The sequence below is a fragment of the Psychrobacter sp. CAM01 genome, assembly GCF_032842965.1.
In the GTDB taxonomy this organism is placed as follows: domain Bacteria; phylum Pseudomonadota; class Gammaproteobacteria; order Pseudomonadales; family Moraxellaceae; genus Psychrobacter; species Psychrobacter celer.
The window spans coordinates 692,057-749,727 of the sequence record NZ_JAWJBL010000008.1 but is presented as its reverse complement, the minus strand read 5'-3'; the positions used below and the strand labels follow the sequence as shown (position 1 = coordinate 749,727).

Here is a 57,671-nt window from a genome sequence, read left to right as displayed (position 1 = left end):
CGCTGGATGTGTGCCGTGCTATTCAGTCTGGTTTTAGTCAGGTGTTTGCCAATGCCGACTATATGCTGCTGCCTATGGCTGATGGCGGCGAAGGCACCTCTGCAGTGCTCTCTTATGTACGGGGCGGACGCTGGAAAGAAGTGACGGTCAACGATCCACTTATGCGCCCCATCACTGCCAAGTATCTATTATTAGAAAACGAAACGGCCGTGATTGAGATTGCCCACGCCTGCGGTCTGCATTTATTGACGACGGATGAGCGCAACCCGCTAGTCACCAGCACTTACGGGGTGGGTGAGCTGATCGCCGATGCGTTGGATGAAGGCGTCAAGCATATCATTATTGGTCTAGGCGGTAGTGCTACCAACGACGCCGGACTCGGTATGCTAATGGCGCTGGGTATTACGTTTTATGATCATGATGGAGTGCCTTTAGTACAAGGCGGTAGTGCGCTTGCTCATCTGTCACAGCTAGATATCTCACAATTACATCCAAAACTGCAAGATACCACCTTTGAAGTGGCCTGCGATGTGACCAATCCATTATGCGGATCATCGGGCGCCAGTGCTATCTTTGGGCCACAAAAAGGCGCTAGCCCTGAGCAAGTGGCGCTACTAGATAAGGCGCTAAGTCATTTTGGAGAGGTATCGGAACAGCATGGCTATCAAAGCTGTCAAGACATTGCGGGTGCCGGCGCTGCAGGTGGTCTTGGCTATGCCTTGATGAGCTTTTGCGGTGCTCGCCTAAAGTCAGGGTTTGATACCGTGGCCGAGGCGGTCAGCTTACAAGCGCACATTGCAAGCGCTGACTTGGTGATTACTGGTGAAGGCAGGCTCGATGCCCAAAGCGCCATGGGCAAAGTCGCAGGTGGTATCAGCCAACTTGCCAAAGCTGGCGGCAAACCTGTGATAGCCATTTGCGGTAGCGTAGACAAACTGACCGCGGCTCAAGCCAGTCACTTTGACATCGTCATGCCCAGTATCCAAAAACTAGATAGCCTAGATAAGGTGTTAGGCAGCGCTTATGACAGTATCGAGACCACTGCGAGCAATATTGCAGCGGCTATTAAGCTTGGGCAATCTCTCGAGCAAATATAAAGCCACTGCCCTGCTCATTAAATAATAGTAAAAACAAAATAACGTGCCTTTCTTAGGTTAGCCAGCTTTTTACTGCTTCGATAATAATTGGTGTGCAAGACCCAAACGTAGAAGAGCTGGCCGAGCGCATCATCGCCGCTGGTGGCAAAAAGCGTATGGAAAAACTGCGCTATTATTACCCTAACCAAAAGCCTTATCGTATGACTTAAATGAAAGACCCGTTTGGCAATATTGTTGAGATATATAGCAACAGCTATGAGCTAATATATAGTGAGGGTGCATACTAGGCCGCAGATTTATTACCTCATACATAGCGTACTCATGATTTGAGTACGCTATTTTTATCACAAGCCAGCTGTTATATCACTGATGAGCCATGCTATCATTTGGGTTTATGCCCTATTATCAAGGAAGATAAATGCACAACACCCATACACCTACGGGTAACCCTACGCCTGAGACCAATGAGCCGTTCGTTATCAGAGAAAACCATAAAGAGGCAAACGGCGTCGTCACGCTTACTCTCAATCGCCCCAAACAATTCAATGCGCTATCCAGCGATATGCTCACTGCCATGCAGACAGAGCTGGACAATATCGCCCAAGACAGCCATATTCATGTTGTCGTCATCGCGGCGGCTGGCAAGGCATTTTGTGCAGGTCACAATCTAAAAGAGATGCGTGCCCACTCGGATGAAGCATTTCACAGCGCATTATTTAAACAATGTAGCCAGATGATGCTGACCATCAATCAGATGCCGCAAGTCGTGATTGCCAAGGTACAGGGCATCGCCACTGCCGCAGGCTGTCAGCTGGTCGCCGCTTGTGATCTCGCCGTGGCGGCTGATGAAGCCAAGTTTGCCACCTCTGGCATCAACGTCGGGCTGTTTTGCTCGACGCCGGCTGTCGCTGTCAGTCGCAACCTCTCTCGCAAGCAAGCGTTTGAGATGCTCATCACTGGTGAATTTATCGATGCCCGTACCGCCTTGCAGCAAGGGCTTATTAACCGTGTCGCGCCAGCGAATCAGTTGGCGGCCAGCCTACACACTCTAATCGATAGCATCACTGCCAAATCCTCTGTCGCGCTCAAAACTGGCAAGGATATGTTTTATCAGCAGTTGGAGATGGGCTTGGCAGACGCCTATGACTATGCAGGCAAAGTGATGAGTTGCAATATGATGGCAGATGACGTGCGCGAGGGCATTGATGCGTTTATCGAAAAGCGCGATGCTGTATGGACGGGACGATAAGACTCAAGCGCCAGTGTGACTGGCCACCATAATGTGATTGAAAAGCATGACTAAATATGTGATTAAAAATCCACCTTGCCGCGTAACGCTTTTATTTTGCCGCGCTGCGTCTTTTGATCGACCCGTTTACGCTTAGCACTTTTGCTGGGTTTGGTCGGTTTGCGTGTCGCCAGCGTTTTTGTGGATTGCAAAATAAAGGCTTTGAGACGCTCAAGCGCATCTATCTTATTGCGCTCCTGCGTACGGTATTGCTGCGCTTTTAATACAAAGATACCATCTTTGGTGACACGACTGTCTTTACTGTTTAATAAACGCCGTTTGTGCTCTTCGCTTAAGCTTGAGGCATTGATATCAAAGCGTAGGTGAATGGCCGAGGCGACTTTATTGACGTTTTGTCCGCCTGCCCCTTGCGCACGAATAGCATGCATATCCACTTCGCTATCGCTCAGACGCATGGTATGGCTGATAAAAATCATAAGACCCTTTTTTGTTGTATATGGTTTTTATGATATGGGGCTTAACTTGGCATTTATAAACCGCAGTAGAGTAATGACAAAAAAGCTAACAGCAAGAAGCCAAAGGACAATGCCAATAAAAAATACCAATGAAAAAGGACACGATATCGCTATCATGTCCTTTTTGTTTGGCTCTGACTGCTTACTAATAGCAGCGCTCCGCTCGTAGCAACGCTAAGCTACTCTGCGGCAGTGGCAATCATCTCAACGAGTAGCTCAGGGCGCGCCAGTGCAGACTCGCCGCAAGCACGCGCTGGTGGCTGTATGCCTTCAAACCACTTATCCCAGACTTCATTCATCGCGGCAAAGTCTGCCATGTCTTTAATCCAAACGGTCACTGAGAGTAGCTTTGATTTATCGCTACCAACCTCTTCTAGCAATGCTTGGATTTTTTCTAGGCAAGTGAGGGTTTGAGCTTTGATGTCGTCTTCTGCGTTACCCACCTGACCGCACAGATAAACGGTCTGGTTGTGTACCACGATTTTACTCATACGCTGATTGCTGTGTAGCTTTTTCATCGTATTTTATCCTTAATATCTAACGAAAGTTAAGTTGCTTTTGTCCGGTCAGTAGCTCTAACACCTAGCGAGAAAAACGCTGAGCGCTAAATGGGGCGATATCGACCAATAGCGGCTTATCATGAATCATCTCTTCTACGATGCGTCCTGTCATCGGCCCTAAGGTAAAGCCTTGATGGCTGTGGCCAAAGGCAAACCAGAGCTTGTCATGCTTAGGTGCAGGACCAATGACCGGCTTCATATCTGGCATACAAGGACGCGAGCCTGCCCACGCTTCGCTCTCGACAGCGTCATCTAGTGGTAGAATTTTGCGCGCGAATTTTAGGACAGTCTGTAATTGGCCGAAGTTTTTTGGCGCGTTCATAGTGGTCATCTCAGCACCGGTAGTGATGCGAATACCTTGCTGCATTGGCCCCATGACAAAGCCTTTGTCCATATCAAACATACTGTGATGGATGGTGTTTTTGTCCGTCACTTTAAAGTGCTGATGGTAGCCGCGCATCGGGAACAACGGCAGGTTATAACCCAATGGTTTGATCAAGTCATTTGACCAAGGGCCGGCAGCGATGACCAGCTTATCACTATAGTAGGTCTCTTTATCCGTGATGATTTTCCAGCCTTCACCTTCTTTGACGATTTCTTTTACGTCACTTTCTTTGATCGTCCCTTGCATCTCTTCGAAGTTTTTGGCATAAGCTTTGACCAAGGCGCTTGGGTTTGAAACTTGCCACGAGTTGAGCCAATGAATCGCGCCCACAAACCCATCAAAATTGGCACTTGGCTCCATCGCTTTTAACTCTGCAAGACTCAGTACGTTGTGCTCGACGCCTTGCTCACGAGCCGCAATGGCTGATTCGATCGCCTCTTTAAAAGTGTCTTCAGAGCGATGCAGCTGCAACCATCCATCACGCGTGATCAGCTCATCGGCACCAGATGCCGAAATCATGGTTTGATGCTCGCTGGTACAATGCGCAATCAGCGTTTGCCACTCAGCTTCGATCTTTTTAACCGTGGCGGGCGCCGAGAACTTCCAGTATTGCAGCAAGGCTTGATGATAACGCAAAAGAGCCGGTATCCGATAACGGATATCGGTACCTTGGTTGGGTAGTACGCGAATCATCTCTGTCAGCTGACGCGGGAAAGGATGAGTGTGGATTGCTTCTCGCTGGATCAAGCCAGCATTTCCATAAGAGGTCTCTGACCCTGGGAGTTTTTTATCTAGTAACAGTACTTGCGAATTATTTTTTTGTAGATGCCACGCAATTGAGGTGCCAACCATGCCAGCACCAATAACAATAACCTCATAGCGCATAGAATATCCTTTCCTAACAGGTAGTAGAGTCTTGCATATCAGGAGGTGATAATAACGCGAACCTGATAATTAATAAACCCATATTTAACGGATTTTTTTACCGAAAAATACTTTTGGTTATACGTTTTTAACAAAGGTATTTTTTTCAGGAATAACAGACCATTTTATCAAAAATAAAGCCCGCAAGCGCCCTACTCGCCTGATATAGCGGCGCACCTGCGCGCAAATCATACATGGTGATATATCATAAGAGCGCCCATAACAAGGGCATCGTCATATGTGTATTTTAATGACAGTACTAAGCACAGTCTTGCGATAGATATTTGAGTCCAAATACACCGCAACAACCTCACCCTTATCCTCGGAAAATTTGCTACAATATGCCCAATTTTGGCTGGCGCTTTCATCGAGCATCGGCCGACCTTATTTTATAATACTATCGAGAGAGCATTATGGGTTTTAATTGCGGCATCGTCGGCCTACCAAACGTGGGCAAATCCACCTTATTTAATGCGTTGACCAAAGCGGGCATCGCTGCTGAAAACTTTCCGTTTTGTACCAAAGACCCCAATACTGGCATCGTCCCTGTGCCAGACCCTCGTCTCAAAAAACTGGCCGATATCGTCAATCCTGAGCGCGTACTACCCACGACCATGGAGTTTGTCGATATCGCAGGTTTGGTCGCAGGAGCATCCAAAGGCGAAGGCATGGGCAACCAGTTTTTGGCCAATATCCGTGAGACCGACGCGATTGCACATGTGGTACGCTGTTTTGACGATGACAACGTCGTCCACGTCGACGGCCGTGTCAGCCCTATCGATGACATCGAAACCATCAATACAGAGCTGGCACTCGCAGACTTAGAAGCAGTCGAACGCGCTATTCAAAACCAAAGCAAAAAAGCCAAAGGCGGTGACAAAGACGCGCAGGCCATGCTTGAGGTGTTTAAGAAAATCGAACCTTTATTGGCTGAAGGCAAAGCAGCACGCGCAGCAGGTCTGGATAAAGATGAGCAAAAACTGATCCGCAGCTATGGTTTGATCACTTTGAAACCGACCATGTATATCGCCAACGTAAGCGAGGATGGTTTTGAAAACAACCCTTATCTTGATGCGGTGCGCAACTATGCCACAGGCGAAGACTCTATCGTTATCGCTTTGTGCAACCAAATCGAATCTGAAATTGCGCAGCTCGACGAAGACGACAAAAAAGACTTTTTAGAAGACATGGGCATGGAAGAAGCCGGTCTTGATCAAGTGATTCGTGCAGGTTACGACTTACTTGATATGCAGACCTACTTTACTGCTGGGGTCAAAGAAGTGCGCGCATGGACGGTCGCTGTCGGCGCTACTGCACCGCAAGCAGCTGGCGTTATTCATACCGATTTTGAGCGCGGCTTTATTCGTGCTGAGGTCATCGCTTATGACGACTTTATCGAGTATAACGGCGAAAAAGGCGCTGCAGCCGCTGGTAAATCTCGCCTAGAAGGCAAGACCTATATCGTCCAAGACGGCGATGTGATGCACTTTAGATTTAACGTGTAACTTTAAATAGTATAGCTTGTTTAAAGTTAATTAGCCGATGTTGGATATTCTCCATCATCGGCTTTATTTTATCGTTACATTGTTATATTATAACATAACTTTATTGCGGTTATTTTATAAGAGGATTTATCACATGACAGGACGGATGTCTTTTTCTAACTTTATCATCGCTGTATTAGCAGGCAGTATGTTGACGAGTGTGGTTGTTGGCTGCCAGCCCAAATCCGATACCCCCGACGCTGAATCGGCTGCATCTAATCATACCATCATAGAGCATCCTCACGACGAATATGTCCATACAGAATACAGTCATGCAGAACACAATCATAGTGAGCTCAGTCATAATGAACACAGCAACGGCGGACATGCGCACACCGATCACAATCATACAGAGCATAGTCACGATGCGCACACTCATGCCACTGCAAGCACCGCTTTTACTTGTGAGCCTGCGACGACTATTAAGGCTTTTTATCATTATGATGCCACCCCGCAAACGGCTCACCTTCTCATCGATGGCATCGAATACGACTTGACCGCCAGCACTGAGAGCAATGACCAACAAATCTATATGAGCGATATCGGTCTTGATGACCGCCACGGCATCATCTGGCAAGTCAGTGGTGATGAGGCGACACTACTGAGCAAAACCTTAGATGATGAAGTCGCCGTCAGCGATGAGCAGATACTTTTTAACTGCCATACAGCCTAACAGTCATCACGCTGAGCCACGGTACGAAAGCGGTACTAAGTAGCAGCTGTACCAAGGGGGCTATTTTGCTATGCTAGAGACTCCCTTGGTTTTGGATATTTTTATATGCTAGGCACCTCTATGTCTTTATCGTCTGCCACCACCCAATGGTCTCATCTTTTAAACGCTCAGCGTCTCGGCGCTCATAAAAAACACAATGCCAATACCAGCACCCGCTCTCAGTTTCATAAAGACTATGACAGGCTGGTATTTTCGCACTCTTTTCGCCAGCTCAATCAAAAGACCCAAGTACATCCCTTGACCAATCAGCTGGGTATTCATACCCGTCTGACCCACTCTCTTGAAGTCTCTTGTATTGGGCGCTCTTTGGGTATGATGGCAGCAGAAAAGCTCCATGATAAGCTGTCCCACGGTCTGCCCACTGGGGTTTCGCCTGCTGATGTCGGGGTCATCGTGCAAGCGGCGTGTCTGGCCCATGATATCGGCAACCCGCCGTTTGGGCACGCAGGTGAGTACGCCATTCGCGACTGGTTTGCCCATCCTGAGCGGCAGGCGGTTTTGCAGCATTTATCCCCCTCTGAGCAGTTGGATTTATTGGTCTACGAAGGTAACGCGCAAGGGTTTCGTTTGCTCGCACGTAACGAGCATCATCCTGATAAAGGCGGCATGCGTTTGACTTGCGCAACCTTGGGCGCTTTTATGAAATATCCTTGGCTGGCCACCCACAGCAATGACAGCTCACACCTTACCTATCCGCAGCGCGCTGCTGCCACCTTACAAGCCCGTCCATCGCAAGCCAAAAAAGTACAAAAATTTGGCTGCTTTTATAGTGAAGCGGCGCAGCTAGAAACCTTAGCGTCGTGTTTAAATCTGCCGCGCTCCAAGCAGCATGACGGTTTTTCCCGTCATCCACTGGCATATCTATTAGAGGCGGCGGATGATATTTGTTACGCATTGATTGATTTAGAAGACGGCATCAATCTAAATATGCTGACTTATCAAGATGTGGCGGCGATATTTTATGAGCTGATCGATGAGCGACCTTGTACCATCGAGTTACCTGCTCATATGTCTGTCAGACAAAGTCTGGCATCACTGCGCGCGCGGGCAATGATGCGCTTGGTCAATACCGTGACGGATGCTTTTGTTGCCAATGATGACGCATTACTGGCCGGAACCCTTAGCGGCAGCCTGTTTGCCCACTGTGATACCAGCGTACAAAGCGGCATCCATCAAGCCAAGCAGCTGGCGCGTGAGCAAATATTTAACCATCCAAGTAAAGTACGTATGGAGCTGATGGCCAATCAATGCCTGCATCGTCTTTTAGATGCCTTTATGCCGCTGGCGTGGTCGGGTAGTACAATCATAAGCGCCGCGCAGCCTATGTCTTTTGAGCAGGAGCGTTTGCTAAAGCTGCTACAGCCGCACTTAGATGAGCAGCGCCGTACGTTATCAGACAATGTCTATCATAATATTTTAAGCATTCTAGATTTTATTACGGGTATGAACGATCATGAAGCCTATCGACTGGCGCAAGAGTTGCAGGGGCATTGGGGGACGGTGGTATAAGACGCGTCCATTTGGAAAACCGCAATAAACAAAATGAGTGGGTGCGATATGGCGACTATTGAGTTAACAGTCGTTGCGTATTTTGGTCGTATTTGTGCGCTAAAATGCGTATGATAACCTTTTATTGGATAATTTTTGAAATACTATGAGTAGTCGCGAACAAAAAAAACTTCAAACTCGGCACGCTTTTTTTAATGCGGTGCTCGATTTATGTATGACTGGGCAAGCCTTTAGCTCTATTAGCCTTCGACAGGTCACCCGCGAGGTGGGCGTGGTGCCGACGGCATTTTATCGGCATTTTGACGATATGGAGTCGCTTGGTCGCGCCTTAGTGATTGAGGAGCTTGGCAGCACACTTGCTATACTGAGTGATAGCCTACAGATTGGCCGTAAGCGCAGTTTTGATCGGCAAATTGCCAAAAGTATCCAGCTGTTTTTGTATATGGTCAGCGACCAGCCGTACTATTGGCAGTTTTTGGTCAGTGAGCGCTATGGCGGCTCTGATGCGGTGCGCAAAGCCATCAGCGATTTGGTCAAAAACCACACGCAAAACTTAGCAGATGACTTAGCGTTGCAGCCAGCCTTTACTCACATCAATGCTTATGATCGACGGCTACTGGCTGAAGCTGGCATCAATATGTTTTTTTCTTGGATCATCGATTGGTTGGAGCTGACTTACACCGAAGATCATGATGACGAGATCGATCTAAACGAAGTCGAAAAAAACAAACAACTGATGCTCCATAACTGTACTCGGCAAGCACAGATGCTGTTTTATGGTGCGTACAACTGGAAATCAAGCGAAGAGACTCGTTTAAAAGATTAGCGGCTCTACAGCTTAAAAGCTGGGTCTAAAGGCCCACAGGCGCTGTGCCACCACCTGAATATGCTTAGCGATTTTATCGGTCTCACTCGCGACGCTCTCGTTGTTACCGCTACTGTTTGCGGCATTGTCAGGCGTTTTGCTGATCAGTATGGTGGCAAAGCGTTGTTTTCCTGCACCAGTATCAGCGGCCGTGATCAGCGCCACAAATGCTTGGCTTTCGGTAGCAAGCAGCGGAGTCAACGCTTGGCGCTCGTCAGCGCTCACCGTACCAAGCGCTGGTAGTTGCCACAGTGCATCAATCGCCGCTAATGCTTGCTGGCCGCGCATATCGACCAGCGCCTGCATCTGCTGACGATCAGCCGTCTCTGTCAGGGCAGCGAGCAAAACTGGACTGGCAGTATTGATATTGATAGGCAAATAATAAGGCACTGCAGTGATATAAGGACGTAGTGCTGCTAAATCCTCAGCGCTGACCTTTTCGATATCTTGTAGCTGCTCTACACTGACAAATGGCTGATTGGGCAGTGTGCTGGCCGCGCCCCTCGATTGCTGTTCATAGACCACACCTTCATCACCGCCATCTTGATAAACCGTGCTGTCACTATCTTGGTAGTCAAGCACAGCTATAGCAATCTCTGGTGCCAAATTTAACTGTACCAGCAACCTCTGAAATACCGCCAATGCGGTGCCATCCACTGCGCCGTCATGATATAAGTTATTGATATTAAATCGACTGGCTTCATCACGCACCTCGACGCTAATACTGTGCCCATCCAAGGGATACGGCGGGATCGGCTGCGCCCAAATATCTTGCTCACTATCCGTCTCATTTAGCGTATCATCAGCGCGAATCAGCGTCACGGCCAGCTGTTGACCCGCATGGATGTCTTGTAAAAGCTGGTTTTGCTCAAACAATAATCCACTGCGTCTAATGGCAATCTTTTGACTGGCCAGCATGGCACCTGCCACGACGGTGATGCTGACCACCAGTAGCAATATCGTCAATAAGGCAACCCCGCGCTGTGAGTTCGCTGTCATCGACATAACTGCCCTCTAGTATCGAATAAAAGATGCATTTAGACACCGCCCCCTGCATCATCGTTTTGGGCACCGCCATTATCATCATTATTACTGTTGTTGCTGTTGTTATTGCTGTTACCATCATTAACTGTATTTGCTGTTTTAAAGCTATCAACAGCTAGCGACTTAGGAGCGAGCGCCCATTGCCACGTGATTGGCATGTCTTGATAAGTAAAGCTCACCGCCACACCTTTTGGCAAAAGAGTGATTTTGGCCTGAGTATTGGCTGTATTGGCTACGCGGCTCGTTTGATTTGCCGATGTGCCCAAGCGCCCACCCTCTGTATTAGGGAACTGATCGCTTGGCTCTGGCATTAATGCCTGCCAGCGTCCTGCACTCACGCCTTTTAATAGCACACTATCTAAGCTTGTGCTCTCGCCATTCATACTATGGATACTATGATATTGACGGCGGATCAGCTGATCGTTAGCAAACACATAGGCAATCCGCTGCACACTAGCGCTACTCTGATAGCGTGGATCCGGATCGGCAAATCGTACAAAACTGACAGACTCGCCATCCACGCTCATAAACGGCTGAGGCGGCGGAAGTGTTGCTTGCGGATCTGTGCTGCTGTTATTGGTTAAGTCATCAGTCGTTGACGCTTCATTCGCCTGATAAGCAATGACTTGCCCCATATCTTGTTGCAACTGCAAATACGCGTATTGTAATACTGCCAAATCATCTGCATGACGCTGGGCGCGCTCACGCGACTTGCTGACACTGTCAAACACTTGCCACCCTGCGAATGCGAGCATGGCAAATATCGCCATTGCTAGCAGTAGCTCTAGTAAAGTAAAGCCCCGCTGCTGCCTCATGGCGCACCGCCAGATGCGGCCAAACCTGCCAAATCTAGGCCGCCGATGTCTTGCTCACTATTGCTTAGCATCACACTGATATCGGTCACAGCCGTACGTGCTTGGCCATCTACTATCGGCGCAACTGAGATATTTACTTCTTTTAGCGCAGGCGTGATCGCCTCATTGACCGTCATGACCACCTGCCAGTCTCGGCCTTGGGCATTGATCGTTTGGGTGCGATTGGCCGTCAGCCATGTCTCTTGAATACGTAAATCCGCCGCCGCGTTTTGTGCCACAAAATGCGCCAGTGTACGAGTACGCAGTATGTCAACTGAGCTTAAATAAGCGCTACTGGCGCGGCTGGCTGCAACAGCAACCACGGCCAAAATCGCTAGCGCCACCATCACCTCTATCAACGTAAAGCCGCGCTGGCTCTGCTCTAAATCTGATGAGGCAGCTTTGTCATAAGCGTTGGTGTGTTGGCTCATCACTTACTGTCCTTGTCCAATCATCATACTACCGTCGGGCATAATCGTGATCACATCACCCACCAGCCGCGCCTCATGCAGCACCTCGATGGTCACCGGTGTGGCCTGCCCTGTACCAAACCAAACCACCTGCGGCACCATCTGACCGACAAACCAAGGCTGCAACGTCTGAGCTTGCTGAGCGCTTGATACCTCTACAGCTGCCAAGCTCTGCACCCTGATATGGACACCAGATGGCAGCTCGGGCAGCGTCACCTCCGTCTCAGTCTCCCAGCTTGGCGTTGGTAAGGCTTCATCAGGACCACCGCTCATGGTAGTCAGCTCTGCCGACAGCTCCATAGCATTTTTGGGCGTACTATCATTGGTATGTGCTGAGACGCTCGCTGCCTGATACGCGGCATAGGGATTGGACAAGGTCACAATCACAGGCGTCACCTGACCGCGCTTATCGGCCTGCAGACTAAGGCCCATCGGCTGCATACGCTCAGCGGACAATAACCGTACATAGCTGAGTGAGTCGGTCAGATGCTCATAAAACGCGCGGTTTTTACGCGCTTCACTACTGCCCACAGATAGGCTCATCATACCGGCAAATATCGACAAGATGACCACCACTACCACGATTTCGACCAGCGTAAAGCCTGTTTGAGATTTAGAAAACATGAAGTGCGATTGTGCCGAAGCAGATGTATGAACACAAGAAGTACGGGCGTTTTTTATGAAAGGAGATGTATGACCATCAACATCAGGTATAAGCGCCTTATCATACAGCCTATACTGACTAAATTCTGATTGAATCAACCTTCGAGAGCTGGTCGCTGAGCGAGTCTGAGTCTTTACAGTGACCGGCATATTGCACCTATAAGCTCATGATTGTATTAAGGTAAGTACAAAAACTCTCTGTACTGCCTGCCAAGAGGCCACAGCACAGAGCGATGTGACTGCCTACATTGGGCACTGTTTTTATCTGTTGGGATATGTGCTCTTAACTCATGTAAGTCATCATTTTTAACACGAGAAACGCGCTAATAATTGGTGTTACGGTGCTCTTCTGATTCTGTATCGATTTGCTCTACCAACTCTTGCATATCCTCATCCATCACGTCATCATCAGCAGCTGGGTAGTGACTTGGCAACTCCAGCATTTGCTGTACAAAAGCATAACGCAAGGTGTCGCGGCGACCCAAATAACGCTGATAAAAACTTGAGTTTAATAACCCCGCCCCGCCTTGACCCATCGCCCAAATCGACGACAAATAATCACGAGTGCTCAAACTACTGTGCTCGTCTTTTAGATACGCGCTGATGATGTCGATCAAACGCTTCATACGCTGACGGCGAATATCATACAGCTCGCCAAACAACCGGTTAAGACCTGTCACCGAGGCCGCCAGACGCTCTTCTATCTGGTTGAGCAACATGGCTTTTTGGGGATTAAACAGTTGCTGCAAAATCATACGAGCCACCCCCGCTGATGGGCAGTCATCAATACGGTTGATCTCAAACAACTGCTCTTCATAACGAATAATAATACGCAGATACAGCTCATCTTTACTGGAGAAATGCTTATATAACGTGCCTTTGGCCAAATCCAGCTGATCTGCCAAACTGTCCAAAGTGATATCACCATCGCCGGACTCAAGTAACAGTTGCTCTGCCATCGCTAAGATATTCTCTTCTCGTGCTTTGAACTGATGCTGACGACTCATAATCTCTCCTAAAACTTGACAAGATTAAGCATATAACCATCGTTTATACGGATGTATCGGCAATAAGCGGATGCAACTATATGAAGACTGCTCGAGAACTGCCAAAGGGAATATGCTCGTGTTTGCTAAATAGTCATGGGTAACTACCTGATTACGCTCGATATTAGAAATAAAAAAGAGACAAAACCCTCACATTACCCGACAAATGACTGAGTGGTCATAGCATAACCATTTTAGCAGTACTGTGCCAGCAAATTTTCAAAGTTTTTTGCTGTCAGTGCTCCAACCTCCTCACTGTCACACTCATACATCTGAGCCAGATAACGGGCGACATACGGCACATAGGCAGGCTCATTGGGTTTGCCGCGCTTGGGGACAGGAGCCAGATAAGGGCTGTCGGTTTCGATGAGGATTCTATCTTTGGGCATCTTGCGCGCCGCATCTTGAATCATCTGTGCGCTCTTAAAACTGACGATGCCTGAAAACGAAATATAAAACCCTAGATCCAGCGCTCGTTTGGCCGTCTCCCAATCTTCAGTAAAACAATGAATGATGCCATGCTCGGCGCCTTCTGCCTTTAGGATATCAAGGGTATCTTCTTTGGCATCGCGCATGTGCACCACCAAAGGTTTTTTGAGCTGCTGGCTGGCATAGATATGACGAGCAAGACTTGCTTGCTGCTCTTTTTTATTTTCTGTTGACCAGTAGTAATCCAGTCCCGTCTCCCCGATGGCCCAGACATGCTCAACATCAGCAGTTTGTATCAGCCGCTCGGTTGTCGCGGATTGCAGCACTGTGATATCTTCACAAGGATGAATGCCGACACTCATGCCCAGCGCTAACACCTCATCGCTATGAGTGCTGACAATATGAGCGATGTCATCATATTCAGCAAAATCACACATAATCGCCATCGCGCGCGTGACATTGGCCGCTTTCATCGCGTCAATTGCGCCGGACAGTTGGCCATCATATTTGGTTAAATCCAGGCGGTTTAGATGACAATGCGTATCAGTAAACATAAACAATCTCGTTAATTAAATACATAAGTGGTAAATTTGAAAATAAGACATGACACTTGAGAAATGACAGTTAAAAAATGACCTTAACAGTATAAAATGCCTCGTCTTTGTGCTATTTATTGCTCTGACTTGCACTGTTTTCAAGGCATAATCCATAAAGACCCATAGAGCGCTGCGACCAGCGGCCTATCACGCCTAACATTCATCCACATAAGCCCTGCTATTATGACGCCAAAAAAGACAGTGACCCTGCCCCCTATCCTCAAAACTTTGCTACCCAAACAACTCTACAAACAGCGATTTTTATTGACAGATAACGGACAGGACAATCATATCGATATCGCTCATGATGCGCGTATCATCGGCGGCTCAACCATTACCATACGTAAAGGTCATGACAATCAAATCAGTATCGGCAAGCACGGGAAGTTTAACAAGCTCAATATCGATATCAATGGCAGTCATAATCATATTACCATCGGTAAGCACGTCAAATTTTCAGGCCATCTGCTGATTGTGGGCGATCATTTGCACATTGATATCGGCGATCGGACCACGGCGATTGACTGCTATGTGTTGGCACGTGACAAAAGCGTGCGCATCGGCAAAGCATGCATGATATCGCGCGGGATAGAAATCCGTGCAACCGATGTCCACAAAGTCTACGACACCGAGTCCAACGAGCGCCTAAACCAGGCCCGCGCTGACGTGGTATTAGAAGATCATATCTGGATCGCAGCCAACGTCACTGTCTCCAAAAATGTCACCATCGCTAGCGGCTGTATCATTGCCGCAGGGTCTTTTGTCAACAAACCCATTACCACCCCAAACTGCATGGTCGCAGGCACGCCCGCGAAAATCATGCGCCAAAATGTACGCTGGGAGCGCTAAGGCAGTATGCAAACATGAAGGACAGCGGTCTATTTGCCGTATGCGCTTAATGCAGCGGTACCACGCGCATCACCTCTTCTATGGTCGTCACCCCTTCACTGATACGCTTGGCACCCGATAATCGCAGCGGCTGCACCCCTTCGCGGTAGGCTTGTTTTTTTAGTGCCTCTACATTGGCATCGGTTGCGACCAACTTTTTTAACTCATTGGATAGCGGCATGATTTCATACAGGCCCACACGACCTTGATAACCCGTTTGGCGGCAATGCTCACAGCCTGTTGCACGGTAGATTTGCGCAGGTAAGGGCGCGCGCCAAGGCTGCACCAGCTCCTGCCATTGAATGGCAACCTCACTCTCGGGGCGCACCTCTAGCGCTTGCTTGCAGTGTGGACATAAGGTACGCAATAAACGCTGGGCCATGACTCCGAGTATGGTCGCTGAGGTCAAAAACGGCTGCACCCCCAAATCATGCAGACGTGTCAGTGAGCTTGGTGCATCATTGGTATGCAGTGTTGAGAGTACCAAGTGCCCAGTCAGCGACGCTTGTACCGCCATATTGGCCGTCTCAGTATCGCGAATCTCCCCAACCATGATGATATCTGGATCCTGACGCATCAATGAGCGGATACCATCAGCGAAATGCAAATCCACTCCCGCATTGACCTGCATCTGATTAAAGCTCGGCTCAATCATCTCGATAGGGTCTTCGATGGTACACACGTTGACCTGCTCGGTCGCCAGCTGTTTGAGCGTGCTATATAGAGTGGTGGTCTTACCAGATCCTGTCGGGCCGGTGACCAAAATAATACCGTTTGGATGGGCGGTCAGCTCATGCCATGTCTCGAGCTGCTTACCCGACAAACCAAGCTGAGCAAACGAACGTACCAACACTTCAGGGTCAAAGACGCGCATCACCAGTTTTTCGCCAAAAGCGGTCGGCATGGTAGAGAGTCGCAGCTCCGTTTCTAGCCCCTTTGGCGTACGAGTCTTTAGACGGCCATCTTGCGGCTTGCGCTTTTCGGCGACATTTAGCCGCCCCAAGATTTTGATACGCGCAGTCACTGCGACGATGATGGCCAGCGGCATCTCATATACTGTGTGCAGCACCCCATCGATACGAAAGCGCACCCTCCCTATCTCGCGCCGCGGCTCTAAATGAATATCGCTGGCACGCTGCTCAAAGGCATACTGCAGCAGCCAGTCGACGACTTTGACAATATGTTGATCATTGGCATCGGGGTTGGTGTTGTCCCCAAGCTGCAATAACGCCTCAACATTGGTCACATCAGCGGCAGCACGCTTATGTAAAGAGTTGGCACCCGCAATCGCTTGTGTCACTTGATAAAACTCTTGACGATAACGCTTGAGCTGATCGGGACTGATATAGACGGTGCGATAGGTTTTGGATTTGATCAGCTTTTCGATATTGGCGTGCCAATCGGTAAAAAACGGCTGGTCTGTACCAATGACGACCTCATCTAATGTGACCTCAATCGGCAAAATATGCTGCGAGCGAGCATATTCAAACGACATCAGCTGCGTGACTGCTGGCACATCAACCTTTAGCGGATCAATACGCACCATCGCCATACCCGCTTTGGCCGCTAGCCATTGGTTGAGCCATGACAGCGTTAGTTTGGCTTCAGAGGTGCTGTCTAGCGCATGAGCATTGGGCAAACCAAACTCGCTAATGGTCAGTAGTGGATGCTGCTCCTTGGCTCGGCGGCTGGTGATGACCAAATTATAGCTGCGCTGATCAATGACTCTATCCGCCAGTAACTCATCTAGGCACCACCGTAAATCTATGACTATCGAATACTTCTGCTCAGACATATTTTTCTTCTTTTTTAGTCAGTACATGTGAGGCCATCGTCTAGATTGGCCAAGCTCAGCTGCAGCATTATATAAGCTCTTTAGCGTGATACTATGTTAGCGCTATACTATACAACGTTATGCTATGCTGGTAATCGCTGTGATCTGTAGTGCCCCTGAGGCAAGCCGCCAAAACGCTATATCGACAGACTTGTAGCGCATCGTAAAGGTTTTGTGCACTTCCTTGCGGCGATAGGCAGGTCGCGGATCTTGAGCGATGAGTGCTTGAATGATGGCCATATCCGTATCGACAAGTTGCCATCGCGCCTGATCGATTAACACTTGCCTGCCAGCATCTTGCGCAGTTTCTCTAGTAAGCGCATCAGATATTAGCTGCAAAAACTGCTGATAAGCGGTGTCAGTGACTGTGACCTCTAGCCGCTCAGGTGCCGTAGGAGCAAAGCCACTACGAGCATCGATCAGCGCATCGCTATACGCCACATAGGGCTTGATATCGATGATAGGCGTACCATCTATCATATCAGCGCCACTGATGATAAGAAACGCGCGACCTTGTAGTACCTCGACGCGCTCAAGCTTGACCACAGACAGCCCCAGCGCTGATGGTCGATACATACTACGACTGGCAAACACGCCTATTTTTTGATTGCCGCCCAATCTTGGTGGCCGCACTTGCGGACGAAAATGCCCTTTTGCTGTCGTGCGCGCCGCTACCACACCCTCTTCGCCGGTAGGTGCGCCTGCACTCACTTTGCCAGCTTTGACCGTATCATTATGATGAAACTGCCAGCTCAGCCAGATATGACTAAACGCCTCTAAACCAACAAAAGCGGCGGGCGTATCATAAGGCGCAACCATCTCAACTACACTCATCAGCGCCACCAAGTTTGGTTGTCTTGGCGCCCCAAACTTTTGCGAGAGCGGCGCACGATGATAGCCAATAATAGGCGCCCGATGACAATCGGCGAGCACATCGTCACCTGATACAGGCATAAATTCTCCAAAAACACGCTTATTGCATGATACAAAATTATTTACTAACGATATTCTATTTTATCATGCCACATAGTCGCTGCCAGACGGATTTTTATTTTAAAGTTTGGTATGATGAGCGAGAATTTAATGGCCGCCCCTATTTTTATAAAAACAGTTTTATAGAAACGGCTTGATAGAAGCAATTTGATATGGGCAGATCAATGGAGGCGACTTGATAGGCTAGGCGCACTGACGAAACCGCTTTTAATGAAAATAGTGATACCTTGTCATGTTTTGCCTTACCTTAACGGGCAAATTTGGCTGAACGAACTGACTTTCATGGCTTGACGCCACAGACATTCGCTGTCATTTATAACATTATATAAAATGCTAAACTATATAAGTTAAAGTATATAAGAGACTAAGATAGCACTTCATATCGCCTATAAAACCCAGCACTTTATTAGCGCCGAAACGGTCATTGAAAAAATTTATCTTATACCTATTTAACTCATACGATACCGATAATCACTTATTAACGAGGACTTTATGTCAAAACTTCGCACCGAAACGGTTACAGAGGTTCATCATTGGAATGATTCTCTATTTAGCATCAAAACCACGCGTGACGATGGCTTACGCTTCCGTAATGGCGAGTTTGCGATGATTGGAATCGTGGTCGATGGCAGACCGCTGCTGCGCGCTTACTCTATCGCCAGTCCCAACTACGAAGAGCATTTAGAGTTCTTTTCGATCAAAGTACAAAACGGCCCACTGACTTCACGCTTGCAATACATCAAAGTTGGCGATGAGTTATTGGTCAGCAAAAAACCCACAGGCACGTTAGTGTTGGATGACCTGTTACCAGGTAAGCACCTTTACATGCTATCGACGGGTACTGGACTTGCGCCCTTCTTGGCATTGGCACGTGACCCTGAGGTTTATGAGCGTTTTGACAAAATCATTTTGGTGCATGGCGTGCGTCATGTCGAAGACTTGGCCTATCGCGATATGTTTGAAAACCAGTTGCCTAATGATGAAATCTTTGGCGAATGGTACCGCGAAAAGTTCATTTACTACCCCACCGTGACCCGTGAAGAATTTAGAAACCAAGGCCGAGTCACCGATTTGATGAGATCAGGTAAGCTGTTTGACGATATCGGCTTGCCACCGATGAACAAAGACGATGATCGTGTCATGCTATGCGGTAGCATGCCATTTAACGCGGAAGTATCAGAGATACTAGACGGCTTTGGCCTCACTGTCTCCCCACGTATGGGTGTACAAGCCGACTATGCCGTTGAACGAGCCTTTGTCGGTTAGGTCTGCATTTTTGCCATATCGTCAAATAACTGCAAATTATTTAAAATAATTCTTGACGACAAAAAATAGGCTGCTATAATACGCAGCCTATACGGCAAACACCGTAGCCCAATTCGATAACTGTTGTTTTTATAAACGTTATCTACTTACATGCCAGTGTGATGGAATTGGTAGACATGACGGATTCAAAATCCGTTGCCTTTAAAAGCGTGTCGGTTCGAGTCCGACCACTGGTACCATTTTTAACAAAAAAGCCTCCTATATGGGAGGTTTTTTTGTGCTTATAAGATTTATGGCATCATTGGGCTATCAATGTCTTCTTGCGTGATGGCTGCGATCTTTATAGGTACTGCACAGGCCCAAGATGTACCGCCACGACAGTAAAAATATCCGTCACGATAATCGACAATATAGACGGTGAAGTCATTACCATACAGATCCATCATCGCCAGCTCATCACTCTCATCACAAACTGCACACCAGATATCTTTATCTCCTCGTGCTAGCATTGCGCGTGTCAATTCGCTCCCTGTTAGTTTATTCATCATCAGCTCCTTAGTCCCTCATGCACCCCTAAGTATGTTCTCTTAGGCGGCGAGTTTACCAATACTCTATAGGCGAGTGTGGTGCGGGCCATAAACAGCTTCTTTATTCGCTATAGACTAAGACGTATAAAGAAGTTGTTTATCCTTTTAACAATCGTCTACTCCGATACTTACTCTAGTGTAGAACGTCAGAAGCAAAAGCGTAACATCTAAATGCATCATTCATGATAGACGGCAAGTCCTTTAGGATAAACGGTAGATAAAAGGTATGAGCCCAGAGGGTTTGAAGGATTTAACCCACTGATATTCTTTAAATTGTTTTAATAGCTTATTTATTTATAAAATCAAGCCATATTTATGGTTGCTGCTAAAATAGTTTCGCTAATTGGGGTAAAATAGCGGTCATGACTGCTTCTACTCCTATTTCACCCCGCAAAATCATTCATATCGATATGGATGCTTTTTATGCCAGTGTCGAGCAACGTGACTTCCCAGAGTTACGAGGTCTACCTTTGGTAGTCGGCGGTGACCCAAGCGGGCGCGGGGTTGTCGCAGCAGCCAGTTACGAGGTGCGCAAGTTTGGCGTGCGCTCAGCGATGTCATGCTATGAAGCGCGTAAACGCTGTCCTGAGGCGATATTTGTTCGGCCGCGCTTTGAGGTTTATCGGGCGGTCAGTCGCGATATACGCCAAATCATGCATCAATTGACGCCTCATGTCGAACCGCTGTCATTGGATGAGGCCTATCTGGATGTCACCGGCTTATCTATACATAAGGGCTCAGCGACGTTGATGGCCAATTGGCTACGAGCGCAGATTTTGGCGCATACAGGGTTGACCGCTTCTGCTGGCGTCTCATTTAATAAGATGCTGGCCAAGATTGCCTCTGACATCAACAAACCCAATGGTATCGCCGTTATTACCCCAGCCGACGCCGATGCGTTTATTAGCACCCTTCCCATCGAGCGCTTTCATGGTATTGGCAAAGCCACTGCCAAGCGCCTCCATGCCATGGGCGTGCGCACGGGTGCTGATTTGCGGCGCTTGCCAGCGGCGGCATTGGTACAGGAGTTTGGAAAACGTGGTCAGTTCTATCATGATATCGCTCATGGCCGCGATGAGCGTACGGTCAAGTCGCAGCGCACGCACAAATCCGTAGGCTCTGAGACCACCTTTCGGGACAATCTTGACGACGATGCTGAGTTAAAAGTACAAATTTATGCACAAAATGAAGATGCGTTTTATCAAATGCAAAAAAAACAACTGGTCGCGCATACCATCACTTTAAAAGTTAAATACGCGGATTTCACTCAAGTCACGCGCTCACACACATTATCGACGGCCTTTGATAGCGCCGAATCCGCCCATTATTGGTTAGATAAGCTGTTTTTGGACATCCCGCGTCAGCTGCCCATACGTCTGGTCGGTGTGACCTTCTCTTCATTGGTGCCCGCCGCCCTACTCTTGCCTCAATTAAAACTATTTGAATAGATAAGTCTGATTGATAGTTACCTCAAACCATCAGTATGGTTGTCAGGTTTTTGTGGCAGCGCGCGGTCATGACGACATGGCCGTAATAACGTGGTCGTTATGACACATTATGCCCGTGAGTCACTCAATGAGACATGCGTTTATCCTGTCATTTCTGCTACAATTACGCTCATACCATCCTTCATCACTCTTCACTGAAAGACCCATTATGACCCACTCCCACGCTGTAGATTTAGATCGTAACACCACAAATGATGCCCATAAAAACAATAATGACTTAGACTATCTGAGCGTTAATGACTATGACTATGAACTGCCAGATGAGTTAATTGCCCGCTACCCGCTAGCGCAGCGCTCGGCCTCAAGATTATTGTATTTACCCGCCAGCAATCCCGCCACTGTGACAGATAGCCGTGCCGAAGACCGCATGTTTTCTGAGTTGCCAGAGTTACTAAATGCGGGTGATTTGATTGTGTTTAACGACACCAAGGTAATGAAAGCGCGCCTATTTGGACAAAAAGACACGGGCGGTAAGATCGAGGTGCTGATCGAGCGTTTGGTCGATATTGCAGACTTGGCGCCCGCCGCCCTGCATTTGACGACCGCGGATGATCAGCCGGTCTGCACTGACCATATCGCGCTTGGTCACATAAAAGCCAGCAAAGCGCCCAAGCTTGGACAGCGCTTGCAGCTCGGCGATGGTCATATACATGCGGTCATGATTGGTCGTCAGGATAATTTATTTATCCTAGCCTTCGATGCTCCTATCCTGCCGCAGCTAGAGCAATACGGCGAGCTACCTATCCCGCCATATTTTGAGCGTCATGCAGACGCCACGGACAATACCCGCTATCAAACCGTTTTTCATGATCCAGCCAAACTCGCTAGCGTGGCGGCACCGACTGCCAGCTTACATTTCGATGAAGTGGTTTTGGATAAACTGGCGGCCAAAGGCATTCACACCGCCTTTGTGACGTTGCACGTGGGCGCGGGCACCTTTGCCCCTGTCAAAACCGACAACTTGCTCAATCACACCATGCACAGTGAATATGCGCATTTACCTCAGGCAACCGCGGATCTGATCAATCAAACCCATGCAAACGGCAAGCAAGTGATCGCGATTGGCACGACGGTCACGCGCGTGCTCGAAACTGCCTACCAAAAGACCGCGAGCAAGGGCAAGCCACTTGCCGGCTGGTCAGGCGACACAGATATTTTTATTTATCCAGGCTTTAAATTCGCTGTCATCGATAAGCTACTAACCAACTTTCATTTGCCAAAGTCCACCCTATTGATGCTAGTCTCGGCGTTTTCGGGTAAACAAGCAATTGAACAAGCGTACAAACATGCCGTCGAGCAGCAATACCGCTTCTTTAGTTATGGAGATGCCATGCTACTTGAGAAGCAGGTAACCGCTGAATAAAAGGGCGTTTTATACAGCAAATTAACATTTGATACATTGGACACAACAGTTGTGAAATAAACTGGTAAACTAAACTAGATTTTGTTATAAAAGCAAAGATAATCTATATTCTAAGGGCTGCATATGTCTTGTCGTTTATCTCATCGTTTGACTCGCGTACACCGTGCGGTATCGATGGCATTACTGTGTTCGGTAAGCTATGCTGCCTTTGTCTCTAGCGCCCAAGCGGCCACGATTGGCAAGACTGTTGTGACCTCAGCGCAGCATGAGCCTCTAAGAGCCAGTATCAGTGTCTCGGACATTCGGGCGGCTGACTTTTCAGCCAGCTTAGCCAACCCCGCTATCTATCAGCAAATGGGATTGACGCCAACTGATTCAATGATGGTACGCTTTCAGCCGACCTCAGAAACCAGCGGCCAAGTCTATATCAGTACATCAGAGCCTGTTTCTAAACCCTTTGCCGATATTGTATTAACCATCAATGATCAAGGTCAGCGTAATGTCGTGCCCAAAACATTATTAATGCCGCTCGATGCCAGCTTACCCATCGACACCACCAAAAACATCGTAACAGGCGCAAAAAAGCCCAATTTACCTGCCGTATCCGCCAATAATGCCAAGCCCTTGACCCTTAGGAAAGGCGCTCCGCCACCACTGATATCGGCATCAGCCGCACGCTCATCGACAAGCGCTCCTACGGCCGTCAAACGGTCCGCGCCCAACGTGCAACTACCGAATACGCAAGGGGCCAATACGCAAAACGCAAGTATTCAAACGCAAGCTGCCTCAGCCAGCACGCCTGCCAAGACATCTGTATCAGCAACTGATCATCTAACCTATACGCCTAGCCGTTTAGACAATGGGCGTTTGGCTAATGACTTTGAGCTCACGGCCACCGCCAGTCCAGCGCAGACCAATGCTGGCCGAACCAACCCTGCCAGCCGCTTGGACAATGGCCGTTTGGCTCAAGAGCAAACCGCCTCAAGTGTTAACACCATGAGCGAAGCATCACCTGCTACGCAACACACGCTCGGCACAGCGCAAGCAGACAACGCGCTAGATACGCTAAATATTCAAGTCACGCGTCAGATACAGCCGAGTCAGCAAAAAAACACGGATATGAGTGCCAGCATCGTAGCTGCCGCCTCAAAAAACGATGCAGCTCAGGATAACCAAACCGCCGAGCAAACGGCTTTGAGCACGGCACATACGGCAGCGGCAACGGTTGTCGGTAGCAACATACCGGCTGATACTGCCGCGCCCTCTCAGCCAAGCACCAACAATCAAACTGCACCTACAAATCACGTGGCGGCAGACTCTATAGTAGACGCCCAAACGCAAAGCACGACAAGCGTTCAATATCAAGTACAGCGCAATGATAGCTTATGGATCATTGCTCAACAGATTGCCCAAGAAAACAATGTCGATATTCAGACCGTGATGAAACAGATTCAATCACAAAACCCTAACGCTTTTATTAATAAAAACGCAGATCAGCTCAAAGCCGACGCCAAGCTAAATCTGCCAAATTATGATGTATTGCCATCACAGCAAGCGCTAGAGGCCGCTATCAGCGCCCAAAAACAAAAATATCGTCGGCGGATAAATACCCCTGTCGCACAGCCAGCGCCTAAAGCAAAGCCTCATAAAGCTAAAGCGCAAAACAACTCAGCGCCTGCAGCCAAGCCACAAAAAAAACCAACCATTACCAAGACCTTGCCAAGAGCGCAGTTTTCTGTATTGGCTCCAGGACATAATGGCAATGCCGATGGCACCCAAACCAAATCAGCGGCGGCCACAGGCAATGGACTTAGCACAGACATACTAGCTACTTTAAAAGCATCACGGCAAGCGGCAGCCTCTCAGGCCCAAAGCTTGTCCAAGACCAGCAGTGCACTTGACAGTTATACGCGAAAAATTCAATTACAGAATCAAAAATTGGCAGAGCTGCAAGCTCGTCTCAAAAAACTACGCAACCAATAATTGCCTGATATAGCAGCGTATTATGCTGTCATCATAGGCGTGGGAGTAACAATGGACAATATGCTATACATCATCGCCGGCTTGGTACTGATTGTATTAATAGCGGTTTTAGTGATACGTAAAACCAAAGCGCAAAAACCTTCGGCGCAGCCTTATGTCAAATCAGATAGAAATGCCGCGGCACAGACACCAGCGCCAAAAGCAAGTGCGCCCGTACAAACTGACGTCAGCAGCGAAAACAAGTTTGACCCCATCACCATTGCCCAGCGCTTTATAGATCAGCAGCGTTATGACAAAGCGATTGAAACACTCAATCGCGGCTTGCGCGAAAAGCCTAATGACAGGCAGCTTTCTTTAAAGCTGCTAAGCATCTATGCGACGATCAATCAATCAGAGAACTTCAACAAAGTCTATGACACCATCAGCTCGCAAAACGACCCAAAAAGCCTTGCCCTAGCAGATGAGCTAAAGACGCTGTTTTTTGAAGAGCAAAATCAAGTCGCCGCGCAAACCGCGCCCGCTGAGCAAGCTGCTGACTTTGAAAGCATAGATTTTGATCTGCCAACGACACAGACCAGTCCCACCCACGATGGGAAAACTGATGATATCAGCGAGAGCGATGCCTCCTTAGCCGCTTCTGTTGAGACCCCAGCACTATCAAAGCAAGTGCTGGCAGATGACAATACCGACACAGATTTTGCTTTGACGCTCAGTGATTTAGAAGCGGGTTTAGATGCGCCGGCACCGGCGGCAATGCCTACCACGGCAGCTGACGAGAGTACTACGGCCACAGAAGTGGCTGAAGAGGTAGATTTTAGCGAATTTGACTTTGGTCTTGAGGACATTGAAACAGCGCAGCCAGAGTCACCTGACATCTCAACCCAAGCGGACAGTGTCGACGCGGATACTACTGAAGCACTAACGCTAGATGAAGAGGATTTCGTCTTAGATTTTGATGATTTAGTGACAGATATGGATTCAGAAGATGCTGCTGATAAAGCGAGCACGACTGACCACATGACTGATGCGACCGCCCAAAGCCGCAACGACGACTTTGTCTTGTCCTTAGACGATTTGGATGACACAGAGGAGTTAAACGTTGCATCAGAGACTGGACTAGGAATTGAGACAGAGTCTGACTTAGCTGACTTAGATGTTGAAACAAACACTGAGGAGCCTGTGCTTGATCTGAGCGATGAGGTAAGTGGCGAATTAAGTGATGACAGCATCGATATTGATGACTTAACATTAGACAGTGACTTTGCAGACAGCAGTGATGACGCTACTCCTACTTTGACAGCAGCCTCTGAGCTGACTTCGAGTAGTCCCACATCGTTTGATGATAATACATTGATCGATGATGACTTTGATTTTGATTCATTATCAGATGGATCGGATACAGCAGCGAGCTCAGCTGCCCCAGTAGCAGCTCAACCTGCCGAGAGTACTGAAGAAGATAACGCTGAGGACTTCTCAGCACGCTTTGCCGCTGATTTTGACTTTGTCAAATCATTAGACAGCAATCAGGTAGCACTAGACTTGGCAGGTCAGTACCTGCAGCTAGGCGAGTACGATAGTGCCAAACGCTTGCTCAATGAAGTCATTTCTCAAGGCAATAGTACGCAGCAGCAGCAAGCGCAGTCGCTACTCGAGCGCACAGCGTAATTAAAAAGCAGGCTTTTTTATCAGCAAGTATTCTTGTGCCTTAAGAATACTTGCTTTTTTTTGCATTGAGCCTTTATAGTAGGGTCTGATTTAGATGACTATTGATGCAGTTGCGCAACTCATTGAGCAATTCATTTGAGCGATTGAGCTGGGGCACCCTAGTTTTTATTTTTATTTACTTTTTATGACGGCGCCGACTATGCCCTCTTCTGTTATGACCAAGACGCTTACTGATCCCATCCAGCTGATTTATGCAGGCGGCACTTTTGGCAGTTATGGCCGGCCATTAGCACCGCTACCAGCAGAGGTGTTTTTACCGACGTTACAAACACTGCTAGCAGAGCCAGACCATGCCCACCATCTGCCGCCAATCTCTTGGCTAGACAACACTTTAATCAAAGACAGTAGCCAATTAACGCCTGTCGATTTTGTGCATTTTTACCAGCTGATACTAGCCGCCTATGCGCAGGGGCACAGACGTTTTGTGCTCATCACTGGTACTGACACGCTCAGTTATCTCGGGGCGTTTTTGGCAGAGGCCTTTGCAGGGAGTGATATCTGTGTGGCGGTCACTGGCAGTATGCGCCCGCTATTAGACAGCGAGATGCTACATACCTATAGCGTTGATACGCATAGCGATGCGTGGGGCAACCTAAACGATGCGTTAAAACTGGCAGCAGCGGGTGAGTCAGGAGTGAAAATTGCCTTTGGCGGCGAATCTTGGCCTGCGCAAACGGTACAAAAAATCCATAGTCATGATCTCATGGCGTTTACTGGTCACTCTCGGGCAGCCTATCCTGCCAATAGTTATATAAAGCACTTGCCAGATGCCCGCCGCCAACACTGGGTCGAGGATCAACAAGAAGTCAGCAAAAGCATCGATGCTCGTGCCAAGCAAGCACGTATTCATGCTCTGTATTGCCTCCCCAACGATACTGAGGTTATGAGCAATCAGCTACAAGCCCTACTTTCTCAGCCGCCATGTGGCATTATCTTATTAGGGTTTGGTGCAGGCAACGTGCCCTATTCAGCTGATTTGGCGCAGGCATTGACCCTTGCGCATCAACATGGGCATATGGTGGTTTGCGCCAGTCAATCGCCTTTTGGCGGCGTAAGTGATAACTATGCGGCTGGTAGTTGGCAATATGATTATCATGTCATCGCTGGCGGCCGGTTGACCATTCCAGCCATCTATGCGCGATTATTGTGGCTGCTGCTACGGTACGACAGCCCTACCAGACGCCGTCAGCGCTGGACAAACAATGTCAGCCAAGCCAGCATCACCATCAAAAAACGCTGATTTGATCGGCCCTATTACGACCATAAGAAGCCTTTACCATTTACTTTATAAGCCACACATTATCATGTCTGAGATACTCCCTATCGAAACCGCCAGCAAAAAACCCGCTTACACCCTAGCAATCGCTATTGAGTTTTTGGGTACACAGTATCACGGCTGGCAGCGGCAACAAGAAGTGCTGGGTGTCCAAGAAGCCCTCGAAACCGCTATCGGCAAAGTCGCCAATGAGACCGTAGAAGTCGTCGCCGCAGGGCGTACCGATGCCAGCGTCCATGCCAGCAATATGATTGCCCACTTTACCACCCACGCCTATCGCCCGACTCATAATTGGCTTCGCGGTGTCAACAGCCTGCTCCCCGACGACATTGCGCTGCGCTGGATACAGCCCATGCCGAACGATTTTCATGCACGGTTTGGCGCTATCGCCCGTCGTTATCGTTATATCACCCTCAATCAACCCCAGCGCCCTGCTATCTTAAATCATCAAGTCACTCATATTTATGAACCACTTGACCTGGCCGCCATGCAGCAAGCAGCAGCGGATATCGTCGGTACGCACGACTTTAGTAGCTTTCGCGCTGCCGCTTGTCAGTCCAATCAGCCAGTGCGCTCAGTCAGTCATGCCAGATTATTTGCCCATGGTCAGTTTATCGTGTTTGACATTCAAGCAGATGGCTTCTTGCATCATATGGTACGCAACCTAATGGGCACCTTGTACGCTATCGGCAAGCACGAGCTAGAGCCGTCTGATTTTTTGACTATTTTGGCCAAAAAAGACCGTACTATTGCACCACCCACCGCCTCTGGTGACGGCCTATACTTTATCAATGCTTACTATCCCGAGCATTGGCAAAAACTATTGCCCACCGCGCCTCTTACACCCCTCTGGCTAAACCTGCCTGACTGATATACATATCGATTACAAGCTGTCAAGCCAAAACCAGGTTCTGTATTGCTTTAATACGCTAGCTTGCGTATAATATGGGCTTATTTTTAACTGATTGATACAAAATTATGGCAAAAGACGATATTATCGAATTTGAAGGCGAAGTCATCGACACCCTTCCAAACACATTGTTTAAAGTTCGTTTAGAAAACGGACACGAAATCATCGCGCATATCTCTGGTAAAATGCGTAAACACTATATCCGTATCTTGACTGGCGATAAAGTCAAAGTCGAGATGACCCCCTATGACTTATCAAAGGGTCGTATCACCTATCGTGGTAAAAACTAATTGCGATAAAAATCGACTTTAATAAAATCGATTTTATTAAACAGTGATGACGATTACGCGGTTATGACAAATCTCATCATTACCAAATGATGCAGTACTTGCTAAGACGTTTTTAAGAGCATTTTTGTGAATCCTTGGGTGGTTTAACAGATAATAATAATGAAAATGCAAACCTACTCATTATTGGCTATCAATGTTTTGTCTTACAAGTTAGTCAGGTCAATATAAAAAAGATACGGCGAGACTCGAATAAGTTTTTTGCGGCATCGAGCGGCGCTGGCATAGCACGCAAGAAGAATTTGTACTAATCTCGCGAGTTTATACTGTGTATCTTTTTTATTCAGTAATGACTATATCCGCCATACCCGCATAAAAATACCGCTAACTGATGGTTAGCGGTATTTTTTTGGCGCGTTCATAAAAACCCGCCTTTATAAGCAAAAAAAAACTTGATGGTTTCTTGCTCTGTGTCTTTTGTCTGAAGCTATTTAAACTCTACCGTAGCCCCATCTTGTATGACACCTAATAGTGCCAAGGCATCCCAGTTGGTCAGACGCACGCAGCCTGCGGATGCTTGACGGCTGATACGAGCAGGGTCTGGCGAGCCATGAATACCATAAGAGGGTTTACTCAGGCCAATCCACACAGAGCCGACTGGGTTGTTAGGGCCTGGCGGCAAAATAGCTTTGCTCCCATCATTGGCAGTATAAGTATAGTTGGGCTCATGTACCTTGACCTCTACTGTATGCGTGCCTGATGGCGACGGAGTGGCCGTACTCCCTACTGTCGTCGGATAACTGGCAACCAATGTCCCTTTATCATCGTACGCATATAGCGTCTGAGTGGTTTTGTCGGCGACCACACGGCTGACGGGCGCGGTGTTAGGGTTTCCTGGATTATAGACCGTTATGGTCTCACCCGCTGAAAAGCTGGCATTGGGATTTAGGGTTTTAAGATATTTTTCACTCATGTGAAACTTCTCTGCCAACGCCTCTATCACACTCTCATAATACAGACCCTCTAGCTCAGCTTTTGCGGTAGCACCCGCTGGGATAGTAATGGTTTTGATATTGACGTCCGCGTCTGTCAATTGATAGCTGACCAATACAGGCTGTGTCATAAGCGCCTTATCACTCGTGAGGGCTTGCCAAGTCTCAGTATTTAGAGTTTCTGTGATACTTAAGCCATTGGCTTTTTGAAAGGCTTGCATGGCTTTTTTGGTGTTTTTGCCCCAATATCCATCGACCACACCCACGCCACTGTGATGCCAATTTAATAATGCTTGTAACTTGGTGCCAATCGTCCGATCGATATTAGTACCTGGCGTCCAGCTAGCGTCATTTACTTTTTTTGCCATCGCTGGCAGATCATCGGTGCTGTACTTAATGGTAGGAAGCAGTTTGTTAAGCGACATCGACGTTTTGCTATCGCCAGTCAACTTTTGACTGACGCCATTGGTAACTGGGCTGACGTCTTTAGTGGCGGCGGATTTGCTCATCGCTGCCTGAGCATCGCCCACGGCATTGTCTGTATCGGCGATAACGCTTTGCCCTATCAATACGGCAGCTGACAAACCAACCGCGGCGAGCGCTGCGCTGACTTTATTTAAATGATACATGTGTGCTCCTAGCATTTTTATCAGGTTTTATTGTTATATCAATTATTTTTATCAGATTGTTTTTTATAATCAGATTATTTTTTATAAATTGTATACGTGAAATATGGTGCCATATCGGCCTGTGAGCATATAACACCTTTATGTTAATAAGACTGGCCTTCTGCACAAGCTGTGTTAATAAAAGTACTTTTTTGCGGATAACAGGTTGGTTATGTTACCCAGCGCAGCCAACTGTTAAACAAGTATAAAAAAACCCATAAACTGCAGAGCAATTTATGGGTGCTAAATTTATAAAATATGACGATTTAACAGTCAAGAAAAGAACAGTCAGACTTTAAATGAGTCGTCAAACTTTGTATATGGCTTTTTGTAGGGCGCGATATCACAGGGCCTTATACCAATTTTGCCAAAACGGCCTGTCCCATTTGCTGACAGCCAACTTGGGTCAATCCGGCTTCACTAGGATCTAAAATATCGAGCGTACGAAGTCCATCATCCAGCACGTCGCTGACTGCTTGTTCAATGGCTTGAGCGGCCGTTTCTTGTTTAAAGGTATAGCGCAGCATCATAGCAACAGATAATATCGTCGCTAGTGGGTTGGCCTTGTCTTGCCCTGCGATATCCGGTGCCGAGCCATGACAAGGCTCGTACATGCCTTTTCCTGACGCATCAAGACTGGCTGATGGCAACATACCAATGGACCCTGTCAGCATCGCAGCTTCGTCAGATAAGATGTCACCAAACATATTGCCCGTCACCATAACGTCAAACTGTTTTGGGTCTTTGATCAGCTGCATACACGCATTATCAGCATACATATGTGATAACGCCACATCACCATACTCAGCCTGCTGCATCTCAATCATCGTCTGCTTCCACAGCTCAGTGACCTCTAAGACATTGGCCTTATCCACTGAGCAGACTTTGGCAGCACTACCTGTCGCGGCTGCCCGCGTTTTTGCCAACTCAAATGCCACCTTGCCGATACGCTGAATCTCGCTTGTGCTATATACCATGGTGTTATAGCCTTGCTGCTCACCATTATCTAGCGTACGAATACCGCGCGGCTCCCCAAAATAGATCCCGCCTGTCAGCTCACGCACGATTAGTAGATCGAGACCTGAGATGATTTCAGGCTTAATGCTCGAGGCATTGGCCAACTGGGGATACAGCTTTGCCACACGTAGGTTGGCAAACAAGCCAAGCTCACCGCGAATCTTCAGAAGACCACGCTCAGGACGCTTGCTGCGCTCGATACCATCCCATTTTGGACCACCGACCGCGCCTAGTAATACTGCATCGGCGGCACGGGCACGAGCCAAGGTCTCATCTGGTAAAGGCACGCCAGTCGCATCGATGGCGACGCCGCCGATCAGTCCAGATTCGAGGGTCAAATTTAACGCAAACTTATCATTGACGGCATTTAATACATCAATGGCTTGGGTCATAATCTCAGGGCCGATGCCATCGCCCGCTAGTGTCAAAATCGTTGCCATACTGATCCTTTTTCATAGGTTTTTATTGAATAATATTGCTATGGGTTTTTGCTAAAACGTACAAAAAGTACGCCCTCGCTACAGCGTATTTCGCGGCTTTTAAGGCGTGTCTTTATCTCAAAAACTGCGTTAAACATGAGATAGGCGACAGTCAAGCAGGCTATCTAGCACAAATAGATGACATCGACGTATTAACCAGCTTTTTACATACGAGTTTCTACAAACTCACCTCGGTGCTTGCTATCTAACTGCTTACAAAACCGGCGCTGTACGGTACTGCCCTGTAGCAGCTCAATGCATAAAGGCTCGGGCGACGCGGTCTCTAGCAAGCTGCCTGACTTGTTATTGGGTTTTTTCTGATAAGCACGTAACTGATAAGTCCCTGCCTGAGTAAAGTCGTGAATCATGGCAAAACGCTCAACATAGCCCACGTTATTTTCTGGATAGAAGTTGACGTGAATTTCGCGCTTGGCTGGCATGACTCTGGCATAGTAATTGGTCAGTCCTGGCATTGCAGAGGCGGATAGCGGCACTATCTTGATCGACTTTTTATTGGTCAGCGGCGTCATCTCTGCACTGGCTGAGGCTTTTTTTACGCCCTCTGCAAGCGTCGTCACCATGGCTGGATTTACCGGCTCATGACTGTCAGGAGCGATGACGAGTGTTTTGTCTATCTGCACGATTTCGCAGTGATAGGTTCCAACACACGCAATATTTACCTCGCCTGGTATTGGCTGAATACTACCTGCCCATACTTTGGCATTTTCGGCTTCATCGATTTTCTGATAGCCGGTTAATAGCTGGCAGCCTGACATTAAAAAACTGGCAGCAATCACTGTACTGGTCCACAAAGCATAACGTGTTTTATTCATAATGGCGGCTACTATTAATAATAAGGAAGATAAAAACAACACAACGTCCCCCTTATTTTAGCCAGTTCACCGCCATAACTCAACGCTGCATTACTATTGTTCAGCACTTTACCCACCGTGGTTTAAAGGCGCTTTATTTATGCTTGTACGTCATTAAATACCCACGGTGTTTTTTGTTTCATTTTATCTTCATACGCTTTGATGGCGTCGCCTTGCTGCAATGTCAAACCGATGTCATCAAGCCCATTTAGCAAACAATGCTTGCGAAAAGCGTCTACTTCAAACGGATACGTCTCCCCTGTCGGTGTGATAACTACTTGACGCTCAAGGTCGGCGGTGAGCTCATAGCCTTCATTGGCCATGGTCGCTTTCATCAATTCATCGACAATCTCTTCGTCTAAGACGATGGGCAACATACCGTTTTTAAAGCAGTTATTATAAAAAATATCGGCAAAACTTGGTGCAATAATTGTACGAAAGCCATATTCTGACAGCGCCCAAGGCGCATGCTCACGGCTTGAGCCACAACCGAAGTTTCTGCGGGCTAGCAAAATGGTGGCGCCTTGATAACGGGGCTGATTTAATACAAAGTCTGGATTAATCACACGGGTACTACTATCTTGGCCCGGATAGCCTTCATCAAGGTAACGCCAGTCATCAAATAGATTGACGCCAAAACCGGTACGTTTAATAGATTTTAAAAACTGTTTGGCGATAATTTGATCAGTATCGACGTTGGCGCGATCAAGTGGGCAAACGATACCCTTTTCAGTGTTATAAGCTTGCATAGTTTTTCCTATCAATTCAATGAGGGAGTTATGAATAAGCGGTCTTAAAACGTACGCACGTCTACAAAGTGACCCGCCAATGCTGCTGCGGCTGCCATCGCGGGACTAACCAAATGCGTACGACCGCCGTTACCCTGACGACCTTCAAAGTTACGGTTAGAGGTTGAGGCACAATGCTCTCCGGGCTCTAGCTTATCGGCATTCATCGCAAGGCACATCGAACAGCCAGGCTCACGCCACTCAAAACCGGCCTCCGTAAAGACGGTATCCAAGCCTTCTGCTTCTGCCTGCTGCTTGACCTGTCCTGAGCCTGCCACTACAATCGCTTCCTTGATATTGTCAGCGACTTTGCGGCCTTTGATGACCGCAGCAGCATCACGCAAGTCTTCGATACGCGAGTTGGTGCATGAGCCAATAAAAATACGATCAAGCTGGATATCGGTAATCTTTTGTCCTGCGCTTAGGCCCATATAGGTATATGCGCGTAGCCAGCCTTCTTGTTGCGCCTCATCGATAGCTTCGTCAGGTGTCGGGACAGACTGAGTGACATCGACGACCATCTCAGGCGAGGTGCCCCAAGACACCTGCGGCGCAATCTCGCTCCCATCAATCTCAATTACGCTATCAAATACTGCGTCGTCATCTGAGTATAACGTACGCCAATAAGCTTCAGCTTGCTCCCACTGCTCCTCGGTTGGCGCATAAGGACGACCTTTGACATAGTCAATCGTCGTATCATCGACCGCCACCATACCAACGCGTGCGCCCGCCTCAATCGCCATATTACAGACGGTCATGCGCCCCTCCATGCTCATGTCTTCAAACACTTGGCCTGCAAACTCAATGGCGTATCCTGTGCCGCCTGCCGTACCGATTTTGGCAATAATCGCTAGCACCACATCTTTTGGCGTCACGCCAGCACCCAGCATACCATTGACTCTGATTTGCATGTTTTTTGATTTCTTTTGAATCAAACACTGAGTGGCTAGTACATGTTCAACCTCAGAGGTACCGATGCCATGAGCGAGACAACCTAGCGCACCATGAGTGGCGGTATGTGAATCACCGCAGACCACTGTCATACCGGGCAATACCAAGCCCTGCTCAGGACCGACCACGTGCAAAATACCTTGACGCGCGTCATTGATGGTAAATTCGGCAATATCGAACTTGCTGCAGTTTTCATCCAACGTTAATACTTGTAAGCGCGATACTTTGTCTTTGATACCCGACACGCCCTCCAAGCGCTCTTTGGTCACTGTTGGGACGTTATGATCCGGGCTTGCGATATTCGCAGACAGACGCCACGGTGTACGATTGGCCAGCTCTAAGCCTTCAAACGCTTGTGGACTGGTCACTTCGTGCAGCAAATGGCGATCGATATAAATCAGGCTCGAGCCATCATCACGCTTGGTGACTTCGTGAGCGTTCCAAAGTTTGTCATATAACGTTTGACCGGCCATATTGCTATCCTTTATTAATTGCTAATTGCTCAGTTTTTCACTTGCTTACTATTTTTATCTGCTTGCTATCGGTAAGCGAAAATGAAATCTAGGTAGTATGTTTTATCTCTATGCCGACGCTTTGTCAGGTCAATATATTTATCTATTATTTATTGCTAAAAACTGCGCTTAAAACAAGCGTTATACGAAAAAATACCGCCGTTTATGCAATAAATATGTGACAATACGTCTCGATGTCTTGTGATTATAGCAGGCTAATCCTATAATAATAATTGATGATTTTTACATAGACACAAACTTTTATTTCTAATATATTGTGATTGGGTCAGCCAACTTTTATTTATAGCTTACGAAGTAGCTAAGGACATCCGTTTGAACACCACAAATCTGACGACATTCGTTACCGTTATGCACACTGGCAGCATCTCAGGCGCAGCCGAAAAGCTGTTCATTACTCAGCCTGCGGTCAGTAAACGTATCAAAAATTTGGAAGATGAGTTTAACATCACTTTATTCGATACTGTCGGACGCGGTATCGTACCCACGCAAGCGGCGACCGAAATGTTGCCGCACGCCAAACGCTGGCTTGAAGATTATGAAAACTTCAAAATAAACCTGCAGCACTCTCAGCATATTGTCTCAGGCAAGCTGATCATCGGTACCAGCCATCATATTGGCCTACATCATTTAGCACCTGTCCTCAAACACTTTATCCAAGCGTACCCTGCCGTTCAGCTAGAAGTGCATTTTGTCGATTCAGAAGCGGCACACAAAGCAGTATTAGACGGTGACTTGTCACTGGCGTTTGTCACTTTGCCGCCTGTCTACGACAAGCGGCTAACCTACCATACGCTTTGGTCTGATCCTTTATACTTTATGACAGGCACTTTGTCACCATTAGCAACTAAATCCAATGTGACGCTCGAGCAGTTGGCTCGCTACCCTGCGATTTTGCCCTCTGCCAATACCTTTACCAGTCAGATTACACTAGCTGAGTTCGCCAAGCATAACCTCAAGCCTTATGCGACTATGAGCACTAACCCACTAGAGTCTATTCGCATGCTGGTCTCTGTCGGCCTTGGTTGGTCGGTACTGCCGCAGACCATGATCAGTCAAGATTTAGAGCGTATCGATATGGCGGACAATATTGAGCTACAGCGCTATTTGGGCGTGGTCATCAATCCAAAACTGACTCAATCTAGCAGTGTGACGGCGCTATTGGATTTATTATCCCCTATCGATTAATAAAGTGATTCATACTATATTGCATCAGTCAAGGTGCATCATTCTTGCACCTTACCACTAGCAGGCACGCCATTCGCATTTGTAGTAGTCATACGTTATAATACGCTTGACGTTGTTTTTATAACAAAAATTTACCATATGAACACTGATAGTCATATATTGAACACTTCGAGTAATATATGATAGGTGGCAGTAGGTTTAATGGTTTTAAATGATTGGTTATATTGGCGACTAATATATGTATATAACTGACAAATGCGATAAAGCGAAACATTGACTTTTTGATTTGCTCCTTATTGACTATACCATTTGCTATTTATGAGCGGATGACTGGGTCGATAATTGCAGTGTCATGATCTATATACCTTCGCCCTAGAGCAACGCCAATCATATAAAACTAACAGCAGATATTGAATCAAAGCCATTATGTCCTACTTAATGGCTTTTTTTGTCTTTAGATATTGTTTTGGACAGCGTCTTGTAATACTTACTCTTTATAGTTAAAAATAATTACCGCCAACGCAGTTGGTTAAGGACAATTTATATGAACGGAGTTTCTAGTGGCGTGCTGATATCGCTCGGCGCCTATTTTTTAGTGATGATTGGGATTGGCATTTATGCTTACTTTAAGCAGGCCAATGACACAGAAGGCTATATGCTCGGTGGTCGTAATCTCGGCCCAGCAGTAACGGCACTCTCAGCGGGTGCGTCAGACATGTCAGGCTGGTTATTGCTTGGATTGCCAGGCGCTATGTATGCCGATGGTGTGGTCAGTGCTTGGATTGCCATCGGTCTGACATTGGGTGCTTTTTTAAACTATATCATCGTGGCACCGCGCCTTCGGGTTTATACCGAAGTTGCTAACAACGCCATCACCCTTCCTGATTACTTCGCCAATCGCTTTGAAGACAAGTCGCACATGCTGCGCGTCATCTCTGCCATCGTTATCATCCTCTTCTTCACAGTTTATACCGCAGCCAGTCTCGTCGGTGGTGGTAAACTGTTTGAAAGCTCATTAAACCTATCTTATAGCACAGGCCTATGGGTCACCGCGGGTGTGGTCGTCATCTATACCTTGTTTGGTGGTTTCCTTGCCGTATCGATGACTGACTTTGTACAGGGTGTCATCATGCTATTTGCTATGGTAATCGTCCCTATCGTTGCCTTGACAGATTTGGGCGGCGTGTCAGCCACGACTGATGCCATCAGAACCATCGATCCTAGTATGCTTGATATCACAAGTGGTATGACAGCCCTTGGTATCATCTCGCTACTTGCATGGGGCTTAGGCTATTTTGGTCAACCGCATATCATCGTGCGCTTCATGGCGATTCGCTCAGTGCGAGATGTTCCGACAGCGCGTAACATCGGTATGAGCTGGATGATCATCAGCTTGATCGGTGCTTGTGTGACGGGTATCGCCGGTCGCGCTTACGTACAAAAAACCGCGATGACCCTAGATGATCCTGAGACCATCTTTTTGGTATTCACGCAGTTCTTATTCCATCCATTGGTTTCAGGCTTCTTGTTAGCCGCCATCTTGGCAGCGATCATGAGTACCATCTCATCTCAGCTATTGGTGGTATCAAGCTCATTGACGAAAGATGTGTATAAGCTGTTTTTTGATAAAGAAGCACCAGAGGCGCGTCAAGTACTGGTCGGCCGTATTTCTGTGATTGTCGTGGCTCTCGTGGCTATCTTATTAGCGTCGAACCCAGACAGCTCAGTACTGAACCTTGTATCTAACGCTTGGGCAGGATTTGGCGCAGCATTTGGCCCGCTCGTTATCTTTAGCCTCACCTGGCGCGGTATGAACCGTAACGGCGCTGTCGCCGGTATGGTCGTCGGTGCCTTGACAGTCATCCTATGGGTCTATGGTCCATTTGAGATGAATGGTGTGGCGTTGAATAGCTGGTTATACGCCATTGTCCCAGGCTTTATTTTAAGTACTATTGCTATCTTTGCAGTGAGTATCATGACTGGCGGTCCAAGACCTTCGGTATCTGCCAAATATAAAGAGATGGAGCTTAACTTAAACAAATAAGTTCATAAACTATCGAACACTAAAAAACCCTCGCTATCTCGGATAGCGAGGGTTTTATTTGGCTAATACAAAACTGGCAAGATACTTAAAAAGTTTTAGTCAATAATACCGTCGCTGATTTTTCATCACGGTCATCATAATAACCAAAGTTACTAGAGGTCGTCTCATAGTCAAACACCAGTCTTGGGGTCAGACCAAACACTGTAATATCGCGCTTCCATACTTGCAGACCTAGTGAGGTGGTTTTATCCTCGCGTTTTGTACCCGGCTTACCGCCCACTGCATTATAGTAGCCCAACCATGCACCACTACCAGCTGGATAGGCATCTGCAGGATCTTCGTACTCTTTGATACCATAGCCTGCTGTCGCAAGGGTAGATATACCGTGCTTCCATTCACGCCCCCAACCGACATTGACAGAATTGCGATCGTAGCTGATGATGCTTGATTTGGGGACATCGTTTTGATAATTACCCAATCCACCATAGAAGTACTCTTTGGCATCTTTGATATAAAATGCGTTTAGGCCAAGAAACTGACCATCGGTTTCTCGGTTTTTATTGTCGTCATCCTCAAAAGTTTCATTGGACAAAATACCAGTGGCCGTCAATTTTAACTTTGGTTTTACCCAGCGTGAGCCGCTGACCGTGACCCCTTTACGTAGGCTATAATCTTCTTCATCGTAATACCGCTTGGTCACAAACGGTGTGAGTGAGACATCATTTTTGGCATCATCATAACCAATACCAGCAGAAGCGGTCAGCAGATAATCGTTATAATCCGTTTCATCCCAGTAGCCTTTTAGTGAAGCATTTCCGCCTACGGTTGCATAAAAATTCTCAGGTAAATTAAAGCGCTTATTGGCACTGCCAGACACCTGAATACCGTTGGCCGTTTTTTGTTCGATTGAACGCCCCAGACTAGATTGAATAGACTTAGACGGCGCGTCATTGATATTGCTATCTCTCACATAGCTGGCAGAGACATTAAACTGCCATTTTTCTGAACTATTTATTTGAGCCAACGAGTTTTGAACTCTCGCCATCACAGGCGCTGGTAAATCAACCGACTGTAGCTTTAAAAACTGCTCTTTTGCGGCGGCATACTGCTTATCTGCTTGCATGGCAAGCGCCATATTTAGGCGTACAGGGTGAAAATCTGGATCTGCTGCGAGCATCTCACGATAAATAGCGATGGCTTGCTTGTTTTTGGCTTCACTGCGATATATTAAGGCGTCAGCGAATTTGATGAGCATGGGATCATTGGTTTTAAGTGCTTTATAATGCGGCAATACTTCTTTTACCGTGACCATATCTTGCGCGGCTAACGCATCATTTAAGAACTTACTAAACGCCGCTGGGTTGGCTTTTAACGCCGCCAAATTGTATGTCGTGGCGGCAGCAAGTTGCTGACGACTTTTGATGGCACGCTGCGCCTCTGTATCAGAAACCGCGGTAGATGGCGCTGTGGGATCTGATACTGCTGTTTGATTTTCACGTTTGAGCAGCTCAGTTGCCTGGTCAAGCTCCGGCCCTATGTCTGGTGGCGTATCTTCTGCCATGACGGGGACAGAATAAGCCATCATTAGTGAAACACAGAGCGTAAGAGGTTTGAGCATATATTGATTATTCATTGGTATCCTTACCTAAGTATGATCATTAATCTTCCAAACTTAATCATCCTAAGGGATTTTAAACGTTTAAGCGAGAAAAAAAGCGTCCTAAGACGCTTTTTCGTTTGGGTTGTACAGTCATATTCCTTTATTGCTTTTCGGCGCCAAAGGTTCCTTGAAAGGTCGTGCCTGTTCCTGGTGTGGTACCTGTTCCTGCTACATTACCAGGTTGAGCTTCTTGATAAATGCCTCCTAGGAACTTTGCACCATCACCATAAAAACCACCTGATGTCGCAATATTGTCCTTACTACCAGCGAAAGTATTTCCGGTAATATTAGCACTGATGCCAATGTTTTTATTAATACCAGCAAATGTCAGCTCACCTGTCATAGAATCATTGACGAAATCTACATTAAATGTCGATGTGCCATTGACCACTGGGTCTTTGATAGCGCCTGAGCCTAAATGTAGATTGTCCATATAGGTGGCCACGCCAGCATATTGAACATTACCATCAGTTGGCATATTTTCAGTTGCTTGGCCCATAACGTAAACATTGGTATAGCGTGATTTCACCCCACTACCGATACCACTTTCTTTAACAAGATCGCCGTAGACATGGCCTATCTGCATCTGTGTGTCAAAGTTTCTATACACAGAGTCGTAATTATATTTTAAATCAATGTCACCAATGATAGATCCTACGTTTTTAAAAGTAGCAACGTTCTTATCCTTAGACTTCATGAAACCACTATCAGCATCAAAGGCGACATCATTACTTCTAACCGTTGTAATCATAGCAGGTTGCTTGAATTTGTTAGGTTTAACAATATCAAGACGGGCTGCAAACTTATCATAGCTTGGCAGATTATCTACAGCACTATCTTCAACTATGTCCGGTGTCGTGTCTTCACCTTCACCCGTTGTAGTGGTAAAGGTTTGATTATCTGTCACAAACTGACGATAACCAATCGCGTCATCGGTGCCTAAGCCTGATACGCTACTAATGGTATTGCTCATCACACCTGTTATGGCTTTAGGTTCTGGTACTGGTTCTGGTTCTGGCTCTGCGCTTGGGTCCACCTTAGTAGCGCCATAAGTTCCTTTAATATAACCACTATTATCCTCTCTCTCATAAACACCACCTAAATGGCTAGCACCTTTACCATAGAAACCACCTACAGTATTGACGGCAGCTCCTTTCTTGCTAGCAAAAGTATTGTTTGTTATATCTGCAGCAATATCGACTTGCTTATCAGTAAAGGTAAGCTCGCCTTTTAACGATTTGACTACAAAGTCGACGTCGAATTTCGATTTGCCATTGGCTGATATCTCTCCACCTTCTATATAGCTAGCCACACCCTTATACTTAGCCTTACCTTCGTTGACATTGGTTAACTTGTCCATATCACTAAGATTAGTGGCATTACCTTGTACATAAGTATTAGAAAGGTTTCTTTCGAATACAATACCATTTTTCATATTGCCAAAGATATGACCAACCTGCATTTGGTCATCGAAGTTTTTATATACTGACGAGTATTCCATATCCCGATCATGAATATAATTATTTAAACGACCCTCAAATGAAACAGAGCCTTTGTATTCCTTAAAGCCGTTATTGTCCCCATTATAAACACTATCATTAACTCCTTTATTAGCACCTCTTAACGTTACATCAATTGGTTTGAGGGATGTTCTGCCATCGACCTCATTGGCATAAACCTTTAACTGATTATAACTATTAGAGTCGTTTTCAAACGTGCCATCATCCGAATTTATAGAAGTACTTTGGAAACCAGATATTATAGAGTCTGGAGCACTAAATGCATTAGCAGCTTCTAAGGCTTCGGCTTCAGCAGCTTCAGCTCTCGCAACCGCCTCATCTCGTGCAGTTTCGGCTTTAGTCTTAGCTAGTAACGCTTCATCTTTGGCCTTGTCAGATTCAGCTTTAGCTGTCAACGCTTCCTCTTTAGCTTTCTCTGCAGCTGTCTGGGCTGCTTCAGCTCTTTCTTTAGCTGCTTTTTGTTCATCAGCATCGCCTATTGCCTGTTGAGCGGCCGCCTCTGCTGTCTCTTGAGCTTTTACAGCTGCAGCTCTGGCATTCTCAGCGGCTAGTCTTGCGGCTTCTGCTGTCGCTGCGGCTTCTAGAGCAGCAGCTTCGGCCGCTTCTGCTGCGGCCGCGCGCTCTAGGGCAGCAGCAAGCAGGTCTTCACCATTACCGGCGTTTGCTAGGTTTTCTTCTGCTTTTGCTAGGGCTTCTTGCGCTTTAATGGCGTCAGCTTGCGCTTTTTCTGCTGCAGCTTTGGCAGCAGCAGCTTGCGCTTGAACACCAGCGATGGCTGCATTGGCTGCATCCGCATCTGCTTGTGCTTTTATCGCTGCTTGTTCGGCAGCAGTTTGCAGGTCACTCTTGGCACCATAAGTACCTTGCGCCCCATTTCCTTCATAAACACCGCCTAGATACTGAGCATCTCCACCAAAGAATCCACCATCGGCTTTATAACCCTCTTTGCTACCTGAGAACTGGTTACCTGCAATTGTGGCCTCTAAACCAATCTTCTTATCACCAAAATCTAGATCGCCTTTTAGATTTTTGGCGACAAAGTCAGCGGTAAAGACTGAGGTACCAAATTGAATGTTTTTGTCTAAACCAGTCTCGCGATAAGTGGCATCCCCTGTATAGCCGACTTTACCTTCGGTTGGCATGTTAGCAGTTTGGGTGGCATTACCAACGACAGCCACACCATTGACAGGTAATAGGCCAGCAGCGGCACCGTCAATATGAGCCACTCTTAAGTCATCACTAAAGTCTTTGTATGTTGAGGTGTAGACAAGGTCCTGTTCACCCAGTGTAGCAGTAACCACTTTGGTGGTGTTTTCAAATGAGTTGAATCCACTAGATCCTGCTACTGCTGTATCATTGTCACCACTGACTTGAAGCGCTACAGGATCAGAGACTAATCCTCTAGAGGCGATATCTGCCCGTGCTTGTACTTGCGTCTCATCCGTAATGCCAAAGTCACGAGTCGTGGTTGTCAACATACCTTGATTTAGTCCAGTGGCATCGATACTGATATGCTGCACACCGGATTTAGCAGTTTCAGGTGCGTTTTTGATTTGAGAAGCAGCTAAGGCGTCGGCTGCTGCTTGAGTGGCTTGCTGAGCGGCTGCGATTTGCGCTTCTGCTGCGGCTTGAGCATCGGCTTTTGCTTGCTGGGCGGCTGTAGCTTTAGCATTCGCTGCGTCAAGGGCGGCCTGGCGACGATCTACTTCTGCTTGTAGGGCTTCTGTGTTACCTCCATTTGCTAGAGCATCCGCTAGTGCTTGCTCTGCCGCTGCTAATTTCTGTTGGGCAGTTGCAAGCTCATCTTTGGCTTGATCCGCTTCTGCTTGAGCTTTTTCAGCTTTTTGTTTCTCGGCTACAGCTTGAGCTTGAGCCTCGGTAGCACGTGCCTCAGCTGCCGCTTTTGCTTGTAATGCCGCTTGTTTTTCGCTTTCTGCTACTTGTGCTTGTTTGACCGCATCTTCTGCTTTTTTCTTAGCCGTTAGCGCGGCAGCTTGTGCGTTTTCGGCCCGTATTTTCGCCGCTTCGGCTTCCTTTTTAGCAGCGGCGGCAGCAGCATCGCCTTGTGCGGCCAACGCTTCTGCTGCTTTTATTTTGGCCGCAGCATCAGCAATAGCGGCATCGGCGGCAGCTTTCATGGCAGCAGATTCTGCTTGAGCCGCAGCCACGGCGACACGAGCAGCTTCTTCAGCGGCGGCTTGTAGACGTTCGGCTTCTGTTGCACGCTCTAAAGCGTCTTTGAGAGCTTGCCCTGCATCACCAGCGTTATCAGCAGCTTTCTGTGCTTTTTCGGCAGCTTTTCGTGCCGCCTGAGCATCGGCATTCGCTTTATCTGCAGCCGCTTTAGCAGCGGCGGCTTGAGCTTGAGCTGCCACTGTTGCTGCTTGCGCTTTTTCAACCTCTGCTTGTGCTTTGGCAGCCGCTTTTTCTGCTGCGGTCTGCTTGTCACTCTTGGCACCATAGGTGCCTTGAGCGCCATTGCCTTCATAAACACCGCCTAGATACTGAGCGTCACCACCAAAGAATCCACCTTCAGTATTGTAGCCAGCATTGTCAGCCGCCGTGCCTGAGAATTGATTGCCGTTGATATCAGCTGTTAGACCAATCTTACCGGCTTTGTCAAAGGTAAGGTCCCCTTTCACGTTTTTAGCAACGAAGTCAGCAGTAAAGACTGATTTGCCAAACTCGATATCATTCCCAATACCCAGCTTGCGGTAAGTAGCATCCCCTGTATAGCCGACTTTGCCTTCGGTTGGCATGTTAGCAGCTTGGGTTGCATTACCAATTACGGCTACACCATTGACTGGTAGGGTTTTGTTCAACAAAGCGACTTCAGCAGATCCGTCGATGTGACCGATGCGCATGTCATCGCCGAAGTCTTTATAGGTCGAGTTGTAAGTTAAAGGAAGTGTTTGACCAATGGCGGCGACCACTATATCTGTTTCATCTTTATGGCTTTTAAAGCCATTAGCCACCTCGGTGTCACCTTCACCAGAGATAGTGACTGGCACCAATGGTAGTAAACCTGCTGTGCCATCTTCTTTTTGAGAAGCAATGTCGGCACGGGCGTCAACTGCAGATCCGTCTTCATTTACTGCAAAATCTCGGGTGGTCGTATTAAACAAGCCTAGTGTACCAGCATTGATGTTTAGTGATTGCACACCAGACTTAGTCGCTTCAGGCGCATGGTTAATAGTGGCTGCTGCTAGGGCATCTTCTGCTGCTTTTTTAGCAGCCAATGCGAGTGCTGTTTGTGCTTCTGCTGCTTGTTTGGTTACTTTTGCAGCGGCTTGAGCGCTTTCTGCCTGAGCTTGTGCCTGTTGGGCGAGCTTGGCTTTGCGCTCAGCCTCTTTTTGTAGTGCGTCGGAGCCACCACCATTGGCTAGCACGTCTTCTAATGCTTTCTCAGCCGCTTGTTGTGCTTTAATGGCCTCTGCTTTCGCTTTTTCAGCAGCGGCCAACGTTGTTTCTGCCTTTTCTTTGGCTTCTTTGGCACTGTTTGCGGCCGCCAAAGCCGCAGCTTGCTTTTTCGCGGCCTCTGCAGCCTTTTTAGCTTCTAACTTAGCTTTTGCCTCAGCGGCTTCTTTGGCAGCCGTTTCTGATGCCAATAAATCTTGTAGCTCTTTAGCTTTGGCTTCTGCCGTATTTGCACGGGCCTCAGCGGCTTTTGCGTTAGCTTCAGCAGCTTTCACTTTAGCTACGGCTTCTTTAGCTGCCGCCTCTTTAGCTGCCTTTATCTTACCTTCGACCTCTTGTGCCGCCGCTTCAATCTTTGCGACTGCTTCTACCCTAGCGGCCTCTGCTGCTGCTTTCGCTTTTGCTGCTTCTGATCTTGCTGCATCAATCGCCTTTTGTGACGCTTCTGCCGTCTTTTTTGACTCGACACCAAATTTCATCTCAGCAGCTTTAAGTGCGTCTTCTGCAGCCTTTGTTTTGGCCTTTGCCTGTTTTAAGGCATCTTCTGCAGCTTTCGTTTTGGCTTCTGCTGCTTTGATCGCAGCCTCTGCTTGTGCGTTACTGCCAGTATCAACGCCGCTACCCTCAGTTTCTGATCCTCCTGCAGTTCCACTGTCACCTTTAGGTATTGTAGGGGATGGCTTAGGCGTGGTGTTATCTCCACCATCACTAGCGCATGATGCTAGGATTACAGTAGTTAAAATAACGACGCTAGCTTTCAGCGGCGTTTTTAGTTTTTTTGCTGTCGCTACAGCAGATATTGAATGACGGTTAAGTGACATTCGTCTTCCTCCATGAAGAATTGATAACAGTCCATTATTTATCCATATTAGGCACAACAAATATCTAGTGCCACGCATAGATAAACAAATCACTTATAAAAAGTCAACAAATATATCTACAATTATGAATAATGTAACCTTTGGTTACTAATTAATTTCATGATTCTTTTAAACGATATATTTTGAATCGGTTTTTATTTAAATTTAATAAAATATTCATTCCTGATAGACCTAATAATAGTAATTTAAATATTACATATTCATATCATTCATAATTTATTAGTTACAATATTTATAAAAATATATTAAATAAAAATATAGCAAAATCAATACGTTGGGATAAATAAAGAAAATTTGTCATATTAACCATAAATATATTATATAAAATATATAATCAATATTTTTTAATAAAAAATAAACTTATTAAGATCTCACTTATTTATTAATTTCTACCCAATTACTTTAAAAGCAGAAAATAACATCTCTACAGACAAGAATGCTTAGTTAAATTTACCGCAATACTTAAAAAGTATTACCACCATTGTGATTAATGCGGTGTATTAGACACTTTATAAAATCAAATAAAAATATAAACATAAGTCTATTATTAAGCAGTACTTTTATGGTTTTTATAAACAAAAAAAAGCGCCCTAAGGCGCTTTTTTTATTCTGAGCTAATAGGCTAATTTATTGCTTTTCTGCACCAAAGGTGCCTTGGAAGGTTGTACCTTCTCCTGGTTGTGCACCTTTACCGCCCTGAGTTTTAGCTTCTTGATAAATGCCACCCAAGAAGTTAGCGTCCTCGCCGTAGAATCCTCCAGCGGTATCGATATTGTTGGCGTTACCAGCGAAGGTATTGCCACTGATATCTGCACTGATACCAATTTTGTTACCATCAGGCATATACTGATAATCACCGTCTGCAAACGTCAATGTACCTTCAAGCTTGCTATTAACAAAGTCTACATCGAATGCAGAGGTACCATTAACCACTGGGCCACCACGCTCACCATCTTTGAGATGGAGATTTTCCATATAAGTGGCGACACCGTTATACGCTACCATACCATCATTGATGTTGTTATCGATGTTGTACTGGGCGAGTTCTTTCATGTACTGCATGTCGTCAAGACTAGTACCATTGCCTTGTACGTAGACGGTAGACACTCGTGCTAGATCACCTAGGAAGCCTTGATTAGGATCACCGTAAACATGACCAATCTGCATCTGTGAATCAAAATTTCTATATACAGATGAATAGTTTAGATCTAGTGCTACAGGCCCTTGAACCGTTGTAGACTCTGTATGAAGACTAAACCCACTACCATAATCAGTATCATTATCACCGCTAATGTTTATCGAAACTTGTTCTTTAACAGAGTCAGGTTTTGTCATATCGGCACGAGCGATAAAGCTATCATAGCCAGTAAAGTTATCTCCCTGACGGTTATCAATAGGTACTACGCTACCATCGACTTCCTGAGTGCCTTCTTCATCATTCACGAAGTCCGACTTATCATCACGAATTTCTGCATAACCAATCGCATCATCTGTGAATGTTCCATCTGCACTGCTTAGAGTGTTACTTTGGAAGCCAGTAAACTCAGTATCTGCCGCTTCATCTGGGTTAGTAGGCGCTTCTGGCGTTGGCGTTGGCGCTACATCACTTGTTTCTGCCCCAAAGGTACCCTGAGCATTATTACTTTCGTAAACCCCTCCAATATATTCAGCATTGCTACCGTAAAATCCACCTTCAGTATTGTAGCCATTATTATCTTCGGCACTACCTGAGAACTGGTTGCCATTGATGCCAGCAGTTAAATCAATTTTACCTGCATTAGCAAAAGTCAGAGCCCCTTCTAGGTTTTTTGCAACGAAGTCAGCTGTGAATACTGAAGTACCAAACTCAATCTCTTTGTCTAATCCCAATTCACGATAAGTTGCATCACCTGTATAGTTAACTGTGCCATCTGTCGGCATATTGTCAACCTGAGTGGCATTTCCCGTCACAATGACACCATTTACTGGCAATGTTGAATTTAAGAGCGCAACTTCTGCTTTACCATCAATATGACCAATACGCATCTCATCGCTAAAATCTTTATATGTTGACGTGTAATCTAACGGTAAAGTTTGGCCAAGGCTAGCTACAACGATCTCTGTGCTATCCTCATGGGTTTTAAAGCCGTTTTGAGTATCAGTATCGTTTGCTCCTGACGTATTGATAGCAACCTTTGGTAATAAACCAGGTTGGTCTGGCGCACTGGGATTTTGTGAAGCTATATCTGCACGAGCATCAACAGTAGAGCCATCTTCATTGATATCAAACTCACGAGTGGTTTTATTAAATACCCCGAGTGACCCAGCATTGATATTGAGCGATTGAACACCTGTTCTATCCGCTTCCGGTGTTGGTGTCGGCTCTGGTTCTGGAGTTACCTCTGGATTTTTTTCAGCGCCAAAAGTACCTTGTGAACCGTTACCTTCATAGATACCACCAATAAAGTTGGCATCTTCACCGTAGAATCCACCTTCAGTATTGTAACCAGTCTCATCAGCTGCAGTACCTGAGAATTCATTACCAGTAATGTCTGCGGCTAGGTTGATATCACCTGCATTGGCAAACTTCAATTCACCAGCTACTTTCTTGTTAACGAAGTCTGCTGTAAAAGCAGAGGTGCCATATTCAATCGCATTGTCTGCACCTACTTTACGATTGGTAGCATCTCCTGTGTATTGGAATGTACCATCTGTCGGTAGTGTGGCGGTTTTATTACCAATCACTAATACACCGTCTACTGGAATTTCATTACCTAGTGCGCTGACAGCGCCATCGATATGAGCAATACGTAACTCTCCATCAGCTCCAAAGTCTTTGTAGGTCGATGTATAGCTCAAGTCACCTTCAGCTAGGACGTTGCCTGTTCCTTCGTATGATTTAAAGCCACTTTCGGTGTCAGCGTCGCTATCACCTGATAAGGTAACGGCCACTGGGTTTGGTACGACGCCTGTTAATACTTCGTCGGCGCGAGCATCTACATCCGCAGTACTGCGAATATCAAACTCGCGAGTGGTGTTCGTTAGAGCGCCTTGACCAAGAGCTGTTCCATCAACAGATAGGTGCTGAGCACCTGATAGGTCCGCTTCTGCTGCTGAGCTATAGTCTTCACCAGGTGTTGGCGTTGGCGTTGGCGTTGGTGTTGGTGTCGGTGTTGGTGTCGGTGTGATAACAGAACTGCTACCATCGAAAATATCACTCATAGTATAAGAATCGCTACCACTACTTCCGCAAGCTGCCAAGATGACAGAGGTCAACATCACTACACTGGCTTTCAAAGGGGTTTTTAACTTGTTTGCTGATAGGTCAGCTGAGATTGAATGACGATTAGGTGACATTCTTCTTCCTCCATGGATGATTGATAGATAGTCCTTTACCTATTCGTACGACATATGATTGGTCTGTACGATATATAGATAATCAAATTTAGTTTGCAAAGTCAATTTGTTGCAGCGAGTACCTGCTGATAAAACATGACGCAAACGTTCATTTATTAAAAATTAAATACATGTATCGACGTGATGTAGGCATATCTGGCCCATAAGCTAGATATGCCGTTATAGTTAGATCTCAGTATAGTGAGATATCACAATTTATTGGCTTTGGTAAGACAGCTTTACGCCCGCGATATAGCCGTCATTGTCTTCAGCTTTGCTGACGATACTACCGTTAGGTAGTTGTCCAGTCGCATCGCCAAACTTCAGATATTTACCACCCACAGATACCGCCCATTCAGGAGTGACATTGTATTTCACGCCGCCACCGATACTATAAAACCCTTCAATAGTACCAAGCGAGCTCACCGGATCACCAGCACCAGAGTCATAACCAACCACGACCGAACCCGCTAGCTTTTCATTGAAACGTTTGGCTAGACCCACATCGACTTTCCATTGGTCTTTGTCATAAGACAATAATGGCAAGCCCTCTTCTACTGCTGCTTTTGAATAGGCATTGTATAATGGTGGTACGATGGTAAAATCACTCCATGGTACCCAGCGTACATCTAATGTACCTAATAGCTGATACTTTTCACTTAGACCTGTTTGAATATTTAAGTTCACTGACTCAGGCGTTGTGACTGTCGCATCAGTGGTGGCATATTCGCCAATAGACTGACCTAACTCAGAATTTGGATCAATCCCAAGTTTGCCTAGTGCAATATCTCGTAGAGGTGACCCTAATAGAGGTATTCTCTCTCCCACTGGGGTTTTATGGTCAATCTCTGAGCGATACGTCAAGGCGGCATTTAAGGCTATTTCAGGCTTGCTATACGCCAAACCTGCTACCCAACCATAATCAGTGTCACTATTCACATTAGCATCGTAGCCTGTCAACGGACCGTATGCTTGACCGCGCAAGTGCACATCTGCTTTTACCTTTTGCATCACAGGGCCGCCATAGACTTGGAAGCCATTGGACTTATAACCGATCAAACCTGTCCATGATTCAGAGTGCACACTGACATTGGTATTTTTGTCGTAATCTGGGTCTAGTACCGATGAGTTGATAACTTCGTTTGGAACGGATGTCCCAGTTGACGAGTCGGCAATAGTATCTTTACCTGCTTGAGAGACAAACGTACTATCGCCAGAGTACTCTACTTCTGCACCAAATGGCTCGTCATAAAACACACCAATACTGAAGTTCTCATTGATGTCGGTTTTGACGCCATAGCGCATAAAACTATATGTATCTGGAGTTGCATCACCAGTTGACTTACCTTTTCTATAAGCCTCTTCTGTCGAAGTAATGCCATTATTAATATCACCACCTGGAGTAGTGATAGCACCGGCATTATCATGGGCTGATACATCAGTATCAATGTAAGCGTAATCAATCTCGGCATAAGTACCAGGATTAAAAAAGCCTTTGATGTCTTGACCAGAACGGTCGAGGCCAGCAGCCTGCGTCAATGAAGCAGCTGATAGCGTGATCAGAGCGAGGGTAAGTTTAGAGATAGGAAAATTTTGAGACACTTAGATATCCTCCATGAATAAAATAACTGGCAAGTAGTTCGGAGACTATACAGACTAGTGACCTGTACTAGTAACGTCAGCCGATGCTATGCAATCCTTTGCCAAACGACTTAACTGTCGAAAGTAACGATGATTTACGCAACCTTACTTTCGTTGTTATCAGACATTACCGCTATGTAAGACAACGTAACTGATTTCAGTATCATAATTAAACTTCTATACTATAGCAATACTCTTTTAGAGATTTTACAAAGATGGATTTATGTTAATAGAATATTCACCACTGTTTCATTGAGCCAATAATGTGGCATTTTTTACCTCACAAACGCTTTCTTATCGTCTATATACCACCTTACATGATTCACCATATCCCATTGATTATAATAGAAATATGCTATAAAAATGTTTTTATAAAAAAATACAGTAGTTTTGGGCCACCAGTTTTATAAAGAACAGCACAATAAATTATTGAAACAATCGTTCACTGACTGGGAAGTATTAACTAGATGTTTGACATTTTTATTAAGCAATAATTTAATCTATGGTCGATTCTAAATAAAAGAATCATATGTTCATTCACCAGTTAGGCTGACCATATTATTTGTTTTTGCCAAAAAAAAAGCGACCCATAATGGATCGCTTTTTTAGCATTTATCTCAGTTTAAAGCTAACCTGATTTATTGCTTATTTTGCTTGATAAGACAGCTTCACACCCAGCGCAAAACCGTCGTTGTCTTCAAACTTGCTGACGACTTGCTTGGTTGGAATTTGACCATCAGCATCGCCGAACCGTAGGTATTTACCACCTGCAGACACTGCCCAGTTTTCTGTGATGTCGTATTTACCACCTAGACCGACACTATAATAGCCTTCAATTGGGCCTAGTGAAGTGACTGGGTTGCCAGCGCCACTGTCCCAACCAACGGTCCCACTAACGGCAAACTTTGGCGCTAGACGTTTGGCAAGACCTAATTCTACCTGCCACTGGTCTTTATCATAGCTTACTAATGCCAAGCCCTTATCATCTTGCGTAGCAACTTTACTCACATCGTTGTATAACGACGGTACGATAGCAAAGTCACTCCACGGTACCCAGCGCACTTTAGCAGTGGCTAATGTGGTTGGATTAATACCCGTTTGGAAATCAAAGTTAACTGACTCAGGAGTAGTAATATCGATACTATCACTTCGAGTTGATGAAAGTCCTAGTGCTGATACAATAGGATCTGGTATCGCACCACTATCAACGACAGGATAGCTTTCAGCTGCTTTCGCACTATGCTCAATCTCAGAGCGATATGTCAACGCCGCTTTTAGTGCAATCTCAGGCTTACTATACGCCATACCTGCGATCCAACCATAGTCTTGATCAGGGCTAATATGGGTTGTGTAACCATTAGCAGCAATATACGCTGTACCGCGTAGCTTTACATCAGCTTTGACACGTTGAGCAACGGGACCACCATAGACTTGGAGGTTTTTGTTTTCACCAAGTTTTGCACCTAGAATACCTGTAATGCTTTCAGTTCTTACTTCTACGTTAGTACCTTCACCGTTTCTTGGAGAAAGAGGGTTTTGGTCTACAAAATTGTTGTTACCACTATAATCAGCTGCCGCACCAAAAGGCTCGTCATATAGGATGCCGATACTAAAAGTATCATTGATATCGGTCTTTACACCATAACGAAAGAAGTCGTAAGACTCTGCGATGTCATCAATTTTATTGCCTGATGAGTCTTTACCACTTACATCGGCATCGATATAAGTATAAACAGATTCAGCATAAGTGCCATCTTGTAAGAATGCGGTGATGTCTTGACCTGAACGATCAAGACCAGCAGCACTAGCAACGCTAGCGACAGATAGAGCAGCAACAGCTACTGCGAGAGTTTTTAAATGAAAAGTTGCGCGCATTGTATATCTCCAAACATCCGCATTGTTTCACTACTTAACCCGACTTTTATAGGTAAGCAGCATCCGAGGGTGAAGATAGTAAAGATTTTGGCACACGAAAACAACTGCAAAAACACATTATTTCTTGTTTATGACCAAACAGTATCTTTATCTAAAAATGTGCATATAAAATAATCAAACACAGAACATCCAGTCCTGCATCAGATATTGGTTTAGAAATCAATAATGTGGCGGCCTATCTGCCATCACATCAAATGGTGCAATACCCACCTCAGTAGCTTGACTGTCTATTTGCTTATAAATGAGCTGTAACTGACGCTGTAATGTATGAATATCTTTATCTTGTCGCGTAATAACGTCATTTAACCTTTCGACAGTGACCTCAAGATGCGCTAGGCTCGTTTGTAAATCGATTACTTGGGCTTGTAAGTCATCTTGCATACCAAACCCGTCCTCTTTATCTTTGAATTGATTCATGTTGTTCTCTAAATAATGGTAAATGTAAGGTCAAATAGACTCGTCGGCAGCATATTTGCAGCAGCGTCAATAATAACCAGTCACCTTTGATGACAGGCATTAAATCGCCGCCACTATGCAAAGTAATAAATAGTGTTGATAAAACCACTTACGCGCACTACAGTGATGCGGTGGCATGTTATACTGCTGGCAATTTTGCAACAACCCCTACCTCACTATTATATAAGCTTAAGATACTCTATGGCACTGATACATTTAAAAGACATTCACTTAGCCTTTGGCGTCGCTCCCATTCTCGATGGTATTGATTTTTCCATCAATGCAGGCGAGCGTGTGTGCTTAATCGGCCGCAATGGCGAAGGTAAATCTACTTTATTTAAACTGATCAATGGCTCGCTGCAGCCAGATAGTGGTGAGATTATCACCAATAGTAGCATGCGCGTTGCGATGCTCGAGCAAGACGTCCCCGAGTCGAGCGGACGTATCTTGGACATCGTCATGGGCGGTAGCCGCCGCACGGCTGAGCTGCTGATCAATTATAATAAGCAAGTGGAGATGTGCGCCAATGGCGACATGGACGCTTGCGAGCACATGGCGACCTTGCAGCATGATATCGACGCCGTCCATGGCTGGGACTTAGAGCGCGATGCCACCCGTCTGATTACCACTATGGGGCTTGACCCAGAGGACGACCTCTCCTCGCTATCTGGAGGCCGTAAGCGCCGCGTTTTGCTCGCGCGTGCGCTGGTCACCAAACCTGACGTATTGTTATTAGATGAGCCGACCAACCATCTAGACGTTGATAGTATTGAGTGGTTAGAGCGCTTCTTGCTTGATTGGCAAGGACTGACTTTGTTATTTGTCACGCACGATAGAGCATTCGTTGATAAACTTGCGACTCGTATTGTAGAGCTTGACCGTGGCCAATTGACCAGCTATGACGTCACCCAAGGCGCCAAAGGCTACGCTCGTTATCAAGAGCTAAAAGAGCAGCAGCTACTTGCTGAGGAAAAAAACAATGCCAATTTTGATAAAAAACTGGCGCAAGAAGAAGTGTGGATTCGTCAAGGCATCAAAGCCCGTCGTACCCGTAACGAAGGCCGCGTACGAGAGCTAAAAGCCCTGCGCGAAGAGCGAAAAAGCCGCCGCGAGCAAGTCGGCAACGTCAATATCACCATGGGTGAAGGCGAAAAAAGCGGCAAGCTGGTCTGTAAAGTCAAAAACCTGCACCTTGAATATGAGGGTAATGTACTGGTTGACAACTTTACAACCACTATTATGCGCGGCGACAAAATCGGTATTGTCGGCCCTAACGGCGCAGGCAAAACCACATTAATCAAAGCCCTACTCGATATGTCGGATGACGAGGTCACCAAGACCGGCAGCGTCACGCTTGGCACCAATTTGCAAATTGCCTTTTTTGATCAGCTGCGCGATCAGCTCGACCTTGAGGCAAGCGTCGCGCAAAACGTCTCAGAAGGCTCGGATTTTGTCGAAGTGGGCGGCCGAAAAACCCATATCATGAGCTATTTGCAAGACTTCTTATTTGCGCCGGAGCGCGCGCGTACACCTGTCAAAGCCTTATCGGGTGGTGAGCGCAACCGCGTATTACTTGCCAAGCAATTATTAAAACCTGCCAACATATTAGTCCTTGATGAGCCGACCAACGATTTGGATATGGCCACCCTTGAGCTATTAGAAGAGTCGGTCAGCAGCTTTAACGGCACCATCTTGCTGATCAGTCATGACCGCTCATTTATGGACAATGTGGTCACCTCCACTTGGGTATTTGACACGGATGAAAATGGCAATGGCATCGTCAAAGAGTATGTCGGCGGTTATCAAGAGTACTTGATACAAAAAAACCGCGAGGAAGCCGCGCGCGCCGCAAAAGCACCCGCTAGCAATGCTAAAGCGTCAAAATCAGCCAATAAAGCTGACGCTGGAAAGCCAAATAAAGCCGCCAAAAAGCTCAACTTCAATGAGCAGCGCGAGCTAGATAGCTTACCCAAAGAAATCGCGGCGCTAGAAGCCGAACAAAAAACGCTAGAAGACAAGCTGGCTGATGGCTCATGGTTTACCACCGACTTTGATGCCGCGACGGCCGCCAGTGAGCGATTGTTGGCCATCGAAGAGGAGATGATGAGCAAGCTTGAACGCTGGAGTGAGCTTGAAGGCTAATCGCCTGAAGACGCGTTTAGGATAATAACAATCACCACTTTCGTCGCTAAAGTGGTGATTGTTGATTGACGATGAGAGACATAACGCTTAAGTACTGAAAGTTAGTGAACATTGCCTGAATTTCAAGTATCATTCGCTATTGCTGAATATCCTTATTGATTATAAGGTCATCACGTGACCATCGTTTGCAAAACCGTTGAAGCGCCTTTGCGCCCTTTATCGAAACAAAACGGATGTTAGACGTTGATAATCCAGCTTTTTTGTATGGGTTACCCTGTTCAACCTTATACTGTGTTCTCTCAAGGTTGCTTTATTTTTAACGCAATAATTTATTTTATCACCGAAATAGCTTAGAATAGCAACAATTAGCAAAATTAGGCACAGCTAAAGTGGCTTGATATTGTATATTTTCTAAGCCACAAACCCAGTGTGGGATAATCCCATTTCATTCACCTGGAGGAAGTATTAATGAGCCAAGCCGAAGGCGTTAACGTACAACGCCGTAGAGTTCTTATTGCCTCAACTGCCGCAATTGGTGCAGCTGGGGTAGCTGCTGTGGCAACACCTTTTGTCCGCTCTTGGTACCCAAGCGCCAAAGCTGAGGCTGCAGGGGCTGCAGTCACCCAAGATATCAGCTCTATTGAAGCGGGACAGATGATTGTCGTCAAATATCGCGGTAAACCGATCTTTGTGGTAAAACGTACCGAAGACATGTTGAGCACGCTTGAGTCAGTTAAGCCATTACTATCTGACCCTAATTCAGAGGCATCGTTACAACCAGAGTATTGCCAAAACCCAGAGCGTTCTTTGACACCAGAGGTCTTGGTAGTCGAAGGCGTGTGTACGCATTTAGGCTGTGCACCGAACTACCGCCCTGATGTGGGCGCAACCGATTTGGGTGGTAACGACTGGTACGGCGGCTTTTTTTGCCCCTGTCACGGATCAAAATATGACTTAGCAGGCCGGGTTTATAGTGGCGTTCCTGCACCGCTGAATTTACCTGTTCCAGAATATAGCATGGACGGTACCATCTTGACGGTTGGGGAGGCTTAATATGAGTATGGGTAAAAAGTTAATGCATTGGGTGGACGCGCGTTTCCCAGCGACTGAAACCTATGAATACCACATGTCAAAGTACTATGCACCAAAGAACTTTAACTTTTGGTACTTCTTTGGCGTATTGTCAATGATCGTATTGGTCAACCAGTTGGTGACCGGTATTTGGCTGACGATGATGTACAACCCTAGTGCCGAGGGCGCATTTGCGTCTGTAGAATACATCATGCGTGATGTTAAAGGCGGTTGGCTCATCCGTTATATGCACTCGACTGGCGCCTCAGCGTTCTTCGTCGTGGTGTATTTGCATATGTTTAGAGCACTGCTCTACGGCTCATATCAGAAACCTCGTGAGCTTATTTGGCTCATCGGTATGGGCATCTATTTGGCTCTTATGGCCGAAGGTTTCTTTGGATACCTGCTCCCTTGGGGCAACATGTCATTTTGGGGTGCTCAGGTTATCTTAAACCTTCCTGCGGCGCTGCCGGTGATTGGTGACGGTCTTGCGGAGTGGGTACGTGGTGACTATATCATCTCAGGTATCACCCTAAACCGCTTCTTTGCGCTACACGTTGTCGCCATCCCATTGGTCCTTGTGGGCTTGGTCTTTATGCACATTGTCGCATTGCACCATGTGGGCTCTAACAACCCTGATGGTATCGATATCAAAAAGCTAAAAGACAAAAACGGCGTACCATTAGACGGTATCGAATTCCATCCATACTACACTGTGCATGATATGGTGGGTATCGTGGTATTCTTTATCTGTTTCTTTGCAGTAGTGTTCTTCTTCCCTGAGGGCGGCGGCTTCTTCCTTGAGCCACCTAACTTTGAAGCAGCGAACTCTCTAAAAACACCAGAGCATATCGCACCAGTATGGTACTACACACCGTTCTATGCCATCTTGCGTGCGGTTCCAAGTAAGCTGGGCGGGGTCATCGCCATGGGTGCGGCCA

Annotated in this window: 43 protein-coding genes and 1 tRNA gene (2 of these 44 running past the window's edge); 21 read left to right on the top strand and 23 right to left on the bottom strand. The window is 46.6% G+C overall.

The features are described from left to right. Positions 1-1,097, top strand: partial view of a glycerate kinase gene (locus R0I52_RS06875; protein WP_317053703.1) — the 3' portion only. It extends 46 nt beyond the left edge of the window; the window shows 1,097 of its 1,143 coding nt (coding positions 47-1,143); the start codon falls outside the window, past its left edge; the stop codon is at positions 1,095-1,097. Between the two features lie 418 nt (positions 1,098-1,515). Next, positions 1,516-2,346, top strand: a complete 831-nt coding sequence (locus R0I52_RS06870) for an enoyl-CoA hydratase (protein WP_317053702.1) — start codon at positions 1,516-1,518, stop codon at positions 2,344-2,346. Between the two features lie 62 nt (positions 2,347-2,408). Here the strand turns inward: R0I52_RS06870 and arfB are convergent, their stop codons facing one another. The 3 genes from arfB to R0I52_RS06855 all read right to left on the bottom strand — a co-directional run bounded on the left by arfB (position 2,409) and on the right by R0I52_RS06855 (position 4,691). Next, a complete protein-coding gene (arfB, locus tag R0I52_RS06865; RefSeq protein ID WP_317053701.1) occupies positions 2,409-2,822 on the bottom strand; it encodes an alternative ribosome rescue aminoacyl-tRNA hydrolase ArfB in 414 nt (137 codons plus the stop codon). 218 nt (positions 2,823-3,040) lie between these two features. Continuing rightward, positions 3,041-3,379, bottom strand: a complete 339-nt coding sequence (locus R0I52_RS06860; RefSeq protein WP_075101582.1) for a RidA family protein — start codon at positions 3,377-3,379, stop codon at positions 3,041-3,043. Between the two features lie 64 nt (positions 3,380-3,443). Further along, complete coding sequence (locus tag R0I52_RS06855) at positions 3,444-4,691, bottom strand: FAD-dependent oxidoreductase (protein WP_317053700.1); 1,248 nt, start codon at positions 4,689-4,691, stop codon at positions 3,444-3,446. Between the two features lie 452 nt (positions 4,692-5,143). Between R0I52_RS06855 and ychF the strand changes: the two genes are divergently transcribed. The 4 genes from ychF to R0I52_RS06835 all read left to right on the top strand — a co-directional run bounded on the left by ychF (position 5,144) and on the right by R0I52_RS06835 (position 9,342). Next, a complete protein-coding gene (gene ychF / locus R0I52_RS06850; protein ID WP_105246264.1) occupies positions 5,144-6,235 on the top strand; it encodes a redox-regulated ATPase YchF in 1,092 nt (363 codons plus the stop codon). A gap of 133 nt (positions 6,236-6,368) precedes the next feature. Next, on the top strand, positions 6,369-6,947 hold the full coding sequence (locus tag R0I52_RS06845) for a hypothetical protein (RefSeq protein ID WP_317053699.1): 579 nt from the start codon (positions 6,369-6,371) through the stop codon (positions 6,945-6,947). 120 nt (positions 6,948-7,067) lie between these two features. After that, positions 7,068-8,516: a deoxyguanosinetriphosphate triphosphohydrolase gene (locus R0I52_RS06840; protein WP_317053698.1), complete on the top strand. Its 1,449-nt coding sequence runs from the start codon at positions 7,068-7,070 to the stop codon at positions 8,514-8,516. Positions 8,517-8,661: 145 nt separating this feature from the next. Then, the gene (locus tag R0I52_RS06835) at positions 8,662-9,342 is read left to right on the top strand and encodes a TetR family transcriptional regulator (RefSeq protein WP_198336324.1); all 681 of its coding nucleotides are present in this window, start codon (positions 8,662-8,664) and stop codon (positions 9,340-9,342) included. 12 nt (positions 9,343-9,354) lie between these two features. On the opposite strand, the gene gspK is transcribed toward R0I52_RS06835, so the two are convergent. From gspK to R0I52_RS06805, 6 genes are all read right to left on the bottom strand, one after another. Beyond that, positions 9,355-10,380, bottom strand: a complete 1,026-nt coding sequence (gene gspK / locus R0I52_RS06830) for a type II secretion system minor pseudopilin GspK (RefSeq protein ID WP_317053697.1) — start codon at positions 10,378-10,380, stop codon at positions 9,355-9,357. A gap of 38 nt (positions 10,381-10,418) precedes the next feature. Next, positions 10,419-11,240 carry a type II secretion system minor pseudopilin GspJ gene (gspJ, locus tag R0I52_RS06825; RefSeq protein ID WP_317053696.1) on the bottom strand — a complete coding sequence of 274 codons (822 nt, stop codon included), beginning with the start codon at positions 11,238-11,240 and terminating at the stop codon, positions 10,419-10,421. Further along, entirely contained in the window at positions 11,237-11,710 is a 474-nt protein-coding gene (gspI, locus tag R0I52_RS06820) for a type II secretion system minor pseudopilin GspI (protein WP_317053695.1), read from the bottom strand. The genes gspJ and gspI overlap by 4 nt, the downstream gene beginning before the upstream one ends. Positions 11,711-11,713: 3 nt before the next feature. Then, complete coding sequence (locus R0I52_RS06815) at positions 11,714-12,373, bottom strand: prepilin-type N-terminal cleavage/methylation domain-containing protein (protein WP_317053694.1); 660 nt, start codon at positions 12,371-12,373, stop codon at positions 11,714-11,716. Positions 12,374-12,735: 362 nt separating this feature from the next. Continuing rightward, a complete protein-coding gene (locus tag R0I52_RS06810; protein WP_075101590.1) occupies positions 12,736-13,419 on the bottom strand; it encodes a TetR/AcrR family transcriptional regulator in 684 nt (227 codons plus the stop codon). Between the two features lie 233 nt (positions 13,420-13,652). Beyond that, positions 13,653-14,441 carry a TatD family hydrolase gene (locus tag R0I52_RS06805; RefSeq protein ID WP_288999654.1) on the bottom strand — a complete coding sequence of 263 codons (789 nt, stop codon included), beginning with the start codon at positions 14,439-14,441 and terminating at the stop codon, positions 13,653-13,655. Between the two features lie 225 nt (positions 14,442-14,666). Between R0I52_RS06805 and R0I52_RS06800 the strand changes: the two genes are divergently transcribed. Next, complete coding sequence (locus R0I52_RS06800) at positions 14,667-15,332, top strand: acyltransferase (RefSeq protein WP_317053693.1); 666 nt, start codon at positions 14,667-14,669, stop codon at positions 15,330-15,332. Positions 15,333-15,378: 46 nt separating this feature from the next. Here the strand turns inward: R0I52_RS06800 and R0I52_RS06795 are convergent, their stop codons facing one another. Continuing rightward, positions 15,379-17,166: a GspE/PulE family protein gene (locus R0I52_RS06795; RefSeq protein WP_317053692.1), complete on the bottom strand. Its 1,788-nt coding sequence runs from the start codon at positions 17,164-17,166 to the stop codon at positions 15,379-15,381. Positions 17,167-17,283: 117 nt separating this feature from the next. Further along, entirely contained in the window at positions 17,284-18,159 is an 876-nt protein-coding gene (locus R0I52_RS06790) for an SAM-dependent methyltransferase (RefSeq protein ID WP_317053691.1), read from the bottom strand. Positions 18,160-18,690: 531 nt separating this feature from the next. Here R0I52_RS06790 and R0I52_RS06785 point away from each other — a divergent pair. Beyond that, on the top strand, positions 18,691-19,464 hold the full coding sequence (locus tag R0I52_RS06785; protein ID WP_317053690.1) for a ferredoxin--NADP reductase: 774 nt from the start codon (positions 18,691-18,693) through the stop codon (positions 19,462-19,464). Between the two features lie 152 nt (positions 19,465-19,616). After that, positions 19,617-19,703 (top strand) — tRNA-Leu (locus R0I52_RS06780). 51 nt (positions 19,704-19,754) lie between these two features. Here R0I52_RS06780 and R0I52_RS06775 read toward each other — a convergent pair. Further along, the gene (locus R0I52_RS06775) at positions 19,755-20,009 is read right to left on the bottom strand and encodes a hypothetical protein (protein ID WP_317053689.1); all 255 of its coding nucleotides are present in this window, start codon (positions 20,007-20,009) and stop codon (positions 19,755-19,757) included. Positions 20,010-20,413: 404 nt separating this feature from the next. On the opposite strand from R0I52_RS06775, the gene dinB reads away from it, so the two are divergent. The 7 genes from dinB to infA all read left to right on the top strand — a co-directional run bounded on the left by dinB (position 20,414) and on the right by infA (position 29,106). Next, positions 20,414-21,499: a DNA polymerase IV gene (gene dinB / locus R0I52_RS06770; protein ID WP_317053688.1), complete on the top strand. Its 1,086-nt coding sequence runs from the start codon at positions 20,414-20,416 to the stop codon at positions 21,497-21,499. A gap of 208 nt (positions 21,500-21,707) precedes the next feature. After that, positions 21,708-22,922, top strand: a complete 1,215-nt coding sequence (gene queA, locus R0I52_RS06765) for a tRNA preQ1(34) S-adenosylmethionine ribosyltransferase-isomerase QueA (protein WP_317053687.1) — start codon at positions 21,708-21,710, stop codon at positions 22,920-22,922. Positions 22,923-23,045: 123 nt separating this feature from the next. Then, on the top strand, positions 23,046-24,905 hold the full coding sequence (locus R0I52_RS06760) for a peptigoglycan-binding protein LysM (protein ID WP_317053686.1): 1,860 nt from the start codon (positions 23,046-23,048) through the stop codon (positions 24,903-24,905). Between the two features lie 51 nt (positions 24,906-24,956). Next, the gene (locus R0I52_RS06755) at positions 24,957-26,570 is read left to right on the top strand and encodes a FimV/HubP family polar landmark protein (protein WP_317053685.1); all 1,614 of its coding nucleotides are present in this window, start codon (positions 24,957-24,959) and stop codon (positions 26,568-26,570) included. A 214-nt stretch (positions 26,571-26,784) separates the two neighbouring features. Then, a complete protein-coding gene (locus R0I52_RS06750; RefSeq protein WP_317053788.1) occupies positions 26,785-27,870 on the top strand; it encodes an asparaginase in 1,086 nt (361 codons plus the stop codon). A gap of 64 nt (positions 27,871-27,934) precedes the next feature. Continuing rightward, complete coding sequence (truA, locus tag R0I52_RS06745) at positions 27,935-28,777, top strand: tRNA pseudouridine(38-40) synthase TruA (protein WP_317053684.1); 843 nt, start codon at positions 27,935-27,937, stop codon at positions 28,775-28,777. Positions 28,778-28,884: 107 nt separating this feature from the next. Then, positions 28,885-29,106, top strand: coding sequence for a translation initiation factor IF-1 (gene infA / locus R0I52_RS06740; protein ID WP_021814850.1), 222 nt, complete (start codon positions 28,885-28,887; stop codon positions 29,104-29,106). A gap of 484 nt (positions 29,107-29,590) precedes the next feature. Here infA and R0I52_RS06735 read toward each other — a convergent pair whose 3' ends face one another. The 5 genes from R0I52_RS06735 to leuC all read right to left on the bottom strand — a co-directional run bounded on the left by R0I52_RS06735 (position 29,591) and on the right by leuC (position 35,343). Further along, positions 29,591-30,724, bottom strand: a complete 1,134-nt coding sequence (locus tag R0I52_RS06735) for a L,D-transpeptidase family protein (RefSeq protein WP_317053683.1) — start codon at positions 30,722-30,724, stop codon at positions 29,591-29,593. Positions 30,725-31,116: 392 nt separating this feature from the next. Continuing rightward, complete coding sequence (gene leuB / locus R0I52_RS06730; RefSeq protein WP_192994570.1) at positions 31,117-32,220, bottom strand: 3-isopropylmalate dehydrogenase; 1,104 nt, start codon at positions 32,218-32,220, stop codon at positions 31,117-31,119. 203 nt (positions 32,221-32,423) lie between these two features. Then, positions 32,424-33,092, bottom strand: coding sequence for a hypothetical protein (locus tag R0I52_RS06725; protein ID WP_317053682.1), 669 nt, complete (start codon positions 33,090-33,092; stop codon positions 32,424-32,426). Between the two features lie 137 nt (positions 33,093-33,229). Further along, positions 33,230-33,880, bottom strand: a complete 651-nt coding sequence (gene leuD, locus R0I52_RS06720; protein ID WP_317053681.1) for a 3-isopropylmalate dehydratase small subunit — start codon at positions 33,878-33,880, stop codon at positions 33,230-33,232. 44 nt (positions 33,881-33,924) lie between these two features. Then, a complete protein-coding gene (gene leuC / locus R0I52_RS06715) occupies positions 33,925-35,343 on the bottom strand; it encodes a 3-isopropylmalate dehydratase large subunit (RefSeq protein WP_317053680.1) in 1,419 nt (472 codons plus the stop codon). Between the two features lie 372 nt (positions 35,344-35,715). On the opposite strand from leuC, the gene R0I52_RS06710 reads away from it, so the two are divergent. Next, a complete protein-coding gene (locus tag R0I52_RS06710) occupies positions 35,716-36,588 on the top strand; it encodes a LysR family transcriptional regulator (RefSeq protein ID WP_075101606.1) in 873 nt (290 codons plus the stop codon). A gap of 544 nt (positions 36,589-37,132) precedes the next feature. Further along, the gene (gene putP / locus R0I52_RS06705) at positions 37,133-38,632 is read left to right on the top strand and encodes a sodium/proline symporter PutP (protein ID WP_317053679.1); all 1,500 of its coding nucleotides are present in this window, start codon (positions 37,133-37,135) and stop codon (positions 38,630-38,632) included. Positions 38,633-38,717: 85 nt separating this feature from the next. Here putP and R0I52_RS06700 read toward each other — a convergent pair whose 3' ends face one another. The 6 genes from R0I52_RS06700 to R0I52_RS06675 all read right to left on the bottom strand — a co-directional run bounded on the left by R0I52_RS06700 (position 38,718) and on the right by R0I52_RS06675 (position 53,478). After that, on the bottom strand, positions 38,718-40,265 hold the full coding sequence (locus R0I52_RS06700; RefSeq protein ID WP_317053678.1) for a porin family protein: 1,548 nt from the start codon (positions 40,263-40,265) through the stop codon (positions 38,718-38,720). A gap of 127 nt (positions 40,266-40,392) precedes the next feature. Next, positions 40,393-46,050: a transferrin-binding protein-like solute binding protein gene (locus R0I52_RS06695; RefSeq protein WP_317053677.1), complete on the bottom strand. Its 5,658-nt coding sequence runs from the start codon at positions 46,048-46,050 to the stop codon at positions 40,393-40,395. A 687-nt stretch (positions 46,051-46,737) separates the two neighbouring features. Next, positions 46,738-49,446, bottom strand: coding sequence for a transferrin-binding protein-like solute binding protein (locus tag R0I52_RS06690; protein WP_317053676.1), 2,709 nt, complete (start codon positions 49,444-49,446; stop codon positions 46,738-46,740). A gap of 255 nt (positions 49,447-49,701) precedes the next feature. Next, positions 49,702-51,087: a hypothetical protein gene (locus R0I52_RS06685; protein WP_317053675.1), complete on the bottom strand. Its 1,386-nt coding sequence runs from the start codon at positions 51,085-51,087 to the stop codon at positions 49,702-49,704. A gap of 684 nt (positions 51,088-51,771) precedes the next feature. Beyond that, positions 51,772-53,001 carry an OmpP1/FadL family transporter gene (locus tag R0I52_RS06680; protein ID WP_317053674.1) on the bottom strand — a complete coding sequence of 410 codons (1,230 nt, stop codon included), beginning with the start codon at positions 52,999-53,001 and terminating at the stop codon, positions 51,772-51,774. A gap of 219 nt (positions 53,002-53,220) precedes the next feature. Continuing rightward, complete coding sequence (locus tag R0I52_RS06675; RefSeq protein WP_192993008.1) at positions 53,221-53,478, bottom strand: SlyX family protein; 258 nt, start codon at positions 53,476-53,478, stop codon at positions 53,221-53,223. A gap of 240 nt (positions 53,479-53,718) precedes the next feature. Here R0I52_RS06675 and R0I52_RS06670 point away from each other — a divergent pair, with 240 nt between their 5' ends. The 3 genes from R0I52_RS06670 to R0I52_RS06660 form a co-directional block, all read left to right on the top strand. Further along, positions 53,719-55,659 (top strand): ATP-binding cassette domain-containing protein, encoded by a 1,941-nt coding sequence (locus R0I52_RS06670; RefSeq protein WP_317053673.1) that lies wholly within the window; start codon positions 53,719-53,721, stop codon positions 55,657-55,659. Between the two features lie 468 nt (positions 55,660-56,127). After that, positions 56,128-56,712 (top strand): ubiquinol-cytochrome c reductase iron-sulfur subunit, encoded by a 585-nt coding sequence (petA, locus tag R0I52_RS06665; protein ID WP_075101614.1) that lies wholly within the window; start codon positions 56,128-56,130, stop codon positions 56,710-56,712. A 7-nt stretch (positions 56,713-56,719) separates the two neighbouring features. Then, positions 56,720-57,671, top strand: partial view of a cytochrome b gene (locus tag R0I52_RS06660; RefSeq protein WP_410524035.1) — the 5' portion only. It continues 269 nt past the right edge of the window; the window shows 952 of its 1,221 coding nt (coding positions 1-952); the start codon lies at positions 56,720-56,722; its stop codon lies off the right edge, out of view.

Excerpts from the sequence above, each read along its gene's own strand:
- R0I52_RS06870 (WP_317053702.1), top strand. The coding sequence starts at position 1,516 with ATGCACAACACCCATACACCTACGGGTAACCCTACGCCTGAGACCAAT.
- arfB (WP_317053701.1), bottom strand. The coding sequence starts at position 2,822 with ATGATTTTTATCAGCCATACCATGCGTCTGAGCGATAGCGAAGTGGAT.
- R0I52_RS06860 (WP_075101582.1), bottom strand. The coding sequence starts at position 3,379 with ATGAAAAAGCTACACAGCAATCAGCGTATGAGTAAAATCGTGGTACAC.
- R0I52_RS06855 (WP_317053700.1), bottom strand. The coding sequence starts at position 4,691 with ATGCGCTATGAGGTTATTGTTATTGGTGCTGGCATGGTTGGCACCTCA.
- ychF (WP_105246264.1), top strand. The coding sequence starts at position 5,144 with ATGGGTTTTAATTGCGGCATCGTCGGCCTACCAAACGTGGGCAAATCC.
- R0I52_RS06845 (WP_317053699.1), top strand. The coding sequence starts at position 6,369 with ATGACAGGACGGATGTCTTTTTCTAACTTTATCATCGCTGTATTAGCA.
- R0I52_RS06840 (WP_317053698.1), top strand. The coding sequence starts at position 7,068 with ATGTCTTTATCGTCTGCCACCACCCAATGGTCTCATCTTTTAAACGCT.
- R0I52_RS06835 (WP_198336324.1), top strand. The coding sequence starts at position 8,662 with ATGAGTAGTCGCGAACAAAAAAAACTTCAAACTCGGCACGCTTTTTTT.
- gspK (WP_317053697.1), bottom strand. The coding sequence starts at position 10,380 with ATGACAGCGAACTCACAGCGCGGGGTTGCCTTATTGACGATATTGCTA.
- gspJ (WP_317053696.1), bottom strand. The coding sequence starts at position 11,240 with ATGAGGCAGCAGCGGGGCTTTACTTTACTAGAGCTACTGCTAGCAATG.
- gspI (WP_317053695.1), bottom strand. The coding sequence starts at position 11,710 with ATGAGCCAACACACCAACGCTTATGACAAAGCTGCCTCATCAGATTTA.
- R0I52_RS06815 (WP_317053694.1), bottom strand. The coding sequence starts at position 12,373 with ATGTTTTCTAAATCTCAAACAGGCTTTACGCTGGTCGAAATCGTGGTA.
- R0I52_RS06810 (WP_075101590.1), bottom strand. The coding sequence starts at position 13,419 with ATGAGTCGTCAGCATCAGTTCAAAGCACGAGAAGAGAATATCTTAGCG.
- R0I52_RS06805 (WP_288999654.1), bottom strand. The coding sequence starts at position 14,441 with ATGTTTACTGATACGCATTGTCATCTAAACCGCCTGGATTTAACCAAA.
- R0I52_RS06800 (WP_317053693.1), top strand. The coding sequence starts at position 14,667 with ATGACGCCAAAAAAGACAGTGACCCTGCCCCCTATCCTCAAAACTTTG.
- R0I52_RS06795 (WP_317053692.1), bottom strand. The coding sequence starts at position 17,166 with ATGTCTGAGCAGAAGTATTCGATAGTCATAGATTTACGGTGGTGCCTA.
- R0I52_RS06790 (WP_317053691.1), bottom strand. The coding sequence starts at position 18,159 with ATGCCTGTATCAGGTGACGATGTGCTCGCCGATTGTCATCGGGCGCCT.
- R0I52_RS06785 (WP_317053690.1), top strand. The coding sequence starts at position 18,691 with ATGTCAAAACTTCGCACCGAAACGGTTACAGAGGTTCATCATTGGAAT.
- R0I52_RS06775 (WP_317053689.1), bottom strand. The coding sequence starts at position 20,009 with ATGAATAAACTAACAGGGAGCGAATTGACACGCGCAATGCTAGCACGA.
- dinB (WP_317053688.1), top strand. The coding sequence starts at position 20,414 with ATGACTGCTTCTACTCCTATTTCACCCCGCAAAATCATTCATATCGAT.
- queA (WP_317053687.1), top strand. The coding sequence starts at position 21,708 with ATGACCCACTCCCACGCTGTAGATTTAGATCGTAACACCACAAATGAT.
- R0I52_RS06760 (WP_317053686.1), top strand. The coding sequence starts at position 23,046 with ATGTCTTGTCGTTTATCTCATCGTTTGACTCGCGTACACCGTGCGGTA.
- R0I52_RS06755 (WP_317053685.1), top strand. The coding sequence starts at position 24,957 with ATGGACAATATGCTATACATCATCGCCGGCTTGGTACTGATTGTATTA.
- R0I52_RS06750 (WP_317053788.1), top strand. The coding sequence starts at position 26,785 with ATGACCAAGACGCTTACTGATCCCATCCAGCTGATTTATGCAGGCGGC.
- truA (WP_317053684.1), top strand. The coding sequence starts at position 27,935 with ATGTCTGAGATACTCCCTATCGAAACCGCCAGCAAAAAACCCGCTTAC.
- infA (WP_021814850.1), top strand. The coding sequence starts at position 28,885 with ATGGCAAAAGACGATATTATCGAATTTGAAGGCGAAGTCATCGACACC.
- R0I52_RS06735 (WP_317053683.1), bottom strand. The coding sequence starts at position 30,724 with ATGTATCATTTAAATAAAGTCAGCGCAGCGCTCGCCGCGGTTGGTTTG.
- leuB (WP_192994570.1), bottom strand. The coding sequence starts at position 32,220 with ATGGCAACGATTTTGACACTAGCGGGCGATGGCATCGGCCCTGAGATT.
- R0I52_RS06725 (WP_317053682.1), bottom strand. The coding sequence starts at position 33,092 with ATGAATAAAACACGTTATGCTTTGTGGACCAGTACAGTGATTGCTGCC.
- leuD (WP_317053681.1), bottom strand. The coding sequence starts at position 33,880 with ATGCAAGCTTATAACACTGAAAAGGGTATCGTTTGCCCACTTGATCGC.
- leuC (WP_317053680.1), bottom strand. The coding sequence starts at position 35,343 with ATGGCCGGTCAAACGTTATATGACAAACTTTGGAACGCTCACGAAGTC.
- putP (WP_317053679.1), top strand. The coding sequence starts at position 37,133 with ATGAACGGAGTTTCTAGTGGCGTGCTGATATCGCTCGGCGCCTATTTT.
- R0I52_RS06700 (WP_317053678.1), bottom strand. The coding sequence starts at position 40,265 with ATGAATAATCAATATATGCTCAAACCTCTTACGCTCTGTGTTTCACTA.
- R0I52_RS06695 (WP_317053677.1), bottom strand. The coding sequence starts at position 46,050 with ATGTCACTTAACCGTCATTCAATATCTGCTGTAGCGACAGCAAAAAAA.
- R0I52_RS06690 (WP_317053676.1), bottom strand. The coding sequence starts at position 49,446 with ATGTCACCTAATCGTCATTCAATCTCAGCTGACCTATCAGCAAACAAG.
- R0I52_RS06680 (WP_317053674.1), bottom strand. The coding sequence starts at position 53,001 with ATGCGCGCAACTTTTCATTTAAAAACTCTCGCAGTAGCTGTTGCTGCT.
- R0I52_RS06675 (WP_192993008.1), bottom strand. The coding sequence starts at position 53,478 with ATGAATCAATTCAAAGATAAAGAGGACGGGTTTGGTATGCAAGATGAC.
- R0I52_RS06670 (WP_317053673.1), top strand. The coding sequence starts at position 53,719 with ATGGCACTGATACATTTAAAAGACATTCACTTAGCCTTTGGCGTCGCT.
- petA (WP_075101614.1), top strand. The coding sequence starts at position 56,128 with ATGAGCCAAGCCGAAGGCGTTAACGTACAACGCCGTAGAGTTCTTATT.